This is a genomic window from Bifidobacterium sp. LH_230, assembly GCF_056357555.1.
Map to the genome: position 1 here is coordinate 1 of NZ_JBKEWJ010000023.1, position 48,973 is coordinate 48,973.

General features: G+C 62.2%; 37 protein-coding genes, 1 tRNA gene and 1 pseudogene. 21 read left to right on the plus strand and 18 right to left on the minus strand.

The window, feature by feature from the left end; all coding sequences use genetic code 11:
* Nucleotides 1–297 precede the first annotated feature (297 nt).
* From rplI to rpsF, 4 genes are all read right to left on the minus strand, one after another.
* The gene (rplI, locus tag AC1A0G_RS10130) at nt 298–744 is read right to left on the minus strand and encodes a 50S ribosomal protein L9 (protein WP_476529436.1); all 447 of its coding nucleotides are present in this window, start codon (nt 742–744) and stop codon (nt 298–300) included.
* Nucleotides 745–763: 19 nt separating this feature from the next.
* Nucleotides 764–1,012, minus strand: a complete 249-nt coding sequence (rpsR, locus tag AC1A0G_RS10135) for a 30S ribosomal protein S18 (protein WP_033890661.1) — start codon at nt 1,010–1,012, stop codon at nt 764–766.
* Nucleotides 1,013–1,104: 92 nt separating this feature from the next.
* Nucleotides 1,105–1,779, minus strand: a complete 675-nt coding sequence (locus tag AC1A0G_RS10140) for a single-stranded DNA-binding protein (RefSeq protein ID WP_476529438.1) — start codon at nt 1,777–1,779, stop codon at nt 1,105–1,107.
* A 64-nt stretch (nt 1,780–1,843) separates the two neighbouring features.
* Nucleotides 1,844–2,140 (minus strand): 30S ribosomal protein S6, encoded by a 297-nt coding sequence (gene rpsF / locus AC1A0G_RS10145; RefSeq protein ID WP_476529440.1) that lies wholly within the window; start codon nt 2,138–2,140, stop codon nt 1,844–1,846.
* Between the two features lie 250 nt (nt 2,141–2,390).
* On the opposite strand from rpsF, the gene AC1A0G_RS10150 reads away from it, so the two are divergent.
* The 3 genes from AC1A0G_RS10150 (at nt 2,391) to rlmH (ending at nt 5,501) form a co-directional block, all read left to right on the plus strand.
* A complete protein-coding gene (locus AC1A0G_RS10150) occupies nt 2,391–3,404 on the plus strand; it encodes a ribose-phosphate diphosphokinase (RefSeq protein WP_214372697.1) in 1,014 nt (337 codons plus the stop codon).
* A gap of 211 nt (nt 3,405–3,615) precedes the next feature.
* Complete coding sequence (gene glf, locus AC1A0G_RS10155) at nt 3,616–4,794, plus strand: UDP-galactopyranose mutase (protein WP_476529442.1); 1,179 nt, start codon at nt 3,616–3,618, stop codon at nt 4,792–4,794.
* A 227-nt stretch (nt 4,795–5,021) separates the two neighbouring features.
* Nucleotides 5,022–5,501, plus strand: coding sequence for a 23S rRNA (pseudouridine(1915)-N(3))-methyltransferase RlmH (rlmH, locus tag AC1A0G_RS10160; RefSeq protein ID WP_476529444.1), 480 nt, complete (start codon nt 5,022–5,024; stop codon nt 5,499–5,501).
* Nucleotides 5,502–5,532: 31 nt separating this feature from the next.
* On the opposite strand, the gene AC1A0G_RS10165 is transcribed toward rlmH, so the two are convergent.
* Nucleotides 5,533–6,081 (minus strand): hypothetical protein, encoded by a 549-nt coding sequence (locus tag AC1A0G_RS10165; protein WP_476529446.1) that lies wholly within the window; start codon nt 6,079–6,081, stop codon nt 5,533–5,535.
* A 411-nt stretch (nt 6,082–6,492) separates the two neighbouring features.
* On the opposite strand from AC1A0G_RS10165, the gene AC1A0G_RS10170 reads away from it, so the two are divergent.
* From AC1A0G_RS10170 to AC1A0G_RS10190, 5 genes and pseudogenes are all read left to right on the plus strand, one after another.
* The gene (locus AC1A0G_RS10170; RefSeq protein ID WP_476529448.1) at nt 6,493–6,912 is read left to right on the plus strand and encodes a glycerophosphodiester phosphodiesterase; all 420 of its coding nucleotides are present in this window, start codon (nt 6,493–6,495) and stop codon (nt 6,910–6,912) included.
* Nucleotides 6,913–7,280: 368 nt separating this feature from the next.
* Nucleotides 7,281–7,368: transfer RNA gene (locus AC1A0G_RS10175), tRNA-Ser, on the plus strand.
* Between the two features lie 220 nt (nt 7,369–7,588).
* On the plus strand, nt 7,589–8,269 hold the full coding sequence (locus AC1A0G_RS10180; RefSeq protein ID WP_476529450.1) for a DUF3800 domain-containing protein: 681 nt from the start codon (nt 7,589–7,591) through the stop codon (nt 8,267–8,269).
* Nucleotides 8,270–8,674: 405 nt separating this feature from the next.
* Nucleotides 8,675–8,830, plus strand: a pseudogene (locus tag AC1A0G_RS10185) (aldo/keto reductase); the annotation flags it as partial.
* A gap of 186 nt (nt 8,831–9,016) precedes the next feature.
* Nucleotides 9,017–9,499 (plus strand): winged helix-turn-helix transcriptional regulator, encoded by a 483-nt coding sequence (locus tag AC1A0G_RS10190; RefSeq protein WP_476529451.1) that lies wholly within the window; start codon nt 9,017–9,019, stop codon nt 9,497–9,499.
* Between the two features lie 555 nt (nt 9,500–10,054).
* Here the strand turns inward: AC1A0G_RS10190 and AC1A0G_RS10195 are convergent.
* Complete coding sequence (locus AC1A0G_RS10195) at nt 10,055–10,699, minus strand: NAD(P)-dependent oxidoreductase (protein ID WP_476529453.1); 645 nt, start codon at nt 10,697–10,699, stop codon at nt 10,055–10,057.
* 171 nt (nt 10,700–10,870) lie between these two features.
* Between AC1A0G_RS10195 and AC1A0G_RS10200 the strand changes: the two genes are divergently transcribed.
* The 6 genes from AC1A0G_RS10200 to AC1A0G_RS10225 all read left to right on the plus strand — a co-directional run bounded on the left by AC1A0G_RS10200 (nt 10,871) and on the right by AC1A0G_RS10225 (nt 19,488).
* Nucleotides 10,871–11,200 carry a winged helix-turn-helix transcriptional regulator gene (locus AC1A0G_RS10200; RefSeq protein ID WP_476529455.1) on the plus strand — a complete coding sequence of 110 codons (330 nt, stop codon included), beginning with the start codon at nt 10,871–10,873 and terminating at the stop codon, nt 11,198–11,200.
* 302 nt (nt 11,201–11,502) lie between these two features.
* Entirely contained in the window at nt 11,503–11,871 is a 369-nt protein-coding gene (locus AC1A0G_RS10205) for a DUF488 domain-containing protein (protein ID WP_476529457.1), read from the plus strand.
* 190 nt (nt 11,872–12,061) lie between these two features.
* Nucleotides 12,062–13,543: an AlbA family DNA-binding domain-containing protein gene (locus AC1A0G_RS10210; RefSeq protein ID WP_476529459.1), complete on the plus strand. Its 1,482-nt coding sequence runs from the start codon at nt 12,062–12,064 to the stop codon at nt 13,541–13,543.
* A gap of 81 nt (nt 13,544–13,624) precedes the next feature.
* A complete protein-coding gene (locus tag AC1A0G_RS10215) occupies nt 13,625–14,047 on the plus strand; it encodes a (deoxy)nucleoside triphosphate pyrophosphohydrolase (RefSeq protein ID WP_476529461.1) in 423 nt (140 codons plus the stop codon).
* A gap of 211 nt (nt 14,048–14,258) precedes the next feature.
* Nucleotides 14,259–17,531: a DUF3427 domain-containing protein gene (locus AC1A0G_RS10220; protein WP_476529501.1), complete on the plus strand. Its 3,273-nt coding sequence runs from the start codon at nt 14,259–14,261 to the stop codon at nt 17,529–17,531.
* A 1,024-nt stretch (nt 17,532–18,555) separates the two neighbouring features.
* Nucleotides 18,556–19,488 carry a hypothetical protein gene (locus AC1A0G_RS10225; protein WP_476529463.1) on the plus strand — a complete coding sequence of 311 codons (933 nt, stop codon included), beginning with the start codon at nt 18,556–18,558 and terminating at the stop codon, nt 19,486–19,488.
* Nucleotides 19,489–19,700: 212 nt separating this feature from the next.
* On the opposite strand, the gene AC1A0G_RS10230 is transcribed toward AC1A0G_RS10225, so the two are convergent.
* The gene (locus AC1A0G_RS10230; RefSeq protein ID WP_476529464.1) at nt 19,701–21,992 is read right to left on the minus strand and encodes a PH domain-containing protein; all 2,292 of its coding nucleotides are present in this window, start codon (nt 21,990–21,992) and stop codon (nt 19,701–19,703) included.
* Entirely contained in the window at nt 21,992–22,624 is a 633-nt protein-coding gene (locus tag AC1A0G_RS10235; RefSeq protein ID WP_476529466.1) for a PH domain-containing protein, read from the minus strand. The genes AC1A0G_RS10230 and AC1A0G_RS10235 overlap by 1 nt, the downstream gene beginning before the upstream one ends.
* Before the next feature lie 148 nt (nt 22,625–22,772).
* Here AC1A0G_RS10235 and AC1A0G_RS10240 point away from each other — a divergent pair, with 148 nt between their 5' ends.
* On the plus strand, nt 22,773–23,606 hold the full coding sequence (locus tag AC1A0G_RS10240; protein ID WP_476529468.1) for a DUF805 domain-containing protein: 834 nt from the start codon (nt 22,773–22,775) through the stop codon (nt 23,604–23,606).
* Between the two features lie 5 nt (nt 23,607–23,611).
* Nucleotides 23,612–25,006: a histidine kinase gene (locus AC1A0G_RS10245; RefSeq protein WP_476529470.1), complete on the plus strand. Its 1,395-nt coding sequence runs from the start codon at nt 23,612–23,614 to the stop codon at nt 25,004–25,006.
* A 609-nt stretch (nt 25,007–25,615) separates the two neighbouring features.
* Here AC1A0G_RS10245 and AC1A0G_RS10250 read toward each other — a convergent pair.
* On the minus strand, nt 25,616–26,368 hold the full coding sequence (locus tag AC1A0G_RS10250) for a response regulator (protein ID WP_476529472.1): 753 nt from the start codon (nt 26,366–26,368) through the stop codon (nt 25,616–25,618).
* 97 nt (nt 26,369–26,465) lie between these two features.
* Between AC1A0G_RS10250 and AC1A0G_RS10255 the strand changes: the two genes are divergently transcribed.
* Together AC1A0G_RS10255 and AC1A0G_RS10260 are read left to right on the plus strand one after the other, a co-directional pair.
* The gene (locus AC1A0G_RS10255) at nt 26,466–28,088 is read left to right on the plus strand and encodes a lysostaphin resistance A-like protein (RefSeq protein ID WP_476529474.1); all 1,623 of its coding nucleotides are present in this window, start codon (nt 26,466–26,468) and stop codon (nt 28,086–28,088) included.
* 287 nt (nt 28,089–28,375) lie between these two features.
* The gene (locus AC1A0G_RS10260) at nt 28,376–29,545 is read left to right on the plus strand and encodes a beta/alpha barrel domain-containing protein (RefSeq protein ID WP_476529476.1); all 1,170 of its coding nucleotides are present in this window, start codon (nt 28,376–28,378) and stop codon (nt 29,543–29,545) included.
* Nucleotides 29,546–30,025: 480 nt separating this feature from the next.
* Here the strand turns inward: AC1A0G_RS10260 and AC1A0G_RS10265 are convergent, their stop codons facing one another.
* The 6 genes from AC1A0G_RS10265 to AC1A0G_RS10290 all read right to left on the minus strand — a co-directional run bounded on the left by AC1A0G_RS10265 (nt 30,026) and on the right by AC1A0G_RS10290 (nt 41,272).
* Nucleotides 30,026–33,124 (minus strand): glycoside hydrolase family 2 protein, encoded by a 3,099-nt coding sequence (locus tag AC1A0G_RS10265; RefSeq protein ID WP_476529478.1) that lies wholly within the window; start codon nt 33,122–33,124, stop codon nt 30,026–30,028.
* A gap of 643 nt (nt 33,125–33,767) precedes the next feature.
* Nucleotides 33,768–34,262: an inorganic diphosphatase gene (locus tag AC1A0G_RS10270; protein ID WP_476529480.1), complete on the minus strand. Its 495-nt coding sequence runs from the start codon at nt 34,260–34,262 to the stop codon at nt 33,768–33,770.
* A 92-nt stretch (nt 34,263–34,354) separates the two neighbouring features.
* Nucleotides 34,355–35,764, minus strand: a complete 1,410-nt coding sequence (locus tag AC1A0G_RS10275) for a zinc ribbon domain-containing protein (RefSeq protein ID WP_476529482.1) — start codon at nt 35,762–35,764, stop codon at nt 34,355–34,357.
* Nucleotides 35,765–35,983: 219 nt separating this feature from the next.
* Nucleotides 35,984–36,838, minus strand: a complete 855-nt coding sequence (locus AC1A0G_RS10280) for a zinc-ribbon domain-containing protein (protein WP_476529484.1) — start codon at nt 36,836–36,838, stop codon at nt 35,984–35,986.
* A gap of 369 nt (nt 36,839–37,207) precedes the next feature.
* Nucleotides 37,208–39,487 carry an alpha-1,4-glucan--maltose-1-phosphate maltosyltransferase gene (locus AC1A0G_RS10285; RefSeq protein WP_476529486.1) on the minus strand — a complete coding sequence of 760 codons (2,280 nt, stop codon included), beginning with the start codon at nt 39,485–39,487 and terminating at the stop codon, nt 37,208–37,210.
* Nucleotides 39,488–39,829: 342 nt separating this feature from the next.
* Nucleotides 39,830–41,272 carry an MFS transporter gene (locus tag AC1A0G_RS10290; protein WP_476529488.1) on the minus strand — a complete coding sequence of 481 codons (1,443 nt, stop codon included), beginning with the start codon at nt 41,270–41,272 and terminating at the stop codon, nt 39,830–39,832.
* A gap of 531 nt (nt 41,273–41,803) precedes the next feature.
* Here AC1A0G_RS10290 and AC1A0G_RS10295 point away from each other — a divergent pair.
* Nucleotides 41,804–42,463: a histidine phosphatase family protein gene (locus AC1A0G_RS10295; protein ID WP_476529490.1), complete on the plus strand. Its 660-nt coding sequence runs from the start codon at nt 41,804–41,806 to the stop codon at nt 42,461–42,463.
* Nucleotides 42,464–42,610: 147 nt separating this feature from the next.
* Nucleotides 42,611–43,552 carry a hypothetical protein gene (locus tag AC1A0G_RS10300; protein ID WP_476529491.1) on the plus strand — a complete coding sequence of 314 codons (942 nt, stop codon included), beginning with the start codon at nt 42,611–42,613 and terminating at the stop codon, nt 43,550–43,552.
* Between the two features lie 832 nt (nt 43,553–44,384).
* On the opposite strand, the gene AC1A0G_RS10305 is transcribed toward AC1A0G_RS10300, so the two are convergent.
* Both AC1A0G_RS10305 and AC1A0G_RS10310 read right to left on the minus strand, forming a co-directional pair.
* Entirely contained in the window at nt 44,385–45,515 is a 1,131-nt protein-coding gene (locus AC1A0G_RS10305; RefSeq protein WP_476529493.1) for a nucleoside hydrolase, read from the minus strand.
* A gap of 149 nt (nt 45,516–45,664) precedes the next feature.
* Nucleotides 45,665–47,257, minus strand: a complete 1,593-nt coding sequence (locus AC1A0G_RS10310; protein WP_476529495.1) for a glycoside hydrolase family 43 protein — start codon at nt 47,255–47,257, stop codon at nt 45,665–45,667.
* Nucleotides 47,258–47,570: 313 nt separating this feature from the next.
* Here AC1A0G_RS10310 and AC1A0G_RS10315 point away from each other — a divergent pair, with 313 nt between their 5' ends.
* Complete coding sequence (locus AC1A0G_RS10315) at nt 47,571–48,623, plus strand: LacI family DNA-binding transcriptional regulator (protein ID WP_476529497.1); 1,053 nt, start codon at nt 47,571–47,573, stop codon at nt 48,621–48,623.
* 165 nt (nt 48,624–48,788) lie between these two features.
* On the opposite strand, the gene AC1A0G_RS10320 is transcribed toward AC1A0G_RS10315, so the two are convergent.
* Nucleotides 48,789–48,973, minus strand: a 185-nt coding sequence (locus tag AC1A0G_RS10320; protein WP_476529499.1) for a hypothetical protein, incomplete at its 5' end; no start/stop codon positions are given.

The window sequence follows — 48,973 nt, forward strand, 5'->3', positions numbered from 1 at the left end:
GCGTCGAACCGGAAGACGACGAAACCCCACAAGCCGACGCGGACTAGGATTTCACGCTCACCACAGGTGAGGCACCACTCCGGATTACGCGCTCATTTTCAAATGAGGCACCTCGTCATTCGCACGCTCCTGCCACCTCATAACTGCCTGTAGCTGTGGAAACCCCGCAGCGCACAACGAAAAAGCCCCTGTACGCGGCGCAAACCACGTACAGGGGCAGATGCTTAAGCTCAGACTGTTATATCTGTATATTCACCAGTCTGGAAGTCCCGGCGAGACGAGCCCGCCGGAACAGGGTCACTCGGCGACGACCTTCACGAAGAAGGACGCGGTGATCTCCGGGTGCAGGGCGACCTTGGCCGGGAAGTCACCGGTGGTCTTGATCGGCTCAACCTCGATGTTCCTCGGGTTGACGGCGGCCTTGTCGGACAGGGCGATCGCGATCTTGTCGGCGGAGATGCCACCGAAGAGCTTGCCGGACTCGGAAACCTTGGCGGCGATCTCGACGGTGGTGCCCTCGATGAGCTCCTTGGCGGCGACGGCCTCTTCGCGGGTAGCGACGGCCTTAGCCAGGCGAGCGCGCTTCATCGCTTCGACCTGAGCGGCAGCGCCCTTGGTCCACGCGAAGGCAAGGCCCTGCGGGAACAGGTAGTTGCGGGCGTAGCCGGACTTGACCTCAACGACGTCACCGGAGTGACCGAGGTTGGCAACGGTAGCGGTAAGAATAACCTTGGTATCAGCCATGTTCCTTTACCTCCTCAAATCAGCGGCCGGAAGTGGCGTACGGCAGCAGAGCCATCTCGCGGGCGTTCTTGATCGCCTTCGAGATCTCGCGCTGCTCCTGCACGGTCACGCCGGTGATACGACGGGAACGGATCTTGCCGCGATCGGAGATGAACTTGCGCAGCAGCGCAACGTCCTTGTAATCGATCTCGGTGATCTTGGCAGCCTTCAGCGGGTTCGGCTTCTTCTTGAACGGCTTGACCGGCGGTTGCGGCCTCTTGCGGGACATGATGTTCTCCTTAAAACGTTAGGTTTGATGCGCTTCGTGAGTAGTGCTCACCAGTGCTTGGTAAGTGCGTGATCCGATTAGATCGGGCGGGATCAGAATTCCGGCTCGTCGGAGTTGCCACCGAAATCGGTGCTGCCTCCGAACGTCGAGAATCCGCCGCTCGCGGACGCATCCGACGACCAAGGATCGGTCGCGGGGGCCTGCTGGGCGGGTGCGGACTGGACGGGAGCGGGGGCCGGGGTCGGAGCGCCGTTGTTGTACGCGGCACCGCCCTGATACCCACCATTGCCACCAGCGTATCCGGCACCGCCGGAATAACCGTTGCCGGCACCATAACCACCGGCATTGCCGGCGTTCTGGTTGAATCCGCCCTGAGCGCGGCCGGCGAATCCGCCTTGGCCGCTCGACGTACGGGTCACCTGAGCGGTGGCGTATCGCAGCGACGGTCCGATCTCGTCCACGGTCAGCTCGACCACGGTGCGGTTCGTGCCGTCCTGCGCCTGATACGAGCGCTGGGACAGACGGCCCTGGGCGATCACGCGCATGCCCTTGGTCAGGGTCTGCGCGCAGTGATCGGCCAGGTCACGCCATGCCGAGCAACGCATGAACAACGCCGGACCGTCCTCGAACTGGCCGGACTGGCGGTTGAACGTGCGCGGCGTCGAGGCGATGGTGAAGCTCGCGACGGTCGCGCCGGAGCCAATGGTACGCAGCTCGGGATCGGCGGTAAGATTGCCGACCACGGTGATGATCGTTTCGCCTGCCATGACGTTACCTTCTTACTTGTTTGACGCTACTTACTTACGGTTCAGCGTAATGCTGAGGAAAGCTTTACTTGGCGTCCTTACGAAGGATCTTCGTACGGATCACGGATTCGTTGAGGTTCAGCACACGGTCGAGCTCGTCGCTGACGGTCGGCTCGCAAGTGTAGTTGACCACGACGTAGTTGCCTTCGGTCTTGCCGGCGATCTCGTAAGCGAGCTTGCGACGTCCCCAAATATCGGTGTTCTCAACGGAACCACCTTCCTTGGTGACGAGTTCCAGATACTGCTCGGTCAGCTTCTTCAGACCGCGCTCATCCAGCTCGGGATCGGCAATGAACATCAGTTCGTACTTATGCGCAGACATCACCCACCTCCTTCGGACTATTCGGCCACGGACTTTCCGTGGCAGGAGTGTGTATACGCGTCATCCGCACCTGCGTGCGGGCAACCTGTATAGAGTATCGTCACCGCACGACAGCCGGCCGCGCCCCGCATGCGTCGAGCGCGCGTCGTGCGGCACGTCGGATACAGTGCCGTTGTTATATTGGAAGACGGCTATTTTTCGACCGTCCGGCTGCGGCCGTGCGGTGACTGACGATTGTGGAAGGCGGATCATGTCGGCGATTCTCGAAGGCACACCGGATAAGCGACTCGTGCTGGTGTCGGGTCGCGCGTACCCCGAACTGGCTCACGAAGTGGCGCGGTGCATGGGAATCGACGTCCTCGAAACCACGGCCTACGATTTCGCGAACGGCGAGATGTACGTGCGCTACACCGAGCCGGTGCGTGGCGCGGACGCGTTCGTGCTGCAGTGCCATACCGATCCGATCAACAAGTGGATCATGGAGCAGCTCATCATGATCGACGCGATGAAGCGCGCGTCGGCCCGCTCCGTCACCGTGGTCGCGCCGTTCCTCGGCTATTCTCGCCAGGACAAGAAGCACCTCGGCCGCGAACCCATCACCGCGCGCCTGATCTTCGACCTGTTCCGCGCCGCCGGCGCCGACCGCATGATGACGATCGACCTGCACGCCGCGCAGGAGCAGGGCTTCTTCAACGGCCCGGTCGATCACCTGACCGCGACGCCGGTGCTGCTCGACTACGTGCGCAACAACGTGCCGATGGAGCACGCGACGATCGTCTCCCCGGACGCCGGCCGTATCAAGGTGTCCGAGCAGTGGGCCGCCAAGCTCGGCAACCTGCCGCTCGCGTTCATCCACAAGACGCGCGACACGACGCGCCCGAACCATGCGACCGCGCACGGCATCATCGGCGAGGTCGCCGGCCGCGACTGCGTGGTCGTCGACGACATGATCGACACCGCGGGCACGATCTGCGAGGCCGTGCGCACGCTGCGCAACGCGGGCGCCGCCTCGGTCACGCTGGTCGCCACGCACGGTCTGCTGTCCGGCCCGGCCATCGAACGACTGCGCGACTGCGGCGCGCGCGAGATCATCGTCACGAACACCGTGCCGGTGCCGGAGGAGAAGCGTCTGCCGAACATGACCGTGCTGTCGGTCGCGCCGCTGCTGGCCGCGGGCATCCGGTCCGTGTTCGAGTCGCGTTCGGTCATGCATCTGCTGGAGGGACTGCCGGCGGACATGCGGCCGCGCAATATTTATGCGTGATGATTGGCGGGTTGCGGATTCGCTGATTATTGACGGGACTCCCCTGACTGCGGTCGGGGGAGTCTTTGCGTATGCGAACGTACGCGGTCGTGCGAACGTGCGCGACGATGCGAACGTGCGCAGCGATGTGCATCCGGGAGAAAACGCGTTCGATAGCCCCATACGATAGACTGCTGGGGAAACGAACATCCTGTATGGAAGGTTGTGAGATATGGCGGACAACGTGCAGTATCCGGATTTGGTGATCGTCGGCGCGGGCCTGTTTGGCCTGACCGTGGCGCAGCAGGCGGTCGAGCGTGCGGGCGCACGCGTGCACATCATCGACGTGCGCGACCACATCGGCGGCAATGCGTACTCGTACTTCGACAAGGAGACGGGCGCGGAGATCCACAAGTACGGCGCCCACCTGTTCCACACGTCCAACAAGCGCGTGTGGGAGTATGTGAACCGCTTCACCGAGTTCACGAACTACGTGCACCGCGTCTACGCGACGCACGACGGCGTGGTCTACCCGCTGCCGATCAACCTGGGCACGATCAACCAGTTCTTCGGCGCGTCCTACACGCCGGACGAGGCGCGCAAGCTCATCGAGGAGCAGGCGGGCGAGCTGGCCGGCACCGACCCGGCCAACCTCAACGACAAGGGCATCCAGCTGATCGGCCGCCCGCTGTACGAGGCGTTCATCAAGAACTACACCGGCAAGCAGTGGCAGACCGACCCGGCCGACCTGCCGGCCGACATCATCAAGCGACTGCCGGTGCGCTTCAACTACGACAACCGCTACTTCAAGGACACGTGGGAGGGTCTGCCGAAGGACGGCTACACCGCGTGGATGGAGCGCATGATCGACGACCCGCGCATCACGGTCGAGCTGGGCGTGGACTTCTTCGACGAGTCGCAGCCGTACAACAAGAAGGCGCTGCTCGCCGCGGGCGTGCCGGTCGTGTATACCGGTCCGGTGGACCGCTACTTCGACTACGAGCTGGGCGACCTCAAGTGGCGCACGGTCGACTTCAAGGAAGTGCGCTACGACGAGGACGACCACTTCGGCTGCCCGGTGATGAACTACTCCGACGCGGACGTGCCGTACACCCGCGCGATCGAGTTCAAGAACTTCAACCCGGAGCGTTACGAGTCGCAGAACCACTCCAAGACCGTGGTGTGGGAGGAGTACTCGCGCTTCGCGGAGCGCGGCGACGAGCCGTACTACCCGATCAACACGGACGAGGACAAGGCGCTGTACGCGAAGTACGCCGAGAAGGCTGCGGCCGAGCCGAAGGTCGTGTTCGGTGGCCGCCTGGGCACGTACAAGTACTACGACATGCACAACGTGATCGACACGGCGCTCACCGCGTTCGACGAGCAGGTGCTCCCGCTCATCGCGAAGTGACCCGCGTCGTCCCGTTCCTTGTGTCATTTCGACCGAGCGTCAGCGAGCGGAGAAATCTTACGGATGCAACAAACGCCTGAAGATTTCTCCGCTCGGCTTCGCTTCGGTCGAAACGACAGATAAGTAGGCTGTCTCGACTGAAATGACCAATAGGCAAGGACGCCTCGGCTGTGCCATACGCGAAGGCATGATGTAATAATCGAGTATCGGATCGAGAGGGGAGCATCATGCAGATCGACATCATCGCCGTCGGCAAGGTCAAGGAATCGTACCTGCGCGACGCCATCGCCGAGTACAGCAAGCGGTTAAGTCGCTACTGCAAGCTCGACATCATCGAGGTCACCGACGAGAAGACCCCCGAGCGTGCGAGCGAGGGCGTCGAACGGCAGATCAAAGCCAAGGAAGGCGAGCGGATCGCGCGTCATCTGCGCGATGGTGCATACGTTATCGCTCTTGCGATCGATGGCAATATGCTCACGTCGGAAGGTCTGGCGAACGAAATCAACCAGCTGGGACTGCGCGGTGTAAGTCACATCCAGCTCGTCATCGGCGGCTCGATCGGACTGGATGATGCGATCCTGCGTCGTGCGAACTACAAACTGAGCTTCTCGAAAATGACGTTCCCGCACCAGCTCATGCGGGTCATCCTGCTTGAGCAGATCTACCGTGCGTATAAGATCAACGCGCACGAGCCGTATCACAAGTAAGTGCGGGCGGCTGAGCTTTGCTGGCCGGCCGTCAGTCGCGCGGATGCAGTGCGCGATATTGCAGCGAATAACTGATGCGCGGGGCGCGGGCCGGCGGCTGGTCGGCCGCGGAGTCCGGTGAACCGGTTGCGTCGGTCGATGTTGCTGAACCGGTTGATTCGACCGATGCGGCCGAATCAGAACGCACGGTTCGGGCCAGCGAATCGGATGTGTTCGCGGCCGCCGACGATGTGCGAGAGGCGACGGAGCTGAACGGCGCGGTCTGCGGGGCGCTAACATGGGCGGCGCGTGCCGGTTGCGCTGCGGTCGGTGCCGCGACCGTGGGTGTTGCCGGCGCGGTGTCAGCCGGTTGCGCGACGATGATCGGGCGCATGCGGCCGGTGTTGGTGGGGAAGAAACTCGGCGGGAGCGGCTGCGGGGGAGCGGGCGCATCCTCGGCCGCGGGTGACGCAGGGGCTGCGGAGTCGCCGGCGACGTCGAATCCTTCGTCCTCAAGATCGGAGAGCGGAATCAGACGGGTCTGCATCGACGTGTCGCGTATGCTGTCCACGCGCCATCGCTGGTCTCCGGTTTCGGCCATGCTCGTCTCCCTACTGTCACACAACTGCACCGAGCGTACCGCGTTGTTCGCTACCGGTCGGTAAGAAACGGCGTATGTACGCAACTTCGCCACCTTATATCCATGTGAATCTCACAGTCGACACGCCGACGCACAAGAAAAGCGAACATGGTGATTGTGAGATATTGTGCAAGTGAACATCGGCTGATATGGCATACGTATCAATGAGTTGATGTGCGGCATGTTGATGTTCGGCAGGTAAAACAGCACAATCATACGGATTTTCGCACATATGATCAGCGGTATCGTAAGAGCTGTCACGCAAGGTGACATCATAATCGTAGTAATAGGCCGAATGATTTACATGTTATATATAACATGTTCATGTTCGGTTTACGCAACTGGTAATGTCATGCAGACAAAGGAACAATCATGGCAAATGATCAAGTGATCGTCGTGAACGAGTCGATGTTCGGTCAGGACGCGGCCGCGAAGACCGCGGAGGCCAACAAGGTCGCCAAGAAGTTCGGCATCAGCGACAAGGCGCTGGCCGCCGTCGAGGACTTCAAGCAGGCGCTGACCGACAACAACGCGTGGGATCTGCCGTTCATGGGGTATGTGAACGAGGACGGCTATGGCTACGCGTACGTGCCCGACCGTGCGGTTTCGCCCACGACCGGCTGGGATGCGCACAAGGCGTTCAAGGAGCTGCCCGAGGATGTGCAGACCGCGTTCGCGATCCGCATGCTGTTCACGCACCGCGACGTGGACCGTTACGGCGCGGATATGTTCCTGCACTACGAGCGCGGTTTCGTGGTGCGTTTCGAGGGGCCGGGCTCGAACAACTACTGATCGGTGGCTGGACGGTTGCCGTTGGTTGGATGGTCACTGGCGGTCGGCCGGTGTCCGTTAGTCGCGTGGTCTGGTGGCGGTGATTGCCGACGGCCTGCGATCTGACTGATGGTTCGGCTGATGATTCGGTCTTCGGAGTGTTGTGCGACACGCCGAAGACCGTTTTTGTGTGATGAGGGGGATCAGTGGTTTGCCGGGTCTGCTGATCGTTGAAAAACCGCGGTTTTGTGGATGCCTTTAGTGATGTTGGTGGAACGGCCTCGTGAGTTCGGATCTCGTATCCTCCGCCAACCGATTTGGTAATTCCGAATATCGTGCTAATATATCCAAATTGTGTGCTGACGCGTTCGCGCGGAGGTAACACGAATGGAGGATTCGCCTAGTGGTCTATGGCGCACGCTTGGAAAGCGTGTTGGTGTAACAGCCTCACGAGTTCGAATCTCGTATCCTCCGCCATCAGGGTTTTCAGAGCAATCTGAAAACCCTTTTTCATACTGAAAACGTTGGAGTCTCAACGTTTCGCCGGTCCTGTCGCCTGCTTCTTTCGGTTCTTCCCAATCGCGTTTTGCGGCGCTCGCCGAAATCTGATACTGTGTGCGGTACACAGGTCCGCAGTAATGTGAGACTTCCAGTAGCCGGGGGTAATCCCCCGGCATTTTTGTTTCGGGAGGGTGCGATGGCGGACGGCTCAATCTTTGCGGACGAATCCGGCGAGCAAGGCTTCCAGTCCGAGTACTATGCGCTGACGCTAGTGTTTCACGACCAATCCGATCCCGTTATCCCCATGTTCGAGGGGTATGAACAAGCGCTACATAATGCTGGACTGCCGAACATTCCTCTGCACACATCGCCGCTGTTGAATGGACATGACGCTTATCGGCATCTCAGCGTCAGCCAGCGTAAACGGCTGCTCACGTACTTCTTGTCCATGCTGTTCAAACTTCCGGTGCGATACGTGACCCTGATCTATCGGAAGGACGATTACTCGACTTTGGAGCAGCTGGGCCTACGCATCAAACGGGATATTGTCAACATCGTATTCGACCATCTTGATCTTTTCCAATGTTTCGACGCTGTCAAGGTGTACTACGACGGCGGTCAAAGCCTCGTTACGCAGGCCATTCGCGGTGCGGTGGAGTACGCGCTCTCAAAACAGGCCATCGTGTATCGTCAAGGCTCACCGACTGACTATCGGCTCGCTCAAGCGGCTGACTTCATCTGCACTGTCGAACTGACCGCGCGCAAATATGAGAACCACGAACAGACGGCCACCGATGAGCGATTCTTCGGCACTGCGCGCACATTTAAGAAGAACTACCTGAAGAAAGTTCGCAAGCATCTTCTATCATCTCGGTAGTTTGACGCACGGGTTCATACATGCTTCAGGGCGTTATGCTCCACAGCGAGGTTAACCCGGCTGGAGAATGGAAGAGGGAAGCCGGGTGCTCGAATATATATTGGGCTGACTTTCGCGCGGCTTGCAGGCTGTTGGCGGATGGAATCAGACTTCTGCGCTCGCACGCCTCCTTCATCGTGTACAGGCGCTCCGTTTCGCCAGTCATAGACCGGCCTCCGATTCCCCTCGCAACTCCGTCCGGCTTTCGGTCATCTGTCGTTCGTTGCTGTTCGTCGTCCGTCATCGCACCGGTTGTTTCCACCGGGAGTATCTACCGGCGTGTTGCGATTTGACCGGTAGCAACTACCGGATCGTAGCGTATGGAACCATCGAACAACCACGCGAACATCATCCGAAGGAGTCATCATGGAGACCATCATCCTGCACAACGGCGTCGAAATCCCGAAGACCGGCTACGGCGTCTTCCAAATCGACAAGGACGACACGGCGCGCTGCGTGCGCGAATCCATCGAAGCCGGCTACCGCCATATCGATACCGCACAGTCGTACTTCAACGAATCCGGTGACGTTGGTTTGATAGTGACGATCAGAGGTCGTCGTGCTATTTGAACAGTATGATGTGCTCCCTGCTGTTTCGACCAACGGCAGGGAGCACGCGTCAAGCGCCGGTGCGGTGCTGCACGTCACCGGAGAATGCGCCCAAGGCGATTTTTTCAGGGACAGCTCGCCATCACGAGCTTCAAGCCGGTGTCCAAGAATCCGTTCATCGCGAAGTTTTTCCGCAACATCGGTCTTGCCGACGAGCTTGGCAGCGGCATGCGCAATCTGTACAAGTACTCGAAGCCATATTCCGGCAAGGACCCTGTGCTCGACGACGGCGACGTGTTCGAGGCGTTCGTGCCGGTGCACTGGGTGGAAGGTGACGTTGCCGCGGATGATGTACCTGCTCATGATGAGGTTGAACGCGACCTGAATGAAACTGATGAGCAGGCAACTGACCCAGATGGGACTGTAAATGGGCTGAAGGAACGGGAACAGCGTCTTCTGAACCTGATTGGAGACAATCCGTCGCTCACTTACCGACAAGCAGCATCCGCGCTGGGCGTGTCTTATAACACGGTATGGCGTGCGCTTCAGACGATGAGGGGAAACGGACTCATCACTCGCGAAGGTTCGGACAGACGCGGCACATGGCGCATCCTCACCCCATCGCAACTATCCCGTGAATGACGTGAGGGCCCGTCGCGACACGCCGTGGACGTGGTAATGAAGGTGGTGCGGCGAGCGTGCGAATCCCATAAACTCCAAGCAGCAGTAAGGCGGAGCCGGCCTGAAGGTTGAGGTCTCGTATCCTTCGCGCGGTAAGGATTTCGGCGTTTCACCGAAATCCTTTTTTCATGCTCGAATTCCGGCACAACGGCGGAATCGCCGCGTTTCCAGGTAGTTCGGGCGGGGTGGCGCCGAGGCTGTGCGGGATCGTTTTCCCGTACCTCATGTAAGTGCATACATGAGCGTTTCCCGATCCGTCCGGGGCGACTCGCGCCAATGCAATTCCGCCACATTCGTATCGCTTGGATCGTATCTTGCAGTTGTAGGGTCTGGTTACCGGTGGCGGCGGTTCGTTCTGGATCATCGGCATCGGAAAATGGTGGAATTGCAATAGCGGCAGACTCCTGATTCTGGAGTCTGCCGCCACGAAGACCTACAACTGCAAGATACGGTCTATCGACGTCGTGCATCGCATCGATACACGACGTCAACGTCGGCGTGCGGGTTCGATGTCGCCTACCAGCGCACGGAGATGCGTTCGTTGACGTGCGCCTCGGACGGCGTCGCGACGGCTTCGTCGACGATGGCGATGGCGTAGTCGGCGTAGCTGATCTCGCTCTTACCGGTTGTTCCGTTCGTGGTGAATTCCTCGCCGGCGAGCGCGTATTCGCCCGTTCGCGGACCGTCCGCCTGGAAGTCGGCGGCCGGGGAGACGTATGTCCACTTGACGTCAGCGCGCTCACGCAATTCGGAGAGGGCCGCGCCCATCGCATTGGCGAGGGGCAGGAACGACTCCGGGAAGGTGTCGGCCTGGCTCAGCTGCAGCGTATGGTCCGGGTCAAGGTACAGGCTGCCGGCGCCGCCGACGACGATCAGGCGTGTGTCTGTGCCGGAGAGGATGTCTGCGAGGTGCTTGAGCGAGGTGGAATGCTGCGGCAGGGCGTCCGGCGTCCACGCGCCGAAGGCGTCGACGACGATGTCGAATCCCGCGAGGTCGGCGTCAGTCAGGTCGAACAGGTCCTTGGTCAGCGTGTGCGGGGCGACGGTCCTGTTCTCGCCGCGCACGACGGCGGTGACGTCGAGGCCGCGGTCGACGGACTCCTTGACGATGAGACGGCCGGACTTGCCGTTGGCGGCGACGACTGCGATGCGCTTGGTCATGGGGTGCTCCTTGCTGATGTGGTCTTTCGTTGTGTTTGGCGGTCTTGTGCTTCCGCCGTTGTGACAGTACGATATTGGCGTACTGATAAAAATGGAAGAAGGCACCATAAAGTGCCATAGTTACCTAAATGGAACTATTGGATAATTCCAACGATTTGAGGAGGCTGATTCATGGTCGATGTCAACACGCTCCCGGCGTGTCCTGTGGAGACGACGCTCACGCTGATCTCCGACAAATGGAAGATCCTCATCGTGCGTGACTTGCTGCCCGGCACCAAGCGTTTCAGCGAACTGCGCCGCTCGATCGGCCACATCTCGCAGAAGGTGCTCACTTCGAACCTGCGCCAGATGGAGACCGACGGGCTGGTGCACCGCAAGGTCTACCCCGAGGTGCCGCCGCGCGTCGAATACTCCCTGACCGACACCGGCCGCAGCCTCAAAACCGTCATCGACGCCCTATGGGACTGGGGCGAAGACTACAAGGCCAAGCTCGCGGCCTAACTTGCTGCTGCACCGTATCCGTCTCTGAGCCGGTGACAAATGAGAGAAGCTTGTTGCTTCGGTATTCATCGTCTAGTCGAATCTCTCTGCGTTACATTGAGGCGTCAGCGCAAAGCTCGGGCACCGGTGCATGAGATGCCCGTAATGTCGGCCTTGAGAAGATGTGTCGCGTACTCCATCTAACGAAAATGCGGGTGTCGTAAGGACGCGAAAGGCCGCCGCGTTCCGCACATCACGGCAATGACGGAGCCGAAGTCGAGCGGCACATTGACTTGCCTGTCTCATGGTCCGATGATGGTGGCGTGAACATCATGGTGAAACGCATCTACGACGAGCCGGAATCCGGTGACGGCTACAGGGTGCTGGTGGACAGGCTGTGGCCGCGCGGCATGAGCAAGGAGCGCGCCGCCCTCGATCTGTGGATGAAGGACATCGCGCCGTCGCCCGGATTGCGCAAGTGGTTCGGCCATGATCCGGCGCGCTTTGATGAGTTCGCCGAACAATACCGGGCGGAACTGGACGCCAGCGCAGAGGCCGTCGGCGCGCTGCGCGACATCATCGTAGCCCGCGGGGCTGTTACGCTCCTGTATGCTGCAAAGGACCCGCTGATTAACCATGCGGTCATCCTGCGCGACTACATGAACGACGTCGTCGGCCGCACCGGAGAATAACCATCCGGCCGCTCGGCGGTGGCATGCGCAACCTGTACCGGACACGACACATGACGTATGCTGCGGCGATCGTGCGCGACGGAACGGTATTGCGCGCCACCGGTGGTGTGATACCCATACGATTTCGTGTGTCGAGTTACCTGGATTGGCCTGCGTTACACTGGACAAACAATGATTCGGGGGAGGCGACATGAACGCTACGGAACTTTCCGCCGTGCTTGAGCGCGGCGAGAACATCTCAGTCGAGTTCAAGCGTTGCGGCGTCCAGCCGGAGACGGATACGTTCGAAACGGTATGTTCGTTCAACAATCGATTTGGTGGTTCGATTTACCTTGGGGTGCTGAATGACGGTACTGTTGAAGGTGTCGATCGTGAACAGGCTATCGCCATCGAACGTAATCTCGTGAACGTGATCGGCAATCCCAAACTGTTCAATGTCGCGCCGGCTATCGAGACTGAACGCATCGAATATGACGGCAAGCTCGTGATCCGCGTCTGGGTTCCGGCCGGCCCATCCGTCGTGAGTTTTAAACATGTGATCTACGATCGGGTGGCCGATGTGGACCGTCGCATCACCAGCGAGACGCAGATCGCGCAGATGAACATCCGCAAGCAGAATCACTTCAGTGAACAGCGCGTGTACCGGTACTTGAAGCCGTCAGATTTCCGATTCGATCTGCTGCCGCGCGTGCGCAAACTGGCCGCGTTGAAGACGCCCGGTCATCCGTGGTCCGAGATGGACGATATGGAGCTGATGCGTAGCGCCGATCTGTACGGCGTGAACTACGACACCGGCGAGGAGGGTTTCAATCTCGCCGCCGTGATGTTGCTCGGCAAGGACGAGGTCATCTCACGCATCGCGCCTGCCTACAAGACCGACGTGATCGTACGCCGCCAGAATTTGGACCGTTACGACGACCGGCTTATCGTGACTACGAACCTGATCGAGGCGCAATCGCAGATCTCCGAGTTCGCGAAACGATACTTGCCCGACCGGTTCATGTTGGAGGGCGACCAGACCGTCAGTCCCCGGGATATCATCATCCGCGAGTTGGTTTCGAACCTGATGATCCACCGCGAGTTCGTCAGCCCGTACCCGGCCAAGTTCCTTATTCTGGGCGACGGCGTTCACACCGAGAATGCATCCAAGGCGATTTTTCAGGGTCAGCTTGCCATCACGAGTTTCAAGCCGGTGTCCAAGAATCCGTTTATCGCCAAGTTCTTCCGCAACATTGGTTTGGCCGACGAGCTTGGCAGCGGCATGCGCAATCTGTACAAGTACTCGAAGCCTTATTCCGGCAAGGACCCGGTGCTTGACGATGGCGATGTGTTCGAGGCGTTCGTGCCGGTGCGCTGGGTGGAAGGCGATGTTGCCGCGGATGGTTTACCTGCTCATGATGAGGTTGGGCGTGACCCGGATGAAACTGTAAATGAAACTGTAAATGAAACTGTAAATGAAACTGTAAATGAAACTGTAAATGATATTACGGCACGAGAGCAACGCCTTTTAGAACTGCTTCATAAGTATCCATCAATTACTTATAGGCAGGCTGCCGGTGCGCTGGGCGTGTCCTACACCACTGTATGGAGAACCTTTCATACGCTGCGCGAATCCGGAATCATCGAACGTACGGGTTCGGACAAGCGTGGCGCATGGCGAGTCCTGCATTGATCGCAGTTATCACGTAACTGATAAGACGGTTTGCCGCGCATCGTTCGCGGTCGCGGTTGCCGCGTTGTATCCTGGTGAGTCATGGAGGCAGCGGAACAGTCGAGAATCATCAATGTCGTTGGCGCGGCGATCGTGCGCGACGGGACGGTGCTGTGCGCGCAGCGAGGTCCGGGCAAGTCGCTTGCCGGGTACTGGGAGTTTCCGGGCGGCAAGATCGAGCCGCATGAGACCGCACGGCAGGCGTTGCATCGCGAGATCGAAGAGGAGCTGTTGTGCGAAGTCGATGTGGCCGACGAAGTGTGCACCAGCGAATACGCGTATGACTTCGGCACGGTGCGGTTGACGACGTTCATCTGCCATCTCATTTCCGGCATGCCTCGACTCACCGAACATACGGATATCCGATGGTTGGAACCGGTTGAGATGCCGGGATTGGATTGGGCGCCGGTCGATAGGGAAGCGGTTGGCATTATCGCGAAGAAACGGCAGTTGCTGGTGCGCTAAATGGTTGGTCGGAGTTGATGTGTTGGGTGTGCCACCCCCTCAGTCAGCGTTGCTGACAGCTCCCCCTTCAGGGGGAGCAGAGCATTAAGCCTTCACACCAGATCGAAGCAATACTGGTCCCGTAACTCATCGAAGAGCCAACGGATGCAGCGCAAGATTTCATAGTCAGGAGCGGAACATCATGGCAGACACAGTCCAGAACGTCCCAAACATGAACCGGCAATCCCGCCTTCCGCTCGCACAACAGACACCGTACGATGACGCGACGTATTCGGTCCTCGAAAGCGCCATCGCCGGCTTCATCGAACCGCGCGAGAACGCCGCCGACGACTACAAGCCAACGCTGATCTCCAATCGTCCCGGCGGCCTGACCATGCACGACCAGATCAGCGATGCGCTCGCGAACAGCGAATCCTTCGACATCTCCGTCGCGTTCGTCTCGACCGGCGCGGTACTGAGCCTGTTCGAGGATTTCCGCAGTCATCATGCCAATGCCGCAGCCGGTTCCATACCCGGCACCGGCAACGCGTTCGCCGATTCCACGCGGCCGACCAGCCGTCTGATCACCTCCACCAAAAACCATTTCAACGACCCGCAAGCCTTCTGGGAACTGCTGCACCTGCAACGAACCGCCGGCGTGGACGTACGCGTATGGGAAGGCGCCGACGACGGTTCCGCCGCGATATCGCAAGGCCAGGGACAGCCGTTCCATCCGAAAGGCTATGTGTTCGCCCGCCGCATGCACAACGGCACCCCGTATTACGAACTGTTCGTCGGCAGTTCGAACCTCACCGGAGCCGCGCTGAACACGCAGCGCGAGTGGAATCTGAAGGTGTCGTCCCTAGCCGACGGCGAGCTGGTCCGGCAGATCCGCGAGGAGATCGACTCGCAGGTGGCCGATTCGGTGCCGCTCACCGAGGAGTGGATCGAACGGTACGAGGAGGATTTCAAGAAATACGCGCCTCCGCGTCGCGATATCCTCGCATCCCTCGAAAGCCGCGACATCCAGCCGAACGCCATGCAGCGGGAGGCTCTGGCGAACCTGAAGAAACTGCGCGATCAGGGCGAGCATCGCGCGATCATCGTATCCGCCACCGGCACTGGCAAAACGTACCTGTCCGCGTTCGACGTGCGCGCATGCCGGCCGAAACGCATGCTGTACATCGCCCAGCAGCAGATGATTCTCAAGGCGGCGATGGAGTCCTATCAGAAGGTGCTCGGCTGCGACGAGTCGGAACTGGGACTGTATTCGGGAACCAGCAAACAACAGGATCGCAGGTACGTGTTCGCCACCGTGCAGACCATGCGGCAGCCGGAAGTGCTGGCGCAGTTCGCGTCCGACGAATTCGATTACGTGCTGATCGACGAGGTGCATCACGCCGGTGCCGAAGGCTACCAGCGCGTCATCGACCATTTCAAAGACGCCGATTTCATGCTCGGTATGACCGCCACCCCGGAACGCACCGACGGCATCAACATCTTCGAACTGTTCGGTCACAACATCGCCTACGAAATCCGCCTGCAGAAGGCGCTGGATGAGGACATGCTCTGCCCGTTCCACTACTACGGTGTCGCGGAATACCTCGGCTCCGACGATGGCCCAAACCAGAGCGCGCATCGTCTTGACATCGCGCACGGTCTCGATACGGAACAGTCCGCGCAGCTCAAATACGAGATCGGCCAACTCGCCACCGAACAACGCGTGCGCTACATCATCGACAAACTGCAGGAATACGGCCAGTTCAACCTGCCCGTCACCGGACTGGTGTTCTGCAGCCGGCAGGACGAGGCGCACGAACTGTCGCGCCTGTTCAATCAGCAGTGGAACCAGCAGGCGGAACGCCGCTATCGTACCGCGGCCGTGACCAGTACAGATGCCGACGGCAAGCCGGTATCGCAGGAGCAGCGCGACGAGTACGTGCGGCGACTGACGGACGGCGAACTCGACTATCTGTTCACCGTCGACCTGTTCAACGAAGGCGTCGATATTCCCGCGGTCAACCAGATCGTGATGCTGCGCAGCACCGAATCAAGCATCGTCTTCACCCAGCAGCTGGGTCGCGGACTGCGCAAGTTCCCGCACAAGGACAGCGTCGTCGTCATCGATTTCATCGGCAACTACGCCAACAATTACCTGATTCCCGTGGCCCTGTACGGCAACACCGGCGATCGCGACCGTGCGCGACGCAACCTGCAACGCAAGTCGATCGGCCTGTCGTCGATCAGCTTCGACCCGATCGCCAAGGAGCGTGTGCTGAAGTCGCTGGACACCGCGGACTGGTCCGAGATGAAGAAACTATCCGAACAGTACCGTCAGGTGCGTTACGAACTCGGACGCATCCCGATGCTCATGGACATCTACGAGTACGATCCTTCGCTGCCGTACACGCTGGCCGCGAAACGCAACAATTATCTCGATTTCGTGCGTTCGCGCGAGAACAGCCTCGGCGGCGGTAAACGCAAGGAACGGTCGTTCGCGGATCAGTTGGAGCCGGTGAGCGACGTCGAGGACGCGATACTCAAGATGGCGACGGAACTGCTGCTGCCGGGGATTCGACCGCATGAGCTGGTGATTCTTGATCGGCTGTGCCGGTTTGCGGACGAACGGCTGGGCGATGCTACTGCGGCGGCCGGCGCTGGGTGGGAGCGGCCGTCCGTATCGTTGAGCCGCAGCTCGCTGATCGCTGCCGTCCGAACCGAGTTCCCGCAGGCCGATCTGTCCGATGATCAATTCGACTCCGCGGTCAGCGTGCTCGATTATTCGTACTTCACCAAGCCGAACCACAAACGGTTCGGCGAGCAGCCGCTGATCGAGACGATCGGTGCGAGCTCGGGAGACAGCGGGCCGTCATATCGTCTCAGTGACGGATTTGCCTCGCTGCTCGCGGCGAACCGCACGTTCCGCATCTTCTTTGCGGACACGTTGCGCACGGGGCTTGCCAACTGCCGTGACCTGTTCCGCGAAGCGCAGGCGAACCAGCGCACCTTCGATCGCGCGTTCCTGTACGAACGCAAGTATTCGATGGCGGACGTCATGCGCCTGTGCGGATGGAAGAAGGAGAACACGCCGCAGAACGTGGGCGGATATCTGCTGGACAAGGACACCAACACGATGCCCATTTTCGTGAAGTACGCGGCCAGCCAGTACGAGGACGAATTCCTGAACGCGCAGGAGATGAGGTACTTCAGCAAGAACGGGCGCACGCCGCAGTCGCCGGAATTCCAGTGGGTGCGTGACCGGCTCGGTGCGGCTGCCGGCGCGGATGATTGGCAGCGCACGCATTTCGTGCCGCTGTTCGTCATGCGCAAGGCGGAGGAGGCCGACGGCAAGTACTACTACGTCGGACACGTCGCGGCGTTCGATCATCCGACGCTCACCACCAAGCCAAACGCCGCCGGCGACGGCGCGGTCAAGGTGACTCTGTCCACGCTGCGTCTGGCCAAGCCGCTCGATCCGGAACTCTACCGCCACCTGACCAGCTGAAATCGTTTTCTGTTCGTGATTGGTTATACGGTACCGTTTGATCGCTTTGACGAGGAGCCCGTGAGTCTTCCTCGCCAAAGCGATCCAAACTTCGTGGCGTCACCTTTCGTTCATCAGTCGAAGTCGGCCACGTAGGCTGCGTCGTCCTCGTCGTATAGTCCCATCTCCGTGACTGCGCGACGCATCGAAGTCAGCAATTGTTCCATCTTCTCGGGTTCCAAGGCCCGTGATGCCTGCGAAGCAACAGCCAAATATCCGGACTGCGGTAGAACTACCTGTTCGGCGGTCATGAATGGTTTGTGCACGGCGGTCGCCCCTCCGAAGCGTAAAAGCCGCCTCTCAAACATATCGGGAGGCGGCTTTTACGAACTGGGCAACGTCCAGCTTTATCACGAGAAAAAGCTTACCGTAAATCTGCTTTCTGGGGCAACTTGTCTGTGACTTGTTACCGGGGTTGTTTATGGATAATCCCTCGTGCCGTGCCGCAATCGTGGATGACCTGCACCGGCTACTTGCGCCATCGATGCATTTTCGCGTCGTGGGTGCGCGGGTTTGGGTCTGTAGACAGTACTGGCGGTTTGCCGGGCGCAGGGTGTCTTGCGTTCGGCAAACCGCCAGTGCGGGGACGGCTCGGGCGTCAGCGCTCGATGCCGTATTCGGCGTACATGTAGGCGTCGTACTGGTCGTCGCTGTGATGCGCGTTGCCGTGATGCATGTTCTGGTGATTGTTCTGTGCTTGCATGATCATTCCTTTGCTCAACCTCTATCCATGTCACGATACGGTTTACCGCATTCGTGTTTCCGAATGATGTGTGGCAGGCCAATCGCAGATGAACTCATCCCGGCGCAAAGTTGAACACCGGGCCGCCCGGGCCGTCTCGTCAGTGTGCGTTGCGCACCCCCGTATCGCGTGGTATAGTAACCCCTGCTATGAAGCAATAATTCAAGGTTTCTTTCCACGCGATTGAGGGCCTCGGGGCCGTTCCCCGGGAGTAGTGCGCCCTCATGCAGGAAAGGAAACCATATGAATACATCGGCGCTCGCCGAACGAATCCAGTCCATCCGCACCACCGACGTCACCGATACGGGTGCCGGTCTCATCGTCCGCGACTCGCGTACGCCGTATCTCAAACTCTACATTCACCCGGCCGGCGTGTTCCGGTCGCGCTGGGAGTACCCGCAGCCGAATCGTCGCGGCCGCATCCCAGGACTCACCGACGCCGATCTTGCGACGGTCGCCGAGATTCCGCGGCGCACGATCGATCTCGGCATGTTCCGACTGCCGGATGATCTGGACGCGGCGACGGAGATGATCCGGCATCACCTTGACCGGCAGGCGTTCCAGATCGCGCCGCACCGGCTGCATCATCCGGTGCCGCGGCGGAAGGCGATGGATGCCTACCGCGACCTGATCGACGATCTGCTGGACAGGCGGCAGGCGGATCGCGAGCGGCAGATCCGTGAGCAGAAGGAGACGAAGGACCGGGTCGAGCATCGGTTCGGGGCGGAGGAGTCGGACCGCGAGCCGAGCGAGGCTGAGCTGGAACGGGCCGCGCGGGTTGCTCGGGCTGCGCGGGACCGGGATGTGCGGATCGCGCGCAACCGGGCCGCGCTCGCGAACGCGCTGGCGACCGCGGGTGGACCGAGTCTGATCGCCGCGTTCGTGATCGATGAGCTGGACGGTTTCACGTCGGGCAAGCCGATGTTTCACGTGGAACAGCGCGTGGATTACGACAGCCACGACCGTTCGCTGATCAAGGAGGCGGCGGTGCGGCTGGCGGCGGCGCGGGTCGCGTTGACGGCCGAGGAGCGCGGGCGGCTCGAGCTGATGCTGGATGAGCTGCTCGATCTCGTCAACCGCGTGCCGGACCGCGTGCTGGCCGCCAAGCACATGTCGCGGCGGGCCTATGCGCCGGCCCTCGCGCTGATCGCGTGGTGGCTGAAGCGGGCGGAGTGATGGTATCGCGCGGTTGCGCGATGCTGTTATCCGCGGCGGTAGCCGCAAGTACCCCAACCCGCCCGGCCTGCGCCGGGCACCCTCCCCTAAGAGGGGAGGGAATTGGCTGAACTGCTGAAGGCATGCGGCGTACACGACGCTCTCCCCTGAGAGGGGAGGGAGATGACGGGATGGCTAATTGACATACGGCGACGCGTCGGCCAAGAGGTGATTCACTCGGCCCATGCGGTGAGGCGGTCGGCGTCGGGGCGGCGGAGGAACTGGAAACGCAGTTCCTCGGGGCCGGTGGTGACGAACAGCGGCATCAGCAGCGTTTCGACGCCGCGCGGTTCGCGCCACAGCGCCGACTTGCGGACGACCGACTGCACGCGTGATCGGCGGGTGACCAGCGTGAGCCGCGTCAGGCCGATCGCGCTGGTCACCACGATGCGATGGGGGAGCGGGACGATGCAGCGTCCACTGTCATCGTCCCTTGCGACGTCAACGCTGCGGACGGCTGCTTCATGACATGCATCGGCCCTGCCGTTCGCATCGCCGACATTTCCACTGCTATCGTCGGGCGGTGACGTGACCGATCCGATGCGACGCCGTTCTCCTGCGCCATCAATGTTGCGGACGGTCGCTTCACGCAATGCGCCACTCTCGTCGTCCATGCCGGAGGTGTTGCCGTTGCCATCGTCGGCCGGTGTCGTCATCGATCCGATGCGCCGTCGGCCGTTCGCATCGTCCATTGCGCCCGACTCATCCAGCAACGCGTAACCGTCGACCCGCGACCGCAGCCATCGGCTGACCGTCCACCGCGCGAACAGCAGCACCGCCGCGGCCAACGCCAGCCATGCCCACCATCGTCCGGTCCAATTCATCGCCGATATCGCCGCGCCTACCGCAACGGTCGCAATCAGGCCAGCCGTAATCGGCAACGTCACGTAATACCGGGTCAATCCGCGGCCCGTGCGCCGTATTGGCAGATCGGCCGCGTCGCGCACGTCCCATTCCGGCAGCATCTCGCGCAGGATCGCGGCCACGCGGCGGGTGCTCACCACCGGCAGGATGTTCGCCGAATCGCTGTTTTCCTTCTCGTCACCACTGCCGGCGGCCGCGGAACTCAGGCCGAGCGTGACCGAACACAGTCCGAACGGTCGGCGCAACAGTGACTGCCGGACGGCGATCGTCTGGATGCGGCTGACCGGCAGCGTGACGGTGCGGCGCGTGAACAGGCCGCGCACGACGACCAGATCGTCGCCGCGACGCCACACCTCGAACCCGTAGAACCGCAGCAGGGCGGACGCGATGCTGACGATCATGAGCGCGATCACGCACGCCAGTATCAGCAGGATGATCGAGAGGACGCCCTGCGCAACGATCGCATCGACCGACTGCGTGGCCGTGCGCATCCACGCGCGTGGGATGAGATCGCTGACCCGGTCGAAGGCCGCGTAGACCGCCAGCGCGGCGGCGAGGAAGCCGAGGTCGGTGACGGCGAACAGCAGGATGTCGCGGATGGAGGCGCGGAAAACCGGGCGGTTGGCGGTTGGCTGCGGGGTTGCGATTGATGATGTCGGTGCGGGGGTTGCGGCTGGGCTGGTTGACTGTGCGATGCGGGGTTGCGGGGGAGAGATCTCTCCGCTCGCTGCGCTCGGTCGAGATGACAAGAGGGGCGCGCTCGGTCGAGATGACAGATTGGTGGTGCTCGGCTGAGATGGCGAGAGAGGGGAGTTAGGTCGGGATGACAGAGGGAGATCGTTCGGCCGAGGCGACACGAGGGATTCATCTGGCTGGAGTGACGGAGGAGGTGTGCTCGGCCGGGATACCTGGCCGGTGGCGTCCGCCGGGAACGGTCGGAGATCGTCGGTGTCGCAGTCCGCAGCATCCGCGCTGATCGGACGCGTGGCCGCGGAATCGACATCGCGCGCGGCGCAGCTGGTTGCGCGAAGTTCCTCCAACTCGAGTTGCAGTGCGACCGGTACCGCGTCGAGCGTGATATCGGCGTCCGATCCGGCGGCCGTGATCGTCAGCCGCGCCACGCCGAACGGTTGAAAATACACCGGCGACGCGCTGTTGATCGCATGAATCGCACCATATCCGATCGTGCGGCGTTTGCGCGAGAACAGTCCCGTGCGGAACTCCAGCGAGTCCACGCCGAGCCGGTAGCGCGTGGTCAGCCATTCGGCGACCGGCGGCACAACGGTGAGCGCCAGAACGAGCGCGGCGGCGCCGACGAGCATCCATGTGGACCATCCGTCGCGAATGATGCGGTAGCCGACGACAGCAAGCAGGATGCCGATCGTCGATCTGAACGATCGGATGACGCCGACGATCAGCGCGGCCGGATGCAGCATCCGCCAGCCGTCGGCGCGGTGATGGTCCTTGTGATCGTGCGCATCGCGGCGGTCGGGATCATGACGCTGATTGTGCACGTCGTTCTGTTGAGCGGCTCGCGGTGCGTCGTCCTGTGTCGTCCCATCGTCCAGCGGTTGCAGCTGTGCGGCGTTCGTCTCGCCCATCACAGGTCCTCCTTCGCAGCGGCGACGCGTTCGGTGATGAGCGCTGTCACGCGTTCCGCCTCGGCCGAATCCAGCGAGGCGATTTCGTGTTCGTCGGCGGCCGTGTGAATCACGATCGTCGTCAGATCGAACTTGCGCAGCAACGGTCCCTGCTTCGTATCCACGTGCTGCACCCGGTTGTACGGCACCGTGACGGTCGAACGGAACAGCCATCCCGTGCGAATGCGCAGGAACCGGTCGCCGATCATGAACCGGTGAAACGCGTACTTGTACCGCGTCTGCAACGGCTGCGACGCGAAATCGAGCACATTGACCGCGGCGAGCAGGGCGATGATGATCGGCTGCCAACGCCACCAGTCGTTCATCCAACAGATCACGGCCGCGGCGGCGCATACCGCGAGCCAGAAGACGAACTGTAGGGCCTCGCTTGCCAGCCACATACTGCGGATGCGTTCCGGATACGGCTGCCATCCGGCGTGTTGGTGGATTGTTGCGCTGGCCGAACTGGTCGGGCTAAGTGGATTGATCGGATTATCGGCCGGCTCTGTCGCGACGGTCGACTCGGCTGAACTGAATGATTCGGTTGGGCCGTCCGGTCCGGCATAAGACGTATCGGTCTGTGGATCGTTCATTGATATCCCCCTCGTCGGTGTACGTATCACTGTATGCGATGCCACGCGACGAGAGCGCGGGTGGTACACGCGTGTTGACCGGTGACGGCGCTGGCTGGACGAATCGGCCAGAATGGGGTTGAGTGGACACGACGAAGGGAGTGCGACGATGGATAATGAGCCAAATCCGTTCATGCCGCGGCGGGATGCGGACAATGGGAATCCGTATGTGACGTATGCGCAGCGCATGGCCGGTGCGGATGGGGCCGGCAACGGGGATGTTCCGTCCGAAGGTGGGCATGTTGGTGCACAACCGCCGCTGTGGGCACCGTGGTACGGCATCGGTTTCGGCTCCGCGATCGTCCGTTTCTTCCGTAAGACGTTCGTGTTCCACGGTCGCGCATCGCGCGGCGAATACTGGTGGACCTGGCTGTTCTGCATCATCGTCGCCGCGGCGACCGGCATCGCGGCATACGGCATAGGATCGGCGATCGGCTTGAACGGTGACGGCGACACGTTCTCCGACACACCGCTTTATGATTTCACCAGCAACGCCGTAACGGTCGCACAGGTCATCCTGTTCCTGCCGAACCTGTCGCTGTCGGTCCGGCGACTGCACGACGAGAACCTGCGCGGCTGGTGGGTGGTGCTGCCGACGGTGCTGTCGGTCGGCGCATTCGTGGCCGCGCTCGCCGTCGCGATCATCAGCTCGCTGGCCGGCGGCGATTCGGCCGCGGACGGCATGCAGGTCATCGTCGTAACGGTGCTCACGCTCATCGTGATGTCGCTGCTGTCGTTGCTCGTATCGGTCGTGCTGATGATCATGCCAAGTGATCCGCGCGGCGCACGGTTCGATCGGGTGCCGGCGGCGCAATCGTCGAATCGGCCGACGTTGCAGTCATCGGTTCGGCCGATGCCCCCGTCGTCGCAGTCATCGACGCAACCCTCCCAGCCGGCGCAATCGTCATCGCCGTCATCCCGACAGTCGCAACCGAAAGCGTGACCGCCATGTCACCATCGATCTCATCCTCTCCATCCGCTTTTCGAAACGTGCTCGCCGGCGTCCGCACATGGTGGCGCGAACCGCACTTTCTTGAGAAGAACTCCATCGTCGGCTGCGTGATCATCGTGCTGGACATGGTCGTTAGACCGCCGCAATCACCGGCGCAGATGATCGTCGCGATGGCCTGTCTGGCGTTCGCTGCGGTGATCCCGTTCATACCGCGCGTGCCGCGGGTGATCGCGCTGGTCGTCTGCGTCGCGGTGCTGCCGTTCCTCACGTTGCCGAACCTGCTGGAGGCCGGCGACATCGTGCTGTTCGCCGTGCTGCTCGCGTTGGGATACCTGCTGCCAAGGTGGGGCGCGATCGCGGTGACGGTCGGGTATGCGTTGGGGGATGCGGCCGGATTCGTGCTGCTGCACACCGGGTCGATCGGCGGCAGTGTGATTCGCGGGGCGATCAGCGGCATCGGGGAGATAGAGGCGGCGTCCGGTCCGGATGACGGTTCTATCGCTGCGGCCGTGATGGGATCATGGACGGATTTCTCCGGAGTGCTGCCGCAGTACTCGATGATCGTGTTCGTGTTCACGGTCGTGCTGAACCTGATGGTCGTCGGGTTCCTGGTCATGTTCGGTTCGGCGTTCCGGCGCACGGCCGAGGCGAACGAGCGGGCGGCGCGCAGCGAACGACTGCTTGGGCGGGTCACGCGCGAACAGGAGTTGGCGCACATGATCCACGACTCGGTGGCCAACGACATGTCCACGATCGCGATGCTTGCGTGGCGGGCGAAAACCGTTGGGGCGAATGATGTGGGCGAGGGCGATGTGGGCGAGATGCTGGACGCGATCTACGAGCGGGCGCATCATGCGCTCGACCGGGTGCACGAGGTGATCGACGTGCTCAACGGCAAGCGGGAACTCGGGGAAGCTGGCATGGCTGGGACGGCGCGGCCGGACGGCGGCGGCGAGGACGAGCCGTTCGGCGCGCAGTTGGAAAAATACGTGGGGGATCAAGATCGCATGATGGCGATGCTGGGGCTGCGCGGGGTGACGAGGCTGAACATCGCCGCCGATGTCGCGGTGCCGGATGCCGTGCGGCGTGCGGCGATGGGACTGATCGAGGAGATCTATGCGAACATCGTACGGCACGGCGCGGTGATGGGGGATGAGCGCGTCGAAGCGGCGTATACCTTGTTCGTCGCTGTTGACAAGCTGCGTATTCGCATCAACGAGGTCAATGCGCTTGCCGACGATGCGGCGACTTTGGCGCATGGGCATGGACGCGGCGACGGCATCGGCGCGCACCGTGCCGAGATCGAGGCGCTTGGCGGGACATTGCACGCCGGGGCGCAGGACGGCGCATGGACGGTCGGCGCCGAAATACCGCTCGCTTATGCGGTTTGACGATTGAGAGGTTGATAATCGCTGGGGCCAAGGTCAGTTTGACGATCGAGAGGCAACCCGTATCAAAGGCCACCCAGATCTATACCCCCGAACTGTATGGGTGAAGGCTTTGGGACGAATGATTCGCTCTCGCAAAGCCTCTCGATCGTCAAACTGATCTCTGCAGAGTCCCGATTTGGCCTCTTGATCGTCAAACTAGTACTTTGTCGGACTTAATGTGATGGGTTTGACGCTCCCTCAGTCGGCTTCGCCGACAGCGTCCTGCAATTGCGGACGGCCTGCGGCCGCGCCTTGCCGGCTCGCTGTCGCTCGCACCTCGCCTACAAACGCCGCCGGCGTTTGCTTCACGGCTCGGCCCTCAGCCGAGGGAGCCAAGAATAAAAGCATCAATTCTAGGTCCGACAAAGTACTAGGCGCATTGGCAGTGGCTTTCTGCGAACTGTGAGGCAGTTTGCCGGTCTGGCGGAGGTCTTTCTCCAAACTGTGAGGCAGGTGGTCTGGTAGCTTGGCATGCGCATGCCTTGTTGAATCGTGACAGCGCGGTGGGTTGGCTGCAGGGGCTGCCTCAAGGTTTGGAGAAAGACCTCCGCACGGGAGGGAAACTGCCTCTCAGTTTTGAGAAAGCCATAGCGCTATGGCGTGGGCGAGGGAGTGGGCGCCGAGCTTGTCGACGGCGCGATGAGCGTGCGTGCGCACGGTCGACGCGGCGACGCCCCAGCGGGAGGCGATCTCGTCGTAGCTCAGCCCTTGGGCGAGCAGATGCAGTGTTTCCGCTTCCTTGGTGCCGAGCTTCGGCTTGTCCGCATCGCGTGCGGTCCGGTCACCTTCTTCTATGAGCAGGCGATGCGCCTCAACCGGAGTAAGGAATAGCTTCCGTTGACGGGGAATGGCCGGATTCTGCGCTGGCGCATTAGTGTCAGACCGGTCGTCAGTCACCTCCATAGACTTCAGCCCGGCAGGGATGAACACACCGCCATCGGCCACCGCCCGCAACGCCTGCACCAATTGAGGAATGTCAGCCTTCGACACGATGCCCTGCGCCCCGGCCGCCGCCACACGATCGGCATAGGTATCCACCGCGAACGCGGTGATCGCCAGCAGTGCGACCGTATCGGTGCGCTGGCGAATCCGGCGGCACACGCTCACGCCGGTCGCCTCGCCAAGCGACATGTCCACTAGCAGTACGTCCGGTCGGGTAGCGGGAGCCAGCGCCTTGCGCACCGCATCCTCGGCGGTCTCCACGCCCCACAACCATCGTGATTCGGGCAGCAGCTGCGGCATGATCCCCTTCAACGCCAGCAATGCCATACGGTCGTTGTCGACGGCGGCCACCGTCAGCGGCTTCCCCTCCGTGTTCGTCATGATGCCTCATTGTAACCGGCATCGCGCCGGCCGTTCCTTGTCAACACCTGTGGGCACGGTCACGAATCGTTCAGCAAACGTGGTTAGCCTAGGGGCCATGAGCAATACCGAACCTCACCCGCAGGACGACCTGCCATCAAACACGCACTCTGAAGCGCCATCGCAGGTGCCGACGGAACAAGCCTCATCTTCCACGACGCCAACGTCCGAGCATCCGGATGCTGACACGCAATCACAACCCGGCCCGCAGCCGGTCCCGACCACGGCGTCTGCCGAACAACCAGCCGATATTTCGCAGAGTCAACCTGCGCCGCAGCAGTCGTCCTCGCCGCAGCCGGTCCAATCCGCGCCGCAACAGCCACTTCAGCCGCAATCCGGCCAGTACTATCCGCCGCAACCGCTGCCGCAGGGTACGTATCCGCAGTATCAGGCGGGCGCGTATCAGCAAGTCCCGCAATCTGAGCCGTACCCACCGCAGGGCCAGCAGTACCAGTCGGGACAACAAGCCGGGCAGTACCCGCCGCAATGTCAACCGTCATATCAAACTTCACAGCCGGCACCGTACCCGGCACAGCATCCGCAATCCCCGCAGCCGGGTGCATATCAGCCGTACCCACCCCAATACCAGCAGCCGCAATACCCGCCGTATCCATACGCCCCGTACCCTTACGCGCCATACTCGCAGGCCACCCCCGAACAGATCCGCCGCCGCACCCTGCGCAAAGCCGTCGGCCGCCCGGCCGGCCTCGTCCTCGCCTATCAGGCGGTCTTCTCCGGCGCGAGCATCATCGCCGGACTGATCATGGGCGTGATCGCCACGATCGAACGCGTCGCCGGATCGCGCCTTGCGAACACGCCGTCCGCCGAGAACTTCCGGCAGATCGAACAGGACCTCGCACAGACCAGCGTGCAGTGGGTCGGCGTGCTGAGCCTGATCTCGGTCGCGGTCGGCTTCCTGTTCATGCTGCTCATGCGCCACCGCACGATCCTCACGCGCGCGTTCTGGCTCGGCGACCCGGCCGCCGTCGCCGGCACAACCAACCCGAACGAACCCCGCGCGCACATGCGCCCCGCATGGTTTGCCGCGTTCGTCGCCCTCATCATCGGCATCCAAGGCGTGCTGCAACTCATCCAGATCGCGTTCGCCGCGCTCGGCATCACGCTCGCCTCGCCCACATCCGACAGCATCGACGAGTCGGCCGTCACCATCAGCATGTGGCTGTACATCGGCCTGATCGGGCCGATCGTGGAGGAGACGGTGTTCCGCGGCGTGCTCATGCGCGAGCTGCAGCCGCTCGGCCGGAACTTCGCGATCGTCACGTCGTCGCTCATGTTCGCGCTGTTCCACGACGACGTGGTGCAGGGCGTGTTCGCGTTCTGCTGCGGCCTCGTGTTCGCGTTCGTCGCGATGGAGTATTCGCTGATCTGGTCGATCGCGCTGCACATCTTCAACAACGCGATCCTAGGCGGCGTGCTGTCCGAGTTCGCGGCGAGCTTCGGCGACACGGGCAACATGGTGTACGGCGTGGCGCTGCTGGTCGTCGGCATCGGCGGACTGATCTACGTGCTCGTGAAATACGGGTGGGGACTGCGCGAATACCGGCGCGTGAACCGGTCCGCGCCCGACACGTACTGGGGCTGGATGTCTGGCTGGTTCTTGACGTTCGTGATCCTCAACGGGCTGTTTGCGCTCGTCTCGTTCGCGGTGGCGATGGCGTAGGCGCGTTGTGACGCGGAGCGTGACCGGGTGCGGATCGTCTCGTCGTCGGGGAGTTTGGGAACGTTGCAAAATCAACCTTTTGCAAGTATCCCGACGGTCGGACGCCGCTCCACGTCACGCTCCGCGTCACGATAGGGGCGCGATATGCGGCAGTCGGGTGCCGGCGGTCGCGTCGGTGCGTTCGATTGATCGTGTTCGTAGTGCGCCGCGTGTACGTTGCGGCCGTGTTTTACAGTGGAAGTTGACTGTTTTGATATCCCTGCCGATTGCGACCGTTGGAGAGAACCATGACTGATTTCGAGCCGTTCTATGACGTCAATCTGAGCTACGACGACAACTATGCGAAAGGTCCGTTCGGCGCGTTCGCCGCTGCGCTGGCCGATGATGCTGGCGCGACCGGTGCCGATGATGCAGCGGCTCAGTCCGGTGCGGCGACCGTCGACTTCCTCGGCCATCAGGTGAACCTGCCGTTCGGCATCCCGGCCGGCCCGCTGCTCAACTCGCGCTTCACCACGGCCGCGTTCCGCATGGGCTTCGACCTTGCCACCTACAAGACCGTGCGCTCGCGCGCGTGGGGATGCAACCCGTTCCCGAACGTGCTCGCCGTGCACCCCAAGGCCGCCGACGGCTCGCTCACCCCGGGCAGCGCCGAACTCGACGAGGGCGTGCTCGCCGACACCCGTTACGAGCAGCCGATCTCCATCTCCAACTCGTTCGGCGTGCCCTCGCGCGACCCGGACGAATGGCAGCCCGACATGCGCCGCGCCATCGAGGCGGCCGGCCCGGGCCAGCTGCTCATCCCGAGCTTCCAGGGCTCGCGCGTGGAAGGCATGACCACCGACGACTACATCGCCGACCACGTTGCCACCGCGCGGCTCGTCGCCGAAACCGGCGCCGACCTCATGGTCATGAACACGAGCTGCCCGAACGAGGGCCACAACCGACTGCTGTGCCACGATCCGGCGCTGGTCGGGCGCATCACCGAGGCCGTGAAGAACGAGATCGGCGACCGTGCGCTCGCGATCAAGCTTGCGTACATCCCGCCGACCGAGGTGACCGGCGGCTGGGGTCCGGAGCGTCGCATCGTCGATGATGCTGCGCTCGAGTTCATGGTGCGCGAGACGGCCGCGCGCGGCTCGGTGCAGGCGTTCTCCGCGATCAACACGATTTCCGCGCGACTGGTCGATGCCGCCGGGCAGCAGGCGCTGCCGGGAGCTGGTCGCGACCGCAGCGGCGTGTGCGGCCGTGCGATCCGCCACGCCGGTCTCGACATGGTGGCGCGTCTAGCCGCGATCCGCGAAAAGCTCGGACTGGATTACACAATCATCGGCCTCGGCGGTGTGGTTGCACCTGAGGATTACGCCGCGTACCGCGCGGCCGGCGCCGATGCGGTGATGAGTGCCACCGGTGCGATGTGGGGCGCCGACCTCGCCCGCAAGATCAAGGCTTCCCGCTGAGTGGTTCTATCCCGAATGTCACGCGAACTAGCCCACATCACGTGAACTAACCCCTTAGCGTGTTATTCGGGATAGAACCGGTCCATTGCTATCCAAAACATCACGCAAACAGGCCTCTTGGCGTGATGTTCTGGATAGCAATGGGCGGGTAATAGCGGAAATATCACGCCACGGGGTTTCTGACGTGATATTTCCGCTAGCAGAGGGGTGCTGGTATCCCGAACATCACGCGAACAAACTTCTGGCGTGGCGTTTGGGATAGTAAGGGCCCGATCGTAGCGGGAATATCACGCCAGAAGATAGGAACCCCGTACTGTGGTTTGCGCGCAGAAGCGCATGATTGAGGTCATTGTCTGCGCGTAGGCCGATGCGCAATCAGGTGCTTCGCATCGGTCTACGCATAGACAGGACGATATCACTCACCGAAAGGGATCAAGATGATCGCTTCGCATCGGCCTGTGCACAGACAAGACAGTCGAACTACTCCTGCACCACGGTGAACACGGTTTGGGTGCCGTCCGGGGCGGTGATGACGGCCTTGTCGGACGGGGTCAGGCCGGTGGGCAGCGTCGCGTAGAAGTCGATCGTGCCCGAACCGTTGAACGAGAACGCCGCACGCCACTGTTCTGGCGTGATCTCGGGCAGCGGACGATGCGCGATCATGCGCAATCCCTCGCGATCCAGCGAGAATCCGCTGTCCGGCCGCGCCCACAGCGACCACGGAATCTGTGCTCCGTCCGCGATCCGCGCGCGGCCATCATCGGAACCGTCATCCGCAGCACCGGTGCTATCGGCAGAACCAACGATCCGTCCGCCGGTCGTCCGATCGCCGTCCGCAAGCCGCGTCCAGATCACCTGATCGGCGTACACGTTCGCGTACGGCGCATCATCCGTTGCGGTTTCCGTATCATCAGTCGATCCACATGCTGATACGTTGCTGTGACCGGCCATGTCGGCAGCCGGCAGTCGGTCTTCGTTCCTGATCGTCGCGATGCGGTCAGACATTCCGTACGTAACCGGTACGGTGGTAGTACCAGCCACGCCGTACGCCCAAATCGTATACACGCCCGGCTCGTCCAGCAGACCGTCGACCGTGAACACGCCGTTGCCGCAAGCCCGCGCATCGTAGCGCACCGCAGCCGCACCGTCGTGCGCAACCTGCAGCCATACGCGGTCGAGATTCGAGTACACGCGCACCGTGCTCGGCCCCTCCTCGCGCGCCACGTACCGCCGCGACGCGATGTACACGAACGGGTCGAGCCGGTTCCAGTTCGCCTTGTGCAGGTAGAACGCGTCTTTCTTCACGTGTCGGTCCCATGTCACGAGACCCTTGTTGTTGATCTCGAACCGTCCCGCCTCGCTCGGCCGGTGATCCACGCCGAAATCGAACATGTTCCACAGCGATGTCGACCACAGCCAGTCGTGCGCGTTGATGTACGCCAGCGCCTCCTCATGCTGCAGCGACTGGTATTCCTCGGGCTGCCAGTAACTGTTCGGCCGCGTCTTGTGCGCGTTCGGATGCAACTCGTGCTGGTCGACGCTCGCGCCCGTGCCGTACTCCGACAGGCCGAGCGGGCGGCTCTCGATCGAACGCTTCTGCTCGATGAGCGCGCCGAAGCCGGGCTGCGAATACCAGCCGGGGTACATGTTCCACGAGATGATGTCGCTCGCCCAATTGCCGCGCGAGCTGGCCGTCTCGTCCTGGTCGGCGGCTTGCGTGGTGTAGCGGGTCTGGTCCTCGGCGTGCGCGAGATCGTCGAGTTCGCGCGACAGTTGCGGCATCGCGATCCACTGGTTCGCGGTGTTGTGATTGCCGACCTCGTTCTGCAAGCCCCAGAAGCAGATCGACGGGCGGTTGCCCTGCTGGCGGATCAGTTCGGTCAGCTGTTCTTTCGTGACGTCGGCGAAGCGCTCGTCCTCGCCGACCCAGTCGATGAACGGGATTTCCGCCCACACGATCACGCCGTTCGCGTCGCACAGGTCGTAGAAGTAGTTCGCGTGCGGATAGTGCGCGAGGCGCAGGTAATTCACGCCCATCTGCATGATGATCGTGAAGTCCTCGAGATGCTGCGCGTCGCCGAGCGCGTTGCCGAGTCCCTCGCGGTCCTGATGGCGCGTGACGCCGCGCAACGGGTGCGAGCGGCCGTTGATGAAGAAGCCGTGGTCCCGGCTCACGTGGAACCAGCGGTAGCCGATGCGCTCGTTGACCGAGTCGAGCGGTGTGCCGGCCGCGTCGGCCGCGGTGGACGGTTCCGCAATGTTGTCATTTCGACTGAGCGCAGCGAGCGGAGCAATCTTTCCGTCGCCACCCGCAAACTCGGACGGCGACTCGCGATCGATCAACTCCATGCGAACGTCGTACTGATACGCGACGTCGTCGTTCGTCGCGCCGCGCGAGTAGTCGATCGGCTGCCACAGGTGCGGATCGGCTACTTCCAGTGTGACCTTGACGTGACGGCGTTCGTGCGGTGCGAGCGTGATGTCGGTGATGTTTTCGGCAACGGGGGCACCGGTGATGTCGGACGTGGGCGCTGCGCTGCCTGGAGCGACGATCGCCGTGCGGATGGCAACGCGGCGCTCGCGGTCGGCGTCGTTGACGATGTCCGCGTGGACTTCGGTCAGGCCGAGATGATCGGGCCGTTCGATCGAATCGCTGCGGCCGGCGTTCGGTGTGACGACGTGCAGTCCGGATGCGCCGCGGTCGTCGAGCGCGAGATGCACGTCGGCGGTCTGCACGAGCCGCGCGGGGCGGTAGATGCCGCCGTAGAAGTTGAAGTCGGCGAACAGCGGGGCGACGCGCAGGTCGCGGCGGTTGTCGACGCGCACGGCGATCACGACGTCTGTGTCGGCCCGGTTGCCAGCGGTGGCGTGTGTGCCGTGCGCAGTCGGATCGTCGGTAGGCGCGGCGTCGCTGACGGCGTCGAGCAGCGCGTCGGTCAGATCGAACCGGAACATCGCGTAGCCGCCGAGATGCGCCGGATCGCCGGTGTCGCGGGCGGTGTCCTGCGGGTCGGAACCGAGCGGGGAGAGCGCGCGACCGTTCACATACAGCGACGTGATCGAGTTCACGCCGTCGAACTCGAGATACGTGCGCCGGCCGGGGGAGATGGTGATGGTGTTCTTCTCCTTGCCGTTCTGGTCGGTTGCAGCGCTTGCCTTGCCATTTAGGCCGGTCGCATCATTCACTGTGTCATTTCGACCAAGCGAAGCGCGCGGAGAAATCTTTTCGCCGGCAGCATCATCACGAACCACCCGCAGATGCGCGCGATACCAGCCGACCGTGCGGTTCATGTTGCCGCGCACGCCGTCGTTCGTGTCGAGCGCGTTCCACGTGTGCGGCAGGGTGACCGGCTCCCATTCGGCATCATCGAAATCCGCCGCGGCGGCGACGGATGGTTCGAGGATGCCTTCATCCCCGTGTCCACAAATGAACCGCCATCCAAGATCGGCGAGATCGATGACTGTGCGTTCCGGGCCGTGGTTGAGCGCCGCAGTTCCTGCGGCGTCGCGGACGTGATAATGACTGACTTCGGTCTGTGAAAGTGGAATGATGCGTGCTATGCGCTCGGCGTACGTCATTGGAACCCCTTCGTCGTTTTGCTCGACCATACGATGTGTATCGATATACATCCGTTGCCATTGTATGCGCGATAGCGAAAAAGGGCGGGGATCGCGTCGTATTTTGCAGTTGTAGGGCATGAGTGGCATTGAACGGGACTCCGGGCCGGAGATGGGCAAAATCGCGTTGGCTTGGATTGCTTGAAATTCCGGGGATTGTGGGTACTTGTCCAAACTTTGCTCAGGCCCTGCTACTTCAGGATCGTTCGCGGAAGGCCCTACAACTGCAGGATATGCCGTATCCGGAACGGAGAAGGGGAATCCCCGATGGGGATTCCCCTGTTCTGATGGATCGAGTGCAACCGCTATGTGGTCCGCCCCCATTTCGTGACGCGGAGCGTGACCGGGAGCGAATCGGGCGTCACACCTGTGTTCCTGAATCATTGGAAAACAAAGGGTTTTACAAGATCGGTGATTTGCCGACCCGCTCCCGGTCACGCTCCGCGTCACGATATGGTTTGCGCCATATACGTACATGCCGGAATCAGAAGAGCCGGGTTTTCATGTGATGAACGGACAATGAAAAAGGGGATTCTCCCATGCATGGAAGAATCCCCTCAGCGTCATCGGCGATTCGTCAAACGGTGATTCACCGATTCATGGCTCACTTCTGCGAAGCGGCGAGGCGCTCGCGCGCTTCCTTGATTTCCTTCTCCGCGACATCAGCACCGGTCCAATAGTCGCCCGGCTTGACTTCCTTGCCCGGCTCGAGGGCCTTGTACTGCTCGAAGAAGTGCTTGATCTCGGCGAGGTGGTACTCGTTGACGTCCTTGACGTCCTTGACGCCGTCGTAACGGACGTCGGCCGGCACGCACAGCACCTTGTCGTCGCCGCCCTCTTCGTCCTCCATGTGGTACAGGCCGACGGCGCGGCATTCGACGACGCAACCCGGGAACACGGAGTTGGTCACCATCACGAGCGCGTCCAGCGGATCGCCGTCCTCGCCCAGCGTGCCCTCGATGTAGCCGTAGTCATCCGGGTAGCCCATCGCGGTGAACAGCTCACGGTCGAGGAAGACGCGGCCGGTCTCCTGGTCCACTTCGTACTTGTTCTTGGAACCGCGCGGGATCTCGACCACGACGTTGAAGGTTTCTGCCATGTCATTTCTCCTTGAAATCGACAGTAATTGACATGCACCACAATACCGCGTACCCGTCCCGTGCGGAATCGGCGTGCGGGACCGTCGGACGACTACTGCAGGTCGACCGCCACGCAATCGGCCGGCGCGTACCCGTGAGCCGGGCACCAGTCGCTCGCCGAATCAGCCGAATCGAATTTCTCTCCGGACAGGATCACGTAGTAATCGCTGCTGGAACTGGCCTTCGTATACGTCGGCCAGTTGCCCGACCAGACCATCAGCGCGTTCGAATTCTTGACCTTCTGCTCGATGAACTGCTGAACGATGTCGACGTAATCCCAGGTCTTGCCGTCGGCTTTCATCCCGTACTTCTTGCTGGACAGCTGCGTGGTGTACGTGGTCAGGAACTGCTTCGCGTCGGATTCGTCGTGCTGAACCTGCCAGGTGAGCGCCTCGTGCGCGTAATGGTTCGCTTCGTCACGGTCGATCGGCAATCCGGCGATCGTGCTGCCGCCGACACCGGCCGCCTGCGTGTCGGACGGCTCGACATCCTCGGTGACGTCCAACGTCACATCGGACGCGGTGAACTCGCTGAAGGGGCGCCAGAACTGTCCGGATGCGAACATCAGCGTGCGTGTTTCGCTGCCGTTGCTCAGATCCAGCGGATTGTCGCTGAAGTCGAACACGGCGGACGCGATGACGGAACCGTCGTCGTCGCGGGCGGTGATCTGCACGTCGTCCTCGTCGAATTCGTCTTCGATCCCGTTGCCCTCGTCGGTGCAGGAGGACGTGAACTTGACGGACACGCCCAGTGAGGTGCCGCCGTCGACGTCCATGACCGTCATCTTGGGAAGATCGGTGCAGACGGTGGGTTCTTTCTTGGTTTCCGTGGACGATTCGCTCTTGCCGGAGTCGTCCGTGCCGCTTGACGAGGTGTCGGATGGAGAGCTGGACTGGACGTTTTGCGCCGACTTTCCGCCGTCGCGCAGCAGGAACCACCAGGCGCCGAACGCGGCCGCCGCGATGAGCACGACCGCGACGATTGCGGCGATGATGATGGTCGTCGTGTTGAACGGCCGCTTGGATGCGGCAGATGCGGGAACGGGGCCGGGCGCGGACGTCGGTCCGGGCGCGGAAGTCGAAGTGGCGGGGGCTGGTGCGGACGCGACGGGGACGGCCGGCGTGGGAGCGGGGACGGCCGATGTCTGCTGGCCATATGTTGTCGGTCGTTCAGCGGCTGGCGCGGCAGGCGACTTCGTGACAGGAGCCGGCGAGCCGACTTCGGAACCGGCGCTCGTGGGTACCGTCTGCGTTGTCTGCGCGCTTGGCCCAACGAGCGCCGTGCCGCAGTGGGTGCAGAATTTCGTGCCGGGCGTGAGCGAGGCGTGGCAGTTCGGGCATGTGGCTTGTCCCGCGGATTGCTGCGACGCCGGCGCCGCAGCTGCGGCCTCGACACGTGCGCCACAGTGGGTGCAGAATTTCATGCCCGGTTGCAGTTCTGCCTGGCAATGTGCGCATTTCATGATTGCTTCTCTTCCATGAATTCTCTGAAAAACTGGATGCTGTACATGAATTACATGAATGATGGGAGCCGGTCGTTGCGACGGACTCCCATCATTGCTCTGTATCTCGCCCGCCACGACTCGTATGAATATCTGTCTACTTGTCGTCCATCGACGATGGTCGTGGCGCGTGTATCTGGTTCGCAGACGGTCTGCTGAAATCTTGCTGAAGCCGAAGTCTTACTGACGGCCCCAACGGTCGATGGCCTGCGGGTCGCCGCTCTTGAGATCGATGAGCAGGGCGCCGAGTTCGCCGAGCATGCGGTCGACATCCGGACCCGGGTCGCTGGCCAGCGCGTAGACGGAACCGTTGCCGACCATCGATTCAGGTGCGGAGCCGAGCTCGAAGCGACCGCCCGGGTCGCCGACGCGCACGGTCAGGTAGTAGCTGCGCTTGATACCGGAGATGACCAGCACGATTCCCAGCAGAATGAGCAGCAGCGACCACGGCAGGAATGTCGCGAGCGTCACCAGTCCGGCTATCACGGCGATCACGCCGATGATGATGCGGAAGATCTTGAGATTCATGCCGTAGAAGCTGTCGAATCCGTCCACCTGATCGATCGGGATGTCGCGCACGATGCGGCTGGACGAGCTTTTGCCGTGGAAGATGAGGCGCTTGTTGGTCAGCGTCAGGAATCCGTTGACGCGCGGGTGCTTGATCGCGGAGCACTGGTAGTGACGGACGACGAACTCGTTGGCGGACAGGACCGGCATGCCATCGTTCGGATCGCCGGGTGCCGCGGTCGTCGTTCCCGCGAAGTTGTTAACGGCGCTGTTGACGGCGCTGAATGCCGACTCGGCTCCCTTGCGTGCCGTGTTGGCGGCGTCGTCGAGGGAGAATTGTGCCGGCTGCTGCTGGGTGGGTTGCGTCGGCTGAGCTGATTGTGCCGTCGGTTGGGTTGGCTGTGCCGTCGGTTGGGTCGTGCCGAATGAGCTGCCGGCCGGTGCGTTGCCGACTGCGGCATGGCAGTTCGGGCACGAGGTCGCACCCTCCGGGATCGCAGTACCACATTGTCCACAGAATGATGCCATGATGAGGACCTTCTTTCTGATCTCTACTATCGGTCCCCACAATATGCGTTCTATGTGTCCAATAACGGCATGATGGTCACAGCATGATCGTGAGTGAGTCAATGCTATGGGACGTGGACTCGGTTACGGCCTTGTGACGGTGACGGAAGCCGGGAAAAAAGACGGGATACTAGTCGGCTAGCCGACTAGTATCCCGTCAGGTTTAATGTGATGGGTTTGACGCTCCCTCAGTCAGCCTACGGCTGACAGCTCCCTCGGCCGAGGGAACCGAGAATAAAAAATGCGTCTTGGCCCCCTCAGCTGAGAGGGTCTGTCGGCGAAGCCGACTGAGGGAGCGTCAGACCCATCACATTAAAACCCAACAAAGCATCAACGCACGACGGTGAAGACGTGCGCGACGTCGGCCCACGGGGCGAGCGAGACGAAGTTGTCCCAGTGCCACTCGAACTCGCGGCCGGTCAGTTCGTCGCGCAGATGCGCGCCCTTGGCCGGATCGACGTCGAAGTCGGGCATCTCGAAGTGGACCTCGTCCTGGTGCGCGTTGTGGCCGTCGAGGTTCACGACGACGATCAGCGTCTCCGCCTTGCCGGTGCCGGTCAGCTCGGCCGGCGTGTGGCGCGCGAACGCGAGGATGTTCTCGTCGTGCGTGCGCAGCAGGCTCAGGTTGTGGTAGCTGAACGCGGCGGGGTGCTCGCGGCGGATGCGGTTGAGCGAGGTCAGCAGCTCGGCGATGCCGTACTTGCCGGCCGAAGCCCAGTCGCGCACCTTGACCTCGTACTTCTCGTTGTCGATCTGCTCCTCGAAGCCCGGGCGCTGCTTGTTCTCGATCAGCTCGAAGCCGTTGTAGATGCCCCAGCTCGGCGAGCCCATCGCGGCGAGCACCGCGCGCACCGCGTGGCCGGCGATGCCGTTGTCGCGCACGTAGGCGGTGAGGATGTCCGGCGTGGTCGGCCAGAACGTGTTGTGCTGGTAGTAACCGTCCTCGCCGTTCGTCTCGAGCAGGTACTCGCTCAGCTCCTCCTTGGTGTTGCGCCACGGGAAGTAGCAGTGCGACTGCGTGAAGCCGACGTAGCTCAGCGCGCGCATCATGCCCGGGCGGGTGAACGCCTCGGCCAGGAACAGCACCTCCGGGTGCTTCTTGGTGACGGCCGCGATCACGTCCTGCCAGAAGCGCACCGGCTTGGTGTGCGGGTTGTCGACGCGGAAGATCGTGACGCCCGCCTCGATCCACAGGTTCATGATCCGCTCGACTTCCTTCTCGATGCCTTCCATGTCGGCGTTGAAGTCGATCGGGTAGATGTCCTGGTACTTCTTCGGCGGGTTCTCCGCGAACGCGATCGTGCCGTCCGGCTTGGTGCGGAACCAGTTCGGGTGCGCCTTGACCCACGGGTGGTCGGGCGAGCACTGCAGCGCGAAGTCGAGCGCGATCTCGAGGCCCAACTCGTGCGCCTTCGCGCACAGGGCCTTGAAGTCGTCCATCGTGCCGAGCAGCGGGTCGACGGTGTCGTGGCCGCCGAGCGCCGAGCCGATGCCGAACGGCGAACCCGGATCGTCCGGTCCGGCGACGAGCGAGTTGTTGCGGCCCTTGCGGTTGGTCACGCCGATCGGGAAGATCGGCGGCAGGTACACGATGTCGAAGCCTTCGGCCTTCGCGCGTTCGAGGCCGGAGACGGCCGTCTTCAGCGTGCCCTGCACGATCTTGCCGGTCGCCTGGTCGACGTACGCGCCTTCGGAGCGCGGGAAGAACTGGTACCATGCGGCGAAGCTGGAGGCCGGACGTTCCACCTTGAAACGCTGCGGCGCGCTCGGCGAGATGCCGTCGCGCAACGGGTTGGACTCGTGCAGTGCCTCGATGGCGGCGTTGTCGGCGGCGGCAAGACGCTCTTCGGCCGACAGCGTGCGGTCGGCGGCGGTCTTGGAGGCATCCTTGAGGAGCTTGCGCTGTTCGGCGTCGAGTCGCGCGTCCTTGGTCACGGCCCAGCGGGCGAGCAGCTCCGCGCCGGAATCCAGCGCGTTCTCCACGTCGTCGTGCACCTTGACCTTGATGCGGGCGTCGCGCAGCCAGGACTGATACGTGTCCTCCCAGCCTTCGATCGTGACGGTCCACTCGCCCAGCTGACGCTTGACGGTCGCGAACTCGGGGTCCCACGGCTTGACGTCGGAACGCTCGCCGCAGGTCAGCTCGACCTGCCAACGGTCAAGGCCGGGGTTGACGCAGGTCATCGGCACGCGGGCCATCTCCTTGCCGCGGGGCCCACGCACTACGGCGGTCGCGCCGACCTTGGTGCGTCCCTCGATGAACACCTGCGCGGTCATCGTGAACGCCTCGCCCAGCTCGACGCGCGCCGGGAAGATGCCGCGCTCCTCGGCCGGGGTGATGTCCATGACGTTGATGCGGCCGAACTGGCCCGGTTCGTTCACCGGGATCGACTGCGCCGGGGTCTCGCCGACGAGGCCCGGGATGGCCGCCTTTTCCGCGGCGGTCTTAGTGGTGGATTTGCGCGTCGTCCTGCGCGCGGTGGTCTTGGTCGCAGTGGTTTTGCTTGCCGCAGTGCGACGCGTCGTCTTGCGTGCGGGCTTGCTCGCCTTGTCTGCGTCGACCTGTTCGGTCTTGGTTTCGGCCGTGGGATTGCTCGTTACTTCAGTCATATTCAATCTCATTCTCTATAACAAGTGGCCGTAGTGATGTACTGCCATACCTGTCATTGTATGACCGGCATGGAACGGTGCAATATCGCGGTTTTGCGTTATGGATAATCGGTTGACTGACGGTTGCGAACGGATTACGTAACGTTGATGACTACGTACTATTGAGATGGATATACTCAAAATATGATCGATATGGCCGACGTATGCTGACATCCACGGTGATGTCAGCATACGTTTGTGCGGTTGATCGATATGCTAATGACGCTGATGCGCCGTGTACCCCACCCGACGCTTCGCGCCACCCTCCCCTGAGAGGGGAGGGAAATCCAGGCGGCCCGTCGATCACACGCTCACGGTGGTGAGCGTCGGGGTTTCGGTGCTCGACTTGATCTGCCTGAAGCCGATGAACGCGATCGCCAGCGACGCCAACGCGAGCGTCGTCACCACGAGGAAGCCTCCGTGCGAGCCCATCCGGTCGATGAACTGTCCGGCGATCGCCGAACCGACCGAGCCGCCGATCGAATTCATCGCGCCCATCCACGCCATGCCTTCGGTGAACCGCGTCGGCGGCACCAAATGCAGCATCAGCTGGTTGCCGTTCACCCACGTCGGCGCCTGGCACACGCCGATCAGCAGGTAGATGATCATGATCACCCACAGATGACGCGCGAACATGAAGCAGCCGATGCCGAGGTTGACCACGGTCAGGCAGAAGTAGAACCGCTTCCACAGAGGGATCGTCCAGTTCTTCGCGCCGTAGACGAGCGCGCCGACCAGCGAGCTGATCGAGAAGCACGCGAACACGAAACCGGTGTACTGCTTGAGGTCCGACTCGGTGGCGAACGCGACGATCGAAATGCCGGCCGCCGACTGGAACGCGCCCAGACCGAACCACGTCACGCACACCGCGATCAGGCCCGGCCCCCAGATCGACTCCTTGTGCCCGGCCAATGCGTCGGCCTGCGCCTGTTCGACCGCCGCACGCACCTCGGCGTCCGACAATCCCTGCGCCACCGCGCGGTTGCGGGCCGCCTCCACGACCGCCTCGGCCTGCACGGCCTTCGCGCGCGCTGCCTCGCGTTCGCGGTACTGCTTGCGGGTCATGCCGGCCTCGCGCGCGAGCACGGTCTGCGACTTCGGTTCGGTCGTCAGCTCCGTCAAGAACATCAGCGCGCCGACCAGCACGCACACGCCGGTCACCGAGAACGCGAGCAGACCGGAGATCACGGCCAGCGTCGAGGCGAGCGGGTTGCCGATCACCCACATGCACTCGTCGAACACGCCCGACAGGCTCAGCGCGCGGTTCGTGCGCTCGCGGTCGCCCTTGAGCAGCGTCGTCCAGCGCTGGCGGCTCATCGCGCCCCACGGCGGGATCGCGGCCATGAACGGCACGATGCAGTACAGGATCCATTCGGGTACGCGGTTGGTGATGCACGTCACGAGCGCGCTCGACGCGATCATCCACACGATGATCGTCGGAATCGACACCTGCCGCTGTCCGAACTTGTCGACCAGCTTGCCGAGCACGGGGGAGAAGACCGCGAGTGCGATCGCCTGCACGGCCGTGAGCGCGCCGGCCAGCGAATAGTTGCCGTAGTACTGCTGCACGGAGATCGTGATCGTCATGCCGACCATCGGGAACGGCATGCACGCGATGACCGAGCCGACGGCGAACCGGGCGGTGTGGGGTATGCGGAGCAGCTCCGCATACCCGCCGAAGAGTTTATGGTTGATGTCCTTGATCGTGCTCACGACCTGGTTGGGATGGTGATTGGCGGTTGCCATAGCCGCTCCTTTCTGCTCACGGGTGGGTACTGGGGCCGGGCCGCCGTTTTGCGTCGCGGCGGTCGGTCGTCGTCGGTGACATGCAGGGCGTGGCGTGCGGGCGCACCCCCGGCGCAGCGTTGGTTACCGCTTGGTAGATTGAAAGGATTCGGCTTCCCCGTCTCCCCGCGGCCGGTCACTGCGTCATGTTGCCGTGCCTTGGGTCAGCCGTGCGAATGCATGCGTTTTTGCTGTTCACTTATGCAGTCATGGATACTCTAGAAGTTCGCTTGCCGCGACACGCGGCGTACCCGACCATTCATGTTGAATAATTGATGGAGAACGTAAGCGGTTCGCGGATCGATGATGAGTCTCTTGACGATCTGGTCATTTCGAGCGAGGCGAAGCCGAGTCGAGAAATCTTGCGTGGCACATGACGTGTCGGAGAAGATGTCTCCACTCGGCTATCGCTCGGTCGACATGACAATGTGTTGCGGCTCATCGTCCTGCGAACCGCCGCGCAGCAGTCAGCCAATCCGAAGGAGCCGCACGATGACCGCAACCACCATCCACTTCGTCCGTCACGGCAAGGTCTACAACCCGGGCCATCTGCTGTACGAACGGCTCCCCGGCTTCCATCTGTCCGACCGCGGCCGCCGCATGGCCGAGGCGACCGCGCACTATCTCGCCGCCAACCCGCAGACCAACACGATATCCGCCGTCTACTCGTCGCCGCTCGAACGCACGTGCGAAACCGCCGGCGCGATCATCGACGCGCTCAACGCCGTGCGCGCCGACCGCGGCCAGTCCCCGCTCGAACTGCACACCGACCCGCGCGTGATCGAGGCGGGCAACGAATTCCGCGGAAAACGCATCGGCCACGGCGAGGGCGCGCTGTGGAAGAACGGCAACTGGAAGCTCGTGCTCAACCTGTACCGGCCGAGCTGGGGTGAGTCGTACCGTTCGATCTCCGCGCGCGTGGGCGAGTTCGCGCGCGAGAAGGTGCGCGAGCATCCCGGCGAGCAGATCGTCGTCGTCAGCCACGAATCGCCGATCTGGTCGTACCGACACCTGCTCGAAACCGGGCATCCCGAACACTGGATGTTCCTGCGGCACACCGCGCTCGCGTCGGTCACGTCGATCACCTACGACTGCGAGAGCGGCAAGGTGATGTCGATCACATACGCCGACCCCGCGGCCGACGTGCAGTAGCGGCATAATGGGGTGTGATGACTGTCGTTTGCCCCGCGGGGGCGAGCATTTCCCTCCCCTGATAGAGGAGGGTGGCAGCCGAGGCTGACGGGTTGGGGTCGTACCCGCCGGTTCGGCACGACACCGTGCATATGCAAAGGAGCGAATATGACCGTTTCTCTTGATTCCGCCGCGGTCGCGCGCGTCGCCGCGCTGCCGGCCGTACGCGAGGCGGCCGAGGCCGGGGCACAACTGGTCGCGCTGTGGCCGCTGACCGACGCGAAGCAGATGGACAACGACGCGAAATACGCGGAGAACCTGCAGGTGCGGCTCACGCGCATGATCGCGCGGGTCGTGACCGGCGAGGACGTGACCGTGCCTGACGCCGAGTTCGTGTACGAAGGCGCGGACGAGATTCCGGGGCGGCCGCAGTCGATCGTGGACGCGCTGCTCGCCGCGAACGACGCGTACGACACGATGATCGACTACCGAGACGCGCACGATCCCGACGTGCTGTTCGACGCGGTGCGCGCGATGGGCGTCGATTGGCCGGATGCGACGGTGGATGCGGTGCGGGACGCTCTGGGTGAGATCGAGCGGGCGATCGCGGGTGAGCGCGGTGGTGCGGATGCCGATGCGGCTGGTGTGTCGGCATCGAGTGCCGATGCGGGAACGTCCGGCGTGCTGGTTGACGGACTGGCGATGCGGTTCGCCGAATCGCTGGTGATCTGCGACGGTCTGCTATCGACCGTCGCGCAGACGGCCGGTGATGCTGCGGCCGCGCAGCTGCCGATCATCCTGTTCGTCAACGAACTGCGCGAGCAGACCGCGGTGCCGCGGCTGTGCCTGAGCGACGACCAGTACCGCGCGCTGCTCGACGCTCGCGCCGATGCCGCTGCGGGCGGTGCGGGTACATTGGGCGCGACGGCCGGCGTGATCGCGCCGATTGCCGCCGCCGAGTGGAAGCGCCATTACGACGACGTGACGTGGGACCCTCAAGAGGCCAAGCGCCGCGCCAAGGAGGAGGACGAGCGCAAGAACAAGGAGGCGCTCGCCGCCAAGTTCGCCCACATCAAGGACGACCCCACCAAGCCCGAGGTGGAGCTGTAACGGGTCGGTGCAGTTGGCTTCAAACGCATCATATTCAGCGCAACTATTTTCGGAAATAAGCGGCTTCGCCCGAAAATAGTTGCGCTGAGTCGTCATCGGCGCAACTTTTCCCGGAAATCAGCCTATGGTTCCGGGAATAGTTGCGCTGAGGAGATGGCAGCGCAACTTCTCTCGGGCGAAGCCGTTTCTTTCCTGGAATAGTTGTGCTGAGAGTTGACGCCGAGAGTTGATGGAGGTCGTTGGCGTTGGTCGTTGGGATGGCCGTGGATGGCGAGATGACGGTGATCGCGGGTGATGGTCGTTGGAGGTGGTTGCGGATGGTGATCGTTGACGACCACCATGTGTGAAGGGTTTGTGAGAGCGCTCACATTTTTCGTGTCGAATGTTGGTTGGACTTGCGCAAATGTGCGATTGTGTGATATTTTTATTTCAGTTACCGATAACCTCCCGATGAGGTGAGTGAATCGGTTGATATAAGTCAAGACATACGATGGCGTACGATTAAGGAGCAACACCATGAACAACGAACCGAACAACCGCGATGCACGTGACGACGAGTCCCAGGACTGGAGCGCACTGTTCGCCGGACTGTCTGCCTGAGTCCCGTATGAACACGGGGCGCGCAGGAAACACGAGGGCCGCACGTCCACCGTCGGATGTGCGGCCCTCGTCGTATGGACTCCTGTCTGCCCTTGGTCGTCATTTCGACCGAGCGAAGCGAGTGGAGAAATCTTTCAGCGGGAAACCGCTTTATAGGATTTCTCGACTCGGCTGCGCCTCGCTCGAAATGACATGGGTGGGGAGGGTTTCGCCTCGCTCGAAATGACGTGTCTCAGTCCCATCCTTGCCAGTGGCGGAACAGCGCCAGTTTCGCGAACAGATCGCCGAACAGCAGTCGGTTGTCGACCTGCGTGATCACATGGATGCCGCGCCCGGCCATCGCATCCGCCTCGCTCACCGGCTCCACATCGACCGGCCGGTCATCGTCGTCCAACGTCGGCCGCGCGATCGCGATCCACTGGCTCGACGCCGGGGCCATATCCCATGTCGTCTGCAAAGCGGTCAGACTCACCAGCGGCGAGTCGCCGAGACAGTACGCGCCGGTCGGCCGCGTCCAATACCGCTCGCCATGCAACCGGATGTTGTCGATCTCGCCGCACAGGTACCTGCCCAGTTTGCCGCATGGCAGCACGTGCGAGGCCAGCTCCGCCGTCGAGACGAGGCATTGCCGGTACGCGTTGCGCGGCACCTGCCACAGCGGGAACCCGCAGCCGGTCAGCAGCATGCGCGCCGCGATCGGGTCGATCTGCGCGTTGTATTCCTTGACCGGCCGGCCCAGCGGCGCTTCGCCGTATCCCGGATACTCCTGGCCGCCGATCCACACGACCGTCATGCGCTCGGCGATGCGCGGCTCGGTCAGGTACGCGCTGATCAGATCGGTCACGCCGCCGCCGGCCACGTAATACAGCGGCAGATCGGTATCGTCGCGCATCGCCTCGCGGATGATCGCGTCTCGCGCGGCGCTCGGCCGTGGCGTATGGTCGTCGGCAAGCGGCAGCTCGGAACCGGCGACGAGCGCATCGTCATACCCGGTCAGGCCCAGCAGTCCGAACAGTTTGCGCACGCGTGCCGTGCCGCGCGCGACCGTGTCGCCGGACGGATCGATAAAGTCGCCGTGAGTTAAATGAGAGACGATAATCAGTCGGATATCAACCGTTTCGCACAGCACGTGGTGCGTGAGCTGGAACAGATCGTCCGGATCGCCGGCGAAATCGTTGTCGATGATCACGCGGCAGGCTGCCGGGCGACGGTGTGCGGTCGGGGCAGCCGTGGCAGCCGCAGTGCCGCTGCCGACATTCGTGCTGCGGGCGTCCGCGGCCGTCACGCCGTCTTCAACTTCCCCTCCCATCCACGGACTCGTATTCAACTCCCATGTCTTCGTCGGCCGTTCGTCAGTCGCCATATGATCGCTCCCTTACGCAACGGGTTGCCGTACCCATGTTTATACAACGATGTAATCACGAGTATAGAACGCAGGTCCTATATTCGCCGGCATTGCCGGTTCCGTCGTCGACGCCGGCGGAACGGTCCGTCGCGGTTGCGCGGCGGCTGCTACTTCTGGGAGGCCCAAGCGCACAGGTTGCCGCCGATCACGGAGAAGGTCATCACGTCCTTGCGGTCCTTGTCGCGCGGCAGCCTGTCGAACGCGCCGTGGTATTCCACGCCGTCGAGCGTGATGGTCATGGTTCCGGTGCCGTCGGTCTTGTCGAGCTTCCAGGTGCCGGTTTTGTCTCCGGTGACCGTGCCGTTCTCGGACAGCGTGATGTCGACCGGCTTGTTGACGCCGAGGTAGTCGGTGCTGGTCTCGTCGAGGATGTTCTTCGGCCCTTGGAACGAGGTGTTCTGCTCGTGGATCACGAACTCGTAGTCACCGGCCACGTTGTTGGCGTCGTACTTGGTGTCGGCGGCCTTGGTGCCGGTGTATTCGTACGGTGCGGCCACGAGCCAGCCGTCGTCGGTGGCGAGCAGCTCGTGCACACGCACCTCGTGTTTCTCGCCGGTGCCGGAGAAGCGGCTGTGATACACGACGTACATGGTGCCGTCGTCGTCGGTGAGCAGCGAGTTGCCGCCCTGTGCGACTTCGATGTTCGCGTTGTCGTTGCCGCTCCACTGAATCGAGCTCATGAGCCGTACGCCGATGTCGCTCTGCCAGTTGTCGGCGATGGCATGCGTGCTGATGGCGGTGTTGCCCTTTTCATCGATGTACGGTCCGGTGAGCTTGTCGGAGCGGAACATGCGCATCTGGTAACCGCCGGTCTGCGTCAGGCCGCCGTAGGAAAGGAACAGATACCAGTGCCCGTTGGCGTGGATGATCGCGTTGCCTTCGCCGGAATTGCCGAATCCGCCGGCGATTTTGATGCCGTAGTACGCGTCGGATCGGTTGGCGACCGTCCGATAGGTGGTGCCGTAGTCGCGCAGGCCGGTCTTCGGATCGATCCTGAACATCCAGATGCCGCCGAACCACGAACCGAAGCTCATCCACAGATCGCCGTTGTCGTCCTCGGAGATGTACGGGTCGATCGCGTTGATGCCGGTGTCGGTCCGCGACGTGTAACGGGTCAGGTCCGAACCCTTGCCGAGCACCTTCCACACGTCGGTCTTGCCGGCGTTGTCTTCGTTGAAGCCGGAATAGGTCACCGGGCCGACGTACGTCCAATCGCCGTCGATGCGGTCGGCGGTGAGCAGCACGATCGCCGAGCGGTAGTTCGCGCCGTTGATCGACATGTACATGCACCACTTGTTCATGGTCTTGTTCCAGTAGACTTCGGGCGCCCACATGTTGCCCTTGACGTCGGGATTGGACGGCTGCTTCGACCAGTTGGTCCAGATATCGGCAAAGATCTTCTCGTAGTCGTCGCTCAGGTTGTTCCTGAACGGCGTCCAGTTGATCAGGTCGTCGCTGGTGAGCCAGGCGAGGTGCGAGCCGAAGATGTAGTACTTGCCGTTGGCCTTGACGATGTCGGGGTCGTGTGATTCGCCGCGCTTGATATTGGTGATGTCGGACTGGCTGGAGGCGTTGGTGTTCCTGCCGTTTGGCGATGCGTTCGGGCTGGTGTTGGGCGAGCAGCCTGCCAGCGTGCCGATGAGCATGGCCGTTGCGGCTGCCGTGGTGATCGCGCGGCGGAGCGTTGATGTGAATGGCATGTCGTGTGCTCCTTTGAGCGTGCTCGAACAAGCCACGCCGATTTATACAACGATGTAAGTTCAGGTATAATATACATCGTTGTAAGTGAATTGTCGAATCGAAAGGGCGTAGGGGCTCCGATTCCCCGACATGCGGCACGATGGGGAGCTGAATACGGCCTATGCTGGTATAACGATGAAAATCGTGTCGCGGTGGACTGTTGCCCGGGTCGTCGTTCGATCGGCGATGGACGGGCAGCGGCGTTTCGTCCGGTCAGCGCCGCCGGCTGGCAGCCATCGATCGATGAAGGCAGAACATGGAGAGCAGGACAGCATGAGCAGCAATGCGGCGGGACCCGAGCGGGTCGTCACGATGCGCGATGTGGCCAAGGCGGCCGGCGTGTCGATCAAAACCGTGTCGAACGTGGTCAACGACTACCAATTCGTGTCCGATAAGACGCGTGACAAGGTGAATCGGGCCATCGAGGAGCTTGGTTATGTGATGAACGTGTCCGCGCGCAATCTGCGCCGCGGCCGCACCGGCATCATCGGACTGGCGATTCCCGACCTGCAGATGCCGTATTTCGCGCAGTTGTCGTCGCTGGTGATCGAGGAGGCGAAGAAGGTCGGCCTGCGCGTGATCGTGGAGCCGACGCTGTACTCGCGCGACGGCGAGTTCGATGCGCTGCTCGGCTCGCAGCAGACCATGATGGACGGCCTGATCTACAGCCCGCTGGAGCTGAGCGCCGACGATCTGGAAAACGTCAAACTTGACTATCCGATGGTGTTGGTGGGCGAGCGCATCTTCACCGATCGGTTCGACCATATCGCCACGGAGAACATCGAGGGTGCGAAGCGGGCCACGCAGTATCTGCTGCAGACCGGATGCCGGCGTGTCGCCGTGCTGGGCACGCATCCGGGCGAGGAGGTCGGTTCGGCGGCGCTGCGCTTGCGCGGATACAAGGAGGCGCTGGAGGAGGCCGGCGTCGAGTATGATCCGCGGCTGGAGGAACCGTCGATCATGTGGCATCGTACGGACGGCGTGGCCGCGATGAACGCGCTGCTCGACTCCGGCGTGCAGGTGGACGGCGTCGTGGCGCTCAACGACATGCTCGCCTCCGGCGCGATGCATGCGATCCAGATGCGCGGGCTGCGCATCCCCGAGGATATTTCGGTGGTCGGCTTCGACAATTCCGACGATTCGCAGTACCTGTCGCCGGCGCTGACCTCGATCGCGCCCGGGCTTGAGGCGGTGGCGCGGCTGTCGGTGCGCGTGCTCAACGAGCGCATCGCCGGCCGGAACCCGCTGGGCAACCACACCGACGCCCCGGTCTTCCGCAAGGTCGCCTCCGGCCTGGTCGTCCGCCAATCCACCCGGTCGCTCTAGCTCGTCGCTGTTTGGGCGGGCAGGCGCTGGGCGTTGGGTGCAGTTCCGGAAACGTCGTGGCGTGATGTTGTTGACAGTACGGTCGGCTTACTAGCCAAAACATCACGCTAATACGGTGATTCGCGTGATGTTTTGGATAGTGCGGTTGGCTTGCTAGCTGAAATATCACGCTGGAAGGGTGGCTGGCGTGATGTTGGTGATAGTGGGGAGTGGATACTGGCCAAAATGGGCGCTTGTGTTGTTTTCGTGGGTGTGGGTTCGTCGTTGAGCCGTTGAGGGAGTAAGAGAAGAGCGCTTCCTGGGTAGGATGTTTTCGACCAAGATAAACAAACAACCAAAAAGCGCCTGAT

What these genes read in the sequence shown, in the direction of transcription:
- rpsF (WP_476529440.1), bottom strand. Translation starts at nt 2,140, where the DNA reads ATGTCTGCGCATAAGTACGAACTGATGTTCATTGCCGATCCCGAGCTG.
- AC1A0G_RS10250 (WP_476529472.1), bottom strand. Translation starts at nt 26,368, where the DNA reads ATGACGAACACGGAGGGGAAGCCGCTGACGGTGGCCGCCGTCGACAAC.
- AC1A0G_RS10290 (WP_476529488.1), bottom strand. Translation starts at nt 41,272, where the DNA reads ATGGCAACCGCCAATCACCATCCCAACCAGGTCGTGAGCACGATCAAG.
- AC1A0G_RS10200 (WP_476529455.1), top strand. Translation starts at nt 10,871, where the DNA reads ATGGTCGATGTCAACACGCTCCCGGCGTGTCCTGTGGAGACGACGCTC.
- AC1A0G_RS10260 (WP_476529476.1), top strand. Translation starts at nt 28,376, where the DNA reads ATGACTGATTTCGAGCCGTTCTATGACGTCAATCTGAGCTACGACGAC.
- AC1A0G_RS10210 (WP_476529459.1), top strand. Translation starts at nt 12,062, where the DNA reads ATGAACGCTACGGAACTTTCCGCCGTGCTTGAGCGCGGCGAGAACATC.
- AC1A0G_RS10170 (WP_476529448.1), top strand. Translation starts at nt 6,493, where the DNA reads ATGGCAAATGATCAAGTGATCGTCGTGAACGAGTCGATGTTCGGTCAG.
- AC1A0G_RS10165 (WP_476529446.1), bottom strand. Translation starts at nt 6,081, where the DNA reads ATGGCCGAAACCGGAGACCAGCGATGGCGCGTGGACAGCATACGCGAC.
- AC1A0G_RS10310 (WP_476529495.1), bottom strand. Translation starts at nt 47,257, where the DNA reads ATGCCATTCACATCAACGCTCCGCCGCGCGATCACCACGGCAGCCGCA.
- AC1A0G_RS10195 (WP_476529453.1), bottom strand. Translation starts at nt 10,699, where the DNA reads ATGACCAAGCGCATCGCAGTCGTCGCCGCCAACGGCAAGTCCGGCCGT.
- AC1A0G_RS10220 (WP_476529501.1), top strand. Translation starts at nt 14,259, where the DNA reads ATGAACCGGCAATCCCGCCTTCCGCTCGCACAACAGACACCGTACGAT.
- AC1A0G_RS10245 (WP_476529470.1), top strand. Translation starts at nt 23,612, where the DNA reads ATGTCACCATCGATCTCATCCTCTCCATCCGCTTTTCGAAACGTGCTC.
- AC1A0G_RS10300 (WP_476529491.1), top strand. Translation starts at nt 42,611, where the DNA reads ATGACCGTTTCTCTTGATTCCGCCGCGGTCGCGCGCGTCGCCGCGCTG.
- AC1A0G_RS10295 (WP_476529490.1), top strand. Translation starts at nt 41,804, where the DNA reads ATGACCGCAACCACCATCCACTTCGTCCGTCACGGCAAGGTCTACAAC.
- AC1A0G_RS10180 (WP_476529450.1), top strand. Translation starts at nt 7,589, where the DNA reads ATGGCGGACGGCTCAATCTTTGCGGACGAATCCGGCGAGCAAGGCTTC.
- AC1A0G_RS10275 (WP_476529482.1), bottom strand. Translation starts at nt 35,764, where the DNA reads ATGAAATGCGCACATTGCCAGGCAGAACTGCAACCGGGCATGAAATTC.
- AC1A0G_RS10285 (WP_476529486.1), bottom strand. Translation starts at nt 39,487, where the DNA reads ATGACTGAAGTAACGAGCAATCCCACGGCCGAAACCAAGACCGAACAG.
- AC1A0G_RS10215 (WP_476529461.1), top strand. Translation starts at nt 13,625, where the DNA reads ATGGAGGCAGCGGAACAGTCGAGAATCATCAATGTCGTTGGCGCGGCG.
- AC1A0G_RS10150 (WP_214372697.1), top strand. Translation starts at nt 2,391, where the DNA reads ATGTCGGCGATTCTCGAAGGCACACCGGATAAGCGACTCGTGCTGGTG.
- rlmH (WP_476529444.1), top strand. Translation starts at nt 5,022, where the DNA reads ATGCAGATCGACATCATCGCCGTCGGCAAGGTCAAGGAATCGTACCTG.
- rplI (WP_476529436.1), bottom strand. Translation starts at nt 744, where the DNA reads ATGGCTGATACCAAGGTTATTCTTACCGCTACCGTTGCCAACCTCGGT.
- glf (WP_476529442.1), top strand. Translation starts at nt 3,616, where the DNA reads ATGGCGGACAACGTGCAGTATCCGGATTTGGTGATCGTCGGCGCGGGC.
- AC1A0G_RS10140 (WP_476529438.1), bottom strand. Translation starts at nt 1,779, where the DNA reads ATGGCAGGCGAAACGATCATCACCGTGGTCGGCAATCTTACCGCCGAT.
- rpsR (WP_033890661.1), bottom strand. Translation starts at nt 1,012, where the DNA reads ATGTCCCGCAAGAGGCCGCAACCGCCGGTCAAGCCGTTCAAGAAGAAG.
- AC1A0G_RS10255 (WP_476529474.1), top strand. Translation starts at nt 26,466, where the DNA reads ATGAGCAATACCGAACCTCACCCGCAGGACGACCTGCCATCAAACACG.
- AC1A0G_RS10280 (WP_476529484.1), bottom strand. Translation starts at nt 36,838, where the DNA reads ATGGCATCATTCTGTGGACAATGTGGTACTGCGATCCCGGAGGGTGCG.
- AC1A0G_RS10265 (WP_476529478.1), bottom strand. Translation starts at nt 33,124, where the DNA reads ATGACGTACGCCGAGCGCATAGCACGCATCATTCCACTTTCACAGACC.
- AC1A0G_RS10225 (WP_476529463.1), top strand. Translation starts at nt 18,556, where the DNA reads ATGAATACATCGGCGCTCGCCGAACGAATCCAGTCCATCCGCACCACC.
- AC1A0G_RS10315 (WP_476529497.1), top strand. Translation starts at nt 47,571, where the DNA reads ATGAGCAGCAATGCGGCGGGACCCGAGCGGGTCGTCACGATGCGCGAT.
- AC1A0G_RS10230 (WP_476529464.1), bottom strand. Translation starts at nt 21,992, where the DNA reads ATGGGCGAGACGAACGCCGCACAGCTGCAACCGCTGGACGATGGGACG.
- AC1A0G_RS10305 (WP_476529493.1), bottom strand. Translation starts at nt 45,515, where the DNA reads ATGGCGACTGACGAACGGCCGACGAAGACATGGGAGTTGAATACGAGT.
- AC1A0G_RS10240 (WP_476529468.1), top strand. Translation starts at nt 22,773, where the DNA reads ATGGATAATGAGCCAAATCCGTTCATGCCGCGGCGGGATGCGGACAAT.
- AC1A0G_RS10235 (WP_476529466.1), bottom strand. Translation starts at nt 22,624, where the DNA reads ATGAACGATCCACAGACCGATACGTCTTATGCCGGACCGGACGGCCCA.
- AC1A0G_RS10270 (WP_476529480.1), bottom strand. Translation starts at nt 34,262, where the DNA reads ATGGCAGAAACCTTCAACGTCGTGGTCGAGATCCCGCGCGGTTCCAAG.